The organism is Streptomyces sp. NPDC031100 (genome assembly GCF_055570785.1).
Genome location: NZ_JBVIGN010000008.1, coordinates 56,077 through 103,722, shown reverse-complemented (window position 1 = coordinate 103,722; position 47,646 = coordinate 56,077). Strand labels below are relative to the sequence as shown.

General features: G+C 71.3%; 53 protein-coding genes and 2 pseudogenes (1 of these 55 only partly in view). 26 read left to right on the top strand and 29 right to left on the bottom strand.

Annotated elements, in window-relative coordinates:
* Positions 1 to 54: 54 nt before the first annotated feature.
* A pseudogene (locus ACZ5DS_RS23010) lies at positions 55 to 390 on the top strand (SpoIIE family protein phosphatase); the annotation flags it as partial.
* A gap of 15 nt (positions 391 to 405) precedes the next feature.
* Here ACZ5DS_RS23010 and ACZ5DS_RS23005 read toward each other — a convergent pair.
* The 3 genes from ACZ5DS_RS23005 to ACZ5DS_RS22995 all read right to left on the bottom strand — a co-directional run bounded on the left by ACZ5DS_RS23005 (position 406) and on the right by ACZ5DS_RS22995 (position 2,027).
* Positions 406 to 753, bottom strand: coding sequence for a DUF2516 family protein (locus tag ACZ5DS_RS23005; protein ID WP_468242163.1), 348 nt, complete (start codon positions 751 to 753; stop codon positions 406 to 408).
* A 106-nt stretch (positions 754 to 859) separates the two neighbouring features.
* Complete coding sequence (locus ACZ5DS_RS23000; RefSeq protein ID WP_468241541.1) at positions 860 to 1,456, bottom strand: hypothetical protein; 597 nt, start codon at positions 1,454 to 1,456, stop codon at positions 860 to 862.
* 79 nt (positions 1,457 to 1,535) lie between these two features.
* Positions 1,536 to 2,027 carry a helix-turn-helix domain-containing protein gene (locus ACZ5DS_RS22995; protein WP_468241539.1) on the bottom strand — a complete coding sequence of 164 codons (492 nt, stop codon included), beginning with the start codon at positions 2,025 to 2,027 and terminating at the stop codon, positions 1,536 to 1,538.
* Positions 2,028 to 2,314: 287 nt separating this feature from the next.
* Between ACZ5DS_RS22995 and ACZ5DS_RS22990 the strand changes: the two are divergent.
* The 4 genes and pseudogenes from ACZ5DS_RS22990 to ACZ5DS_RS22975 form a co-directional block, all read left to right on the top strand.
* Positions 2,315 to 2,434 (top strand): annotated as a pseudogene (locus tag ACZ5DS_RS22990) (MerR family transcriptional regulator); the annotation flags it as partial.
* A gap of 460 nt (positions 2,435 to 2,894) precedes the next feature.
* On the top strand, positions 2,895 to 5,462 hold the full coding sequence (locus ACZ5DS_RS22985) for a DNRLRE domain-containing protein (protein WP_468241537.1): 2,568 nt from the start codon (positions 2,895 to 2,897) through the stop codon (positions 5,460 to 5,462).
* A complete protein-coding gene (locus ACZ5DS_RS22980) occupies positions 5,459 to 6,118 on the top strand; it encodes a hypothetical protein (RefSeq protein WP_468241535.1) in 660 nt (219 codons plus the stop codon). Before ACZ5DS_RS22985 ends, ACZ5DS_RS22980 begins: the two co-directional genes overlap by 4 nt.
* Positions 6,115 to 6,885, top strand: coding sequence for a S1 family peptidase (locus ACZ5DS_RS22975; protein WP_468241533.1), 771 nt, complete (start codon positions 6,115 to 6,117; stop codon positions 6,883 to 6,885). The genes ACZ5DS_RS22980 and ACZ5DS_RS22975 overlap by 4 nt, the downstream gene beginning before the upstream one ends.
* A 109-nt stretch (positions 6,886 to 6,994) precedes the next feature.
* On the opposite strand, the gene ACZ5DS_RS22970 is transcribed toward ACZ5DS_RS22975, so the two are convergent.
* A complete protein-coding gene (locus ACZ5DS_RS22970; RefSeq protein WP_468241530.1) occupies positions 6,995 to 7,492 on the bottom strand; it encodes an HAD domain-containing protein in 498 nt (165 codons plus the stop codon).
* A gap of 12 nt (positions 7,493 to 7,504) precedes the next feature.
* A complete protein-coding gene (locus ACZ5DS_RS22965; RefSeq protein ID WP_468241527.1) occupies positions 7,505 to 8,128 on the bottom strand; it encodes an RraA family protein in 624 nt (207 codons plus the stop codon).
* 157 nt (positions 8,129 to 8,285) lie between these two features.
* On the opposite strand from ACZ5DS_RS22965, the gene ACZ5DS_RS22960 reads away from it, so the two are divergent.
* Positions 8,286 to 9,125: a nitroreductase family deazaflavin-dependent oxidoreductase gene (locus ACZ5DS_RS22960; RefSeq protein ID WP_468241525.1), complete on the top strand. Its 840-nt coding sequence runs from the start codon at positions 8,286 to 8,288 to the stop codon at positions 9,123 to 9,125.
* A gap of 5 nt (positions 9,126 to 9,130) precedes the next feature.
* Here ACZ5DS_RS22960 and ACZ5DS_RS22955 read toward each other — a convergent pair whose 3' ends face one another.
* From ACZ5DS_RS22955 to ACZ5DS_RS22935, 5 genes are all read right to left on the bottom strand, one after another.
* Positions 9,131 to 11,170 (bottom strand): HelD family protein, encoded by a 2,040-nt coding sequence (locus ACZ5DS_RS22955; RefSeq protein WP_468241523.1) that lies wholly within the window; start codon positions 11,168 to 11,170, stop codon positions 9,131 to 9,133.
* Positions 11,171 to 11,210: 40 nt separating this feature from the next.
* The gene (locus ACZ5DS_RS22950; protein ID WP_468241520.1) at positions 11,211 to 11,837 is read right to left on the bottom strand and encodes a TetR family transcriptional regulator; all 627 of its coding nucleotides are present in this window, start codon (positions 11,835 to 11,837) and stop codon (positions 11,211 to 11,213) included.
* A gap of 9 nt (positions 11,838 to 11,846) precedes the next feature.
* Entirely contained in the window at positions 11,847 to 14,111 is a 2,265-nt protein-coding gene (locus tag ACZ5DS_RS22945) for a phosphotransferase (protein WP_468241518.1), read from the bottom strand.
* 230 nt (positions 14,112 to 14,341) lie between these two features.
* Positions 14,342 to 15,079, bottom strand: coding sequence for an HAD family hydrolase (locus ACZ5DS_RS22940; RefSeq protein WP_468241516.1), 738 nt, complete (start codon positions 15,077 to 15,079; stop codon positions 14,342 to 14,344).
* Positions 15,079 to 15,951, bottom strand: coding sequence for a winged helix-turn-helix domain-containing protein (locus ACZ5DS_RS22935; protein WP_468241514.1), 873 nt, complete (start codon positions 15,949 to 15,951; stop codon positions 15,079 to 15,081). The genes ACZ5DS_RS22940 and ACZ5DS_RS22935 overlap by 1 nt, the downstream gene beginning before the upstream one ends.
* Before the next feature lie 130 nt (positions 15,952 to 16,081).
* On the opposite strand from ACZ5DS_RS22935, the gene ACZ5DS_RS22930 reads away from it, so the two are divergent.
* Complete coding sequence (locus tag ACZ5DS_RS22930) at positions 16,082 to 16,270, top strand: hypothetical protein (RefSeq protein ID WP_468241511.1); 189 nt, start codon at positions 16,082 to 16,084, stop codon at positions 16,268 to 16,270.
* A 21-nt stretch (positions 16,271 to 16,291) separates the two neighbouring features.
* Here the strand turns inward: ACZ5DS_RS22930 and ACZ5DS_RS22925 are convergent, their stop codons facing one another.
* From ACZ5DS_RS22925 to ACZ5DS_RS22915, 3 genes are all read right to left on the bottom strand, one after another.
* Positions 16,292 to 17,200 carry a winged helix-turn-helix domain-containing protein gene (locus tag ACZ5DS_RS22925; protein WP_468241509.1) on the bottom strand — a complete coding sequence of 303 codons (909 nt, stop codon included), beginning with the start codon at positions 17,198 to 17,200 and terminating at the stop codon, positions 16,292 to 16,294.
* Between the two features lie 308 nt (positions 17,201 to 17,508).
* Entirely contained in the window at positions 17,509 to 18,750 is a 1,242-nt protein-coding gene (locus ACZ5DS_RS22920) for a GNAT family N-acetyltransferase (protein ID WP_468241506.1), read from the bottom strand.
* Positions 18,751 to 18,834: 84 nt separating this feature from the next.
* Entirely contained in the window at positions 18,835 to 19,425 is a 591-nt protein-coding gene (locus tag ACZ5DS_RS22915) for an RsiG family protein (RefSeq protein ID WP_468241504.1), read from the bottom strand.
* A gap of 159 nt (positions 19,426 to 19,584) precedes the next feature.
* Here ACZ5DS_RS22915 and dtd point away from each other — a divergent pair, with 159 nt between their 5' ends.
* Positions 19,585 to 20,010 carry a D-aminoacyl-tRNA deacylase gene (gene dtd, locus ACZ5DS_RS22910; RefSeq protein WP_468241502.1) on the top strand — a complete coding sequence of 142 codons (426 nt, stop codon included), beginning with the start codon at positions 19,585 to 19,587 and terminating at the stop codon, positions 20,008 to 20,010.
* Here the strand turns inward: dtd and ygfZ are convergent.
* The 3 genes from ygfZ to ACZ5DS_RS22895 are packed head-to-tail and all read right to left on the bottom strand — an operon-like array spanning position 20,007 to position 22,028.
* Positions 20,007 to 20,972 (bottom strand): CAF17-like 4Fe-4S cluster assembly/insertion protein YgfZ, encoded by a 966-nt coding sequence (ygfZ, locus tag ACZ5DS_RS22905; RefSeq protein ID WP_468241500.1) that lies wholly within the window; start codon positions 20,970 to 20,972, stop codon positions 20,007 to 20,009. The genes dtd and ygfZ overlap by 4 nt on opposite strands.
* 10 nt (positions 20,973 to 20,982) lie before the next feature.
* On the bottom strand, positions 20,983 to 21,420 hold the full coding sequence (locus ACZ5DS_RS22900; RefSeq protein WP_468241497.1) for a Fur family transcriptional regulator: 438 nt from the start codon (positions 21,418 to 21,420) through the stop codon (positions 20,983 to 20,985).
* A 32-nt stretch (positions 21,421 to 21,452) separates the two neighbouring features.
* On the bottom strand, positions 21,453 to 22,028 hold the full coding sequence (locus tag ACZ5DS_RS22895) for a heme-binding beta-barrel domain-containing protein (protein WP_468241495.1): 576 nt from the start codon (positions 22,026 to 22,028) through the stop codon (positions 21,453 to 21,455).
* Positions 22,029 to 22,263: 235 nt separating this feature from the next.
* On the opposite strand from ACZ5DS_RS22895, the gene ACZ5DS_RS22890 reads away from it, so the two are divergent.
* Positions 22,264 to 22,626, top strand: coding sequence for a DsrE family protein (locus ACZ5DS_RS22890; RefSeq protein ID WP_468241493.1), 363 nt, complete (start codon positions 22,264 to 22,266; stop codon positions 22,624 to 22,626).
* 28 nt (positions 22,627 to 22,654) lie between these two features.
* Here ACZ5DS_RS22890 and ACZ5DS_RS22885 read toward each other — a convergent pair whose 3' ends face one another.
* From ACZ5DS_RS22885 to ACZ5DS_RS22865, 5 genes are all read right to left on the bottom strand, one after another.
* Positions 22,655 to 22,918 carry a DUF3099 domain-containing protein gene (locus ACZ5DS_RS22885; RefSeq protein ID WP_468241490.1) on the bottom strand — a complete coding sequence of 88 codons (264 nt, stop codon included), beginning with the start codon at positions 22,916 to 22,918 and terminating at the stop codon, positions 22,655 to 22,657.
* An 89-nt stretch (positions 22,919 to 23,007) separates the two neighbouring features.
* Positions 23,008 to 23,295 (bottom strand): DUF1416 domain-containing protein, encoded by a 288-nt coding sequence (locus ACZ5DS_RS22880; RefSeq protein ID WP_010351646.1) that lies wholly within the window; start codon positions 23,293 to 23,295, stop codon positions 23,008 to 23,010.
* Positions 23,296 to 23,356: 61 nt separating this feature from the next.
* A complete protein-coding gene (locus ACZ5DS_RS22875; protein WP_468241487.1) occupies positions 23,357 to 24,202 on the bottom strand; it encodes a sulfurtransferase in 846 nt (281 codons plus the stop codon).
* Positions 24,203 to 24,613: 411 nt separating this feature from the next.
* Positions 24,614 to 25,309, bottom strand: a complete 696-nt coding sequence (locus ACZ5DS_RS22870; RefSeq protein ID WP_468241484.1) for an LmeA family phospholipid-binding protein — start codon at positions 25,307 to 25,309, stop codon at positions 24,614 to 24,616.
* 111 nt (positions 25,310 to 25,420) lie between these two features.
* A complete protein-coding gene (locus ACZ5DS_RS22865; protein WP_468241481.1) occupies positions 25,421 to 26,128 on the bottom strand; it encodes a TetR/AcrR family transcriptional regulator in 708 nt (235 codons plus the stop codon).
* A gap of 147 nt (positions 26,129 to 26,275) precedes the next feature.
* On the opposite strand from ACZ5DS_RS22865, the gene ACZ5DS_RS22860 reads away from it, so the two are divergent.
* Entirely contained in the window at positions 26,276 to 26,794 is a 519-nt protein-coding gene (locus ACZ5DS_RS22860; protein ID WP_468241479.1) for a hypothetical protein, read from the top strand.
* Between the two features lie 62 nt (positions 26,795 to 26,856).
* Here ACZ5DS_RS22860 and ACZ5DS_RS22855 read toward each other — a convergent pair whose 3' ends face one another.
* Both ACZ5DS_RS22855 and ACZ5DS_RS22850 read right to left on the bottom strand, forming a co-directional pair.
* Positions 26,857 to 27,090, bottom strand: a complete 234-nt coding sequence (locus tag ACZ5DS_RS22855) for a hypothetical protein (protein WP_468241477.1) — start codon at positions 27,088 to 27,090, stop codon at positions 26,857 to 26,859.
* Positions 27,087 to 27,506 carry a hypothetical protein gene (locus ACZ5DS_RS22850; protein ID WP_468241475.1) on the bottom strand — a complete coding sequence of 140 codons (420 nt, stop codon included), beginning with the start codon at positions 27,504 to 27,506 and terminating at the stop codon, positions 27,087 to 27,089. The genes ACZ5DS_RS22855 and ACZ5DS_RS22850 overlap by 4 nt, the downstream gene beginning before the upstream one ends.
* 169 nt (positions 27,507 to 27,675) lie before the next feature.
* On the opposite strand from ACZ5DS_RS22850, the gene ACZ5DS_RS22845 reads away from it, so the two are divergent.
* Both ACZ5DS_RS22845 and ACZ5DS_RS22840 read left to right on the top strand, forming a co-directional pair.
* A complete protein-coding gene (locus ACZ5DS_RS22845; RefSeq protein ID WP_468241473.1) occupies positions 27,676 to 28,500 on the top strand; it encodes a helix-turn-helix domain-containing protein in 825 nt (274 codons plus the stop codon).
* On the top strand, positions 28,500 to 28,706 hold the full coding sequence (locus tag ACZ5DS_RS22840) for a DUF397 domain-containing protein (protein WP_468241470.1): 207 nt from the start codon (positions 28,500 to 28,502) through the stop codon (positions 28,704 to 28,706). Before ACZ5DS_RS22845 ends, ACZ5DS_RS22840 begins: the two co-directional genes overlap by 1 nt.
* Before the next feature lie 11 nt (positions 28,707 to 28,717).
* On the opposite strand, the gene ACZ5DS_RS22835 is transcribed toward ACZ5DS_RS22840, so the two are convergent.
* The 3 genes from ACZ5DS_RS22835 to ACZ5DS_RS22825 are packed head-to-tail and all read right to left on the bottom strand — an operon-like array spanning position 28,718 to position 31,037.
* Positions 28,718 to 29,875: a hypothetical protein gene (locus ACZ5DS_RS22835; protein ID WP_468241467.1), complete on the bottom strand. Its 1,158-nt coding sequence runs from the start codon at positions 29,873 to 29,875 to the stop codon at positions 28,718 to 28,720.
* A gap of 2 nt (positions 29,876 to 29,877) precedes the next feature.
* Positions 29,878 to 30,132 (bottom strand): MoaD/ThiS family protein, encoded by a 255-nt coding sequence (locus ACZ5DS_RS22830; protein ID WP_468241465.1) that lies wholly within the window; start codon positions 30,130 to 30,132, stop codon positions 29,878 to 29,880.
* A gap of 50 nt (positions 30,133 to 30,182) precedes the next feature.
* Entirely contained in the window at positions 30,183 to 31,037 is an 855-nt protein-coding gene (locus tag ACZ5DS_RS22825) for an alpha/beta hydrolase (RefSeq protein WP_468241462.1), read from the bottom strand.
* A gap of 170 nt (positions 31,038 to 31,207) precedes the next feature.
* Between ACZ5DS_RS22825 and ACZ5DS_RS22820 the strand changes: the two genes are divergently transcribed.
* The 8 genes from ACZ5DS_RS22820 to ACZ5DS_RS22785 all read left to right on the top strand — a co-directional run bounded on the left by ACZ5DS_RS22820 (position 31,208) and on the right by ACZ5DS_RS22785 (position 38,012).
* Positions 31,208 to 31,987, top strand: coding sequence for a winged helix-turn-helix transcriptional regulator (locus ACZ5DS_RS22820; protein WP_468241459.1), 780 nt, complete (start codon positions 31,208 to 31,210; stop codon positions 31,985 to 31,987).
* Positions 31,988 to 32,095: 108 nt separating this feature from the next.
* Positions 32,096 to 33,118 carry a LacI family DNA-binding transcriptional regulator gene (locus ACZ5DS_RS22815; RefSeq protein ID WP_468241456.1) on the top strand — a complete coding sequence of 341 codons (1,023 nt, stop codon included), beginning with the start codon at positions 32,096 to 32,098 and terminating at the stop codon, positions 33,116 to 33,118.
* A gap of 86 nt (positions 33,119 to 33,204) precedes the next feature.
* A complete protein-coding gene (locus ACZ5DS_RS22810) occupies positions 33,205 to 34,212 on the top strand; it encodes a S1C family serine protease (RefSeq protein ID WP_468241453.1) in 1,008 nt (335 codons plus the stop codon).
* A 32-nt stretch (positions 34,213 to 34,244) separates the two neighbouring features.
* Positions 34,245 to 34,475, top strand: a complete 231-nt coding sequence (locus tag ACZ5DS_RS22805) for a hypothetical protein (RefSeq protein WP_468241451.1) — start codon at positions 34,245 to 34,247, stop codon at positions 34,473 to 34,475.
* Between the two features lie 96 nt (positions 34,476 to 34,571).
* Positions 34,572 to 35,306 carry a response regulator transcription factor gene (locus ACZ5DS_RS22800; RefSeq protein ID WP_468241449.1) on the top strand — a complete coding sequence of 245 codons (735 nt, stop codon included), beginning with the start codon at positions 34,572 to 34,574 and terminating at the stop codon, positions 35,304 to 35,306.
* The gene (locus ACZ5DS_RS22795; RefSeq protein WP_468241446.1) at positions 35,303 to 36,745 is read left to right on the top strand and encodes a HAMP domain-containing sensor histidine kinase; all 1,443 of its coding nucleotides are present in this window, start codon (positions 35,303 to 35,305) and stop codon (positions 36,743 to 36,745) included. Before ACZ5DS_RS22800 ends, ACZ5DS_RS22795 begins: the two co-directional genes overlap by 4 nt.
* Positions 36,746 to 36,896: 151 nt before the next feature.
* A complete protein-coding gene (locus tag ACZ5DS_RS22790; protein WP_468241444.1) occupies positions 36,897 to 37,130 on the top strand; it encodes a hypothetical protein in 234 nt (77 codons plus the stop codon).
* Between the two features lie 270 nt (positions 37,131 to 37,400).
* Complete coding sequence (locus ACZ5DS_RS22785; RefSeq protein WP_468241442.1) at positions 37,401 to 38,012, top strand: PH domain-containing protein; 612 nt, start codon at positions 37,401 to 37,403, stop codon at positions 38,010 to 38,012.
* A gap of 37 nt (positions 38,013 to 38,049) precedes the next feature.
* Here ACZ5DS_RS22785 and ACZ5DS_RS22780 read toward each other — a convergent pair whose 3' ends face one another.
* A complete protein-coding gene (locus ACZ5DS_RS22780) occupies positions 38,050 to 39,843 on the bottom strand; it encodes a bifunctional metallophosphatase/5'-nucleotidase (protein WP_468241439.1) in 1,794 nt (597 codons plus the stop codon).
* Positions 39,844 to 40,015: 172 nt separating this feature from the next.
* Between ACZ5DS_RS22780 and mshD the strand changes: the two genes are divergently transcribed.
* The 4 genes from mshD to ACZ5DS_RS22760 all read left to right on the top strand — a co-directional run bounded on the left by mshD (position 40,016) and on the right by ACZ5DS_RS22760 (position 45,284).
* On the top strand, positions 40,016 to 40,942 hold the full coding sequence (mshD, locus tag ACZ5DS_RS22775; protein ID WP_468241437.1) for a mycothiol synthase: 927 nt from the start codon (positions 40,016 to 40,018) through the stop codon (positions 40,940 to 40,942).
* 476 nt (positions 40,943 to 41,418) lie between these two features.
* Positions 41,419 to 43,773, top strand: coding sequence for an RNA degradosome polyphosphate kinase (locus ACZ5DS_RS22770; RefSeq protein WP_468241434.1), 2,355 nt, complete (start codon positions 41,419 to 41,421; stop codon positions 43,771 to 43,773).
* Entirely contained in the window at positions 43,754 to 44,842 is a 1,089-nt protein-coding gene (locus ACZ5DS_RS22765; RefSeq protein ID WP_468241432.1) for a CHAD domain-containing protein, read from the top strand. Before ACZ5DS_RS22770 ends, ACZ5DS_RS22765 begins: the two co-directional genes overlap by 20 nt.
* A gap of 19 nt (positions 44,843 to 44,861) precedes the next feature.
* Positions 44,862 to 45,284: an NUDIX hydrolase gene (locus ACZ5DS_RS22760; RefSeq protein ID WP_468241429.1), complete on the top strand. Its 423-nt coding sequence runs from the start codon at positions 44,862 to 44,864 to the stop codon at positions 45,282 to 45,284.
* 19 nt (positions 45,285 to 45,303) lie between these two features.
* On the opposite strand, the gene ACZ5DS_RS22755 is transcribed toward ACZ5DS_RS22760, so the two are convergent.
* Entirely contained in the window at positions 45,304 to 46,047 is a 744-nt protein-coding gene (locus tag ACZ5DS_RS22755) for a class I SAM-dependent methyltransferase (protein ID WP_468241427.1), read from the bottom strand.
* Between the two features lie 290 nt (positions 46,048 to 46,337).
* On the opposite strand from ACZ5DS_RS22755, the gene ACZ5DS_RS22750 reads away from it, so the two are divergent.
* Positions 46,338 to 46,631, top strand: a complete 294-nt coding sequence (locus ACZ5DS_RS22750) for a hypothetical protein (protein WP_468241424.1) — start codon at positions 46,338 to 46,340, stop codon at positions 46,629 to 46,631.
* Between the two features lie 144 nt (positions 46,632 to 46,775).
* Here the strand turns inward: ACZ5DS_RS22750 and ACZ5DS_RS22745 are convergent, their stop codons facing one another.
* Positions 46,776 to 46,949, bottom strand: coding sequence for a hypothetical protein (locus tag ACZ5DS_RS22745; protein WP_468241422.1), 174 nt, complete (start codon positions 46,947 to 46,949; stop codon positions 46,776 to 46,778).
* Between the two features lie 144 nt (positions 46,950 to 47,093).
* Here ACZ5DS_RS22745 and ACZ5DS_RS22740 point away from each other — a divergent pair, with 144 nt between their 5' ends.
* Positions 47,094 to 47,646, top strand: the 5' portion of a protein-coding gene (locus ACZ5DS_RS22740; protein ID WP_468241419.1) for an SCO4651 family lipoprotein. It continues 326 nt past the right edge of the window; only the first 553 of its 879 coding nucleotides appear in the window; the start codon lies at positions 47,094 to 47,096; its stop codon lies beyond the right edge, outside the window.

Genomic DNA, 47,646 nt, shown 5'->3' with positions numbered 1-47,646 from the left:
GCGCCGGATGGCCACCGTGGGGGCTTGTGCCGGGCCGACCACCCCCCCCGACGGGTCACGCGGCCCGGCCGGGCCGCGCGACTGCTGCCGTACGACAACAACGGCCCCGCCCTCGGCCTGCTGCCCGGCGCCCGCTGGCCGCGGATGCAGGTGGAGCTGGGCCGCGAGTGGAGCCTGATGCTCTACACCGACGGCCTGATCGAGGGCCGGGTCGGCACGGGCGGGGAGCGCCTCGGCCAGGACGGGATGGTGGACATGATCCGCCGCCAGCTGGCCGAGGGCCTGCGCGGCGAGAACCTGCTGCGCGCCGCCGTGCACGAGGTCCGCGACCTCAACGGGGGCGAGCTGACGGACGACGTGGCGGTGGTCCTGCTGGACCGCACGCCGTAACCGCTCCGTCTCGGGTCAGCGGCGGCCGTTGTACGGGCCGTACGGACCGTCGCTGCTGCTTCCGCCGCGGCGGCGGCCCCAGCCGCCGCCCCCTCCGGTCTGCTTGAGCGCCGGCCGGACGTCCACGATGTAGACGATGCTCGCGATCACGCCGGCGATCGGCAGGATCGACAGGAGCGAGAACAGGTAGCTGACCACCAGCGCGATGCCGAGGATGATCAGCCAGAAGACCTTGTTCTGCTTGTCCGCCGCGCGGAACGCGTCCTCGCGCCGGAACGCGGCGTCGAAGAGCCCGAAGGCGGCGAGGGCCATCATGATGATCTTCAAGATCCCCATGAACCCCGCGAAGCCCAACATCAGCATGCTGCCCACCGCCCGCTCCCTTCCGATCCGTACGCGGCCACCGTACCCATAGAACGGGCCGGACACCCCAAGGGTGCCCGGCCCGTACCCGCTTCGTCGGTCACGCTCACTTCGCCGGCGGGGTCGTCTTCTTCGCGCCCGTGGCCTTGCGGGGGGCCGGAGCCTTGCGCGCCACGGGCTTCTTGGCCGCAGCGGGCTCGGCCTTGGCCTCGGCCGGCTTCGACTCCTCCTCGGCCTCGACCGGCTCGGGCTTGCCCTCGACGGCGATCGCCAGGTCCTCGATCTCCTCGGCAGCCTCGCCGCGCCAGGTCTTCACGGCCTGCTCGCCGTGCTCGGCGACCTTCTCGTAGGTCTCACGGGCCTTCACGGCGTACTCGGCGGCGACGCCGACCCCGCGCAGGGCCAGGTCCTGGGCGTTCTCGCCGAACTTCTTCAGGTCGACGTCGAGGGTGCCGATGAACTCGTTGACCTTGGTCTGCAGGGCCGCCTGGGCCTCCTTGGCCCGGGCCGCGGCCTTCTCCTGCACGGCCTTCGGGTCGGTGTTGCGCACGGCCTCGATACGGGCCGGTGCCTCGGCGCGCAGCTGCTCGACCAGGGCGGGCACCTTCTTGGCCTGCTGGAGGGCGAGGTCGGCGGTACCGGCGGCGAAGTAGAGCGGGGTCGGGTCGCTGAGGGTCTTGCGCAGGTCGTCGGTGATGGCCATGGTGATGGTCCTCCCGGATTCGCGTTCGGCTGAGGTTGGTGTGGTCCGCGGTGCTACGGCCGGAGCCCTGGTCCGGCTCTCATCCGGCCGTCCGCCGCGGACCGGCATCACTGCCGCCGGCCGTGCGGGTGCCGCGTACGGCGGTGTCGCTCGGGACATCGGTGTCGCTGGGCGGTTCCTCCGCGACCCCCTCACCGAGATCCCCCGTCGTCTCGCCGACCCCGAACCCGTTCTCTTTCCGGAAGGACTCGTAGATCTGGAGCAGCACCTGCTTCTGCCGCTCGTTGAGCGTGGGATCGGCGAGGATGACCGCTCTGGTCTCCACCTCGTCCCGGTCCCGTTCGGCGTCGAGGATGCCGGCGCGGACGTACAGCGTCTCGGCGGAGATGCGCAGCGCCTTGGCGACCTGCTGGAGCACCTCCGCGCTGGGCTTGCGCAGCCCGCGCTCGATCTGGCTCAGGTACGGATTGGACACCCCGGCGGCGTCGGCGAGCTGCCGCAGCGAGAGCTGGGCGTTGCGCCGCTGCTCGCGCAGGTACTCACCGAGATTGCCGACGTTGAGCGATGCCATGTCCCCACCTTGCACCACCCGCGCTAACTATTGCAAGCACCTGCTTGCAAAAGCGAGCCGCACCACTCCCGGGATTCACCGAGACGGAGCACGCGACCCGCCCGGCGGCTGCCTCGGCCAGTCCGGGGTACCGGCCTTCTGCGCTCTCCACGATCGTTCCGCCCGGTCGGTGGCGGCAACTGCGCGCGCGTACGGCGCACGAACTCGCCACCGAACTGCGGGCCGGGTCGAACATTCCCGACGTCCCGGTGGCACGACCACGTTTCACGAAGAGCCGGAGGAGGACGGTGCTCACGATCAGCCAGTTCGCGGCAACCGCCAGCGTGACCGTGCGCACCGTTCGCCACTACCATCACATCGGCCTGTTGCCCGAGCCCGAGTGTGATGCCTCCGGCTACCGCCGTTACCCCCGCTGAACGCAGCCGCGCCTTCGATCACCCTGGCCGGATCGACGGCCGGGGTCCCCGTCCTCACGCTCGGGGCGGTCATGCCCGGTCCCCCTGTGCCGCCGGCCTGGTTGCCGGGTGTTTACGCAGGTGAGAGGTGAACGGCAGTGGGTTCGAGATGAACGAACCCCCATGCATAGACATGCACTTGACAAAGAACCAGCCAACTGGCCTGTTTTCAACGGGTGAGGGGATTGTGAGAGTTCGATGAAGAGTTGATCATCCTTCTCGTCGCTTCCGACCGAGCGACGGCGAGCACTCGGCTCGCGCCGCAAGAAGGGTCATTCTCCTGTTCACCAGCAACTCGTCGCCGGCCAGACGGCGTCCACGCACGAGACCCACCGAAAACCGGGCCGCTGCGCGGCTCACCGTACTCGCGGCGGCCATCGCCCTCATCGCCTCGGGAGGCGGCGCGACGGCGATGGCCTCCGACACCGCCCCCTCCGCTCCCTCTGCCCCCTCCGCCGCCCCGGACCGCGCAGCGGCGCTGGCCGCGGCGCAGCAGCTGGGCAAGCGGGTGGAGATCACCGGGGACCGCACCGACGACTCGACCTCGTGGGCCAACCCCAACGGCACTCTGACCACCGAGGTGTTCAGCAACCCGATCCGGGTCCGCCGCGACGGATCCTGGACCCCGGTGGACACCACGCTCGCCGACACCGGTAGTGACGTCACGCCCGGGGCCACCACCGCGGCTCTTGCCTTCTCCGACGGCGGTTCCGGGCCGTTCGCCAAGGTCGGCGACGGAAAGGTGGGGCTGGGCCTGTCGGTGCCCGGCCAGTTGCCCGCGCCCGCGCTGAACGGCGACACCGCCACCTACGACAACGCGGTCGCCGGCGGTGACCTGGTCGTCAAGGCCCTGCCCACCGGCTTCTCCGAGCAGGTCGTCCTGGACCGGCGCCCGGACGACGCCCCCACCATCCGCATTCCGCTGACCACGTCCGGCGGGCTGAAGGTCTCCCAGGACCCGAGCGGCCATCTGCTGCTGAAGGACCCCTCGGGCCGGACGATCGCCGACGCGCCCGCCCCGCACATGTGGGACTCGGCCGTGAACGACGCCTCCGGGCTGCCGGCACACGACGCCAAGGTCGATTCCCGGATCGAGGACACCCCCGAGGGCCAGGTCCTGGTCCTCTCCCCGGACCGTGCCTTCCTCGACTCGCCGGAGACGACGTACCCGGTGACCGTCGACCCGACCACGACGCTGGCCGTCACCACGGACACCTGGCTGGAAAGCCCGAACTACCTCGACTCCCAGCGCTCGTCCACGGAACTGCGGGTCGGCTCGTACGACGGCGGCACCCACCGGGCCCGGGCCTACCTGAAGTTCGACACCTCCGCCTTCACCGGCGAGCACATCGTGGACACCGACCTGTCCCTGTTCTCGTACTGGTCGTCCACCTGCTCGACCTCGGGTTCGGGCGTGCGGGTGCGCCGGGTGACCTCCACCTGGGACTCCTCGGCCGTCACCTGGGACACCATGCCCTCCGTGACCAACACCGGCCAGGTCGTCAACACCGGTGCCCACGGGTACTCGTCCGCGTGCCCCGCCGCGCACAGCCACTGGGACATCGACAGCATCGTGCAGGCCTGGGCGGACGGCGCCCCCAACTACGGCATGCAGCTCAGCGCGGTCGACGAGACCGACTCACTGTCCTGGCGGCGCTACTACTCGGCCAACTACACCGGTGACAGCGACGACGTGCCGCACCTGACGGTGACCTACGAGGACACCGACGTGGCCGGCCTGAAGGACTCCGCGTCGCTGAGCACGCCCGTCGTCAGCAGCGGCACCGTCACCAACGCGGCCGGCACGCCGGTCACCGACGCCGACGTGGTGCTGTACGCCTGGCCCGACAGCGACAGCGAGAACGCCCTCCAGGAGGGCGACACCGTCAAGCTGCAGCCCGTGGCCAAAGCCGTGTCCGACAGCTCGGGCAACTACGCCCTGCGCATCGGAGATGTCTCGTCCCTCGCCCCCCAGGCAGGCAGCGACGGACTCGTCAACTTCGAGACGGTCGCCTACTCGGGCACGACCCAGGCGAACTTCAGCTTCCCGCGCAGGCTGATCAGCGCCACGAACTCCTCGACGGGCACCGCCTACCTGACCGCCGTCACCCCCGACTCCTCCTCGGGCAGCTCGAGCGCCGACAGCGGTGCGCCGGACGCCGGCTTCACCACCAGCACCGCCGCGGTGACCGCCAACCTCGCCCTGGAGAGCCTGTCCGCCGCCCCGGACGCCGCCGACTCCACCGCCGGCCGGACCGAGGACACCGACGTCCCGGCATCCCTGACGGACGACCCCACCGCCGCGGACCCGGACAGCTCCGCCGACTTCGACGCGGGCGTGACCAAGGGCTGCAGCGCCCAGCTGGTGAAGAACTACGGCCCCAAGTGGGTCATCGTGGGCCAGACCTACAGCGTCACCTCGGGCGTGGACCACACCCTGACCTACAGCTCGGGGGCGTCCAGCACGCTGGGTGTCGGAATCTCGGGATCGGGAGCCATCGGCAGCTTCAAGGCGAGCGGCTCGAGTTCCAAGAGCAGCACCATCACCAACTTCTACCCGACGTACGGCAACCACCGCGGCGTGTACTACCAGACCCAGTTCAAGTACGGCAAGTACCACGTGATCTGCGCCTACGGGAAGTACAACAACAAGGACTACTACGAGGCCCGGTCGACGGGGTTCGTCGGCGGTGAGAACGTGTCCGGTGCGGGGGCGCCCAGAGCCACCTACTGCACGCGTTACCTCAACGGCGCGAAGTTCACCAAGAAGAACTCCAAGGCCATCACCTGGACCGACGGCGCCAGCCTCAAGGGCTCGATCGGCATCGACCTCTCGTCGCGCACCGGCTACACCACGGACGCCACGGTCAAGTACACCTTCCACGCGGATCGCTACATGTGCGGAACCAACGACTACCCGGGCGCCGACCACGTGTACAACTTCCTCGCCGCCGCGTCCAGCAGCGGATACCGGCCGTGACGCCCGTGCCGTCCCGTCCCGTGCTCCGGACGGGTCTCTCCGCCGCGCTGCTCATGGCCGCGGTGAGCACCCTCCTCGGCTGCTCGGCGTCGGCGACGCCGGGCGGCGGGCCGCTGGACGGCCCGGACTGGGGCAAGCCCGACCAGGCCGAGACGTGTGTGCCCGCCAAAGCGGGGGCGAGGCTGACCTTCGGCGGCGACGTACTGCGCAACTACGGCGGCAAGGACGTGGTCATCGACAAGGTGTCCCTGCTCCAGCCCCACGGGCTGGAGTTCGTCGACGCCGTCCTCCTCACCACCCGCAACACGCTGGTGGGTTTCGACAACCACTATCCCCCGCGCAGGTCCTTCCTGGACGGGCTGGCGCCCGCGTGGGACCACCGCCGGCCCGCGGTCGGGGCGACCATCGCGCCCCAGCCGGGGGACGGCACCCCCGACGACGGGGCCACGCAGACGGCACAGGCCGCAGCCGCGGCCGCCGCCCCGGCAACCCCGACCGCCCCCGCGCTCTCGAACAATCTGGTCGTGGGCGTGCGGGTCACCGGGACCAGCCATGTCCGCATGACCGGTGTGAGCGTGGACTACCACGTCGGTGGCACGAAGTACCGCTGGCACAACATCACCAGTCTCGTCGTGAAGACGACACCCACGTGTTGAGACGCTTGCGCTCCGCGGCCTGGCCGCTGCTCGTGACCGGGCTGCTGGCGGGAGGCTCAGCCTCTTCCGCCGGCAGCCCGGCCGGGCCCACGCCCCCGGCGGCGGTCGTGGCCCTGGTCAACTCCTCGTCGCCGCGGGGAAACCTCTTCAACGGCCAGTTCTGCGGCGGCATCCTCGTCAGGGACGACCTGGTCCTCACCGCCGCCCACTGCGTCCGCGCCCGCCGCCCCGGTTCCGTCGACGTGGTCGTCGGAGCCGACAACCTCTGCCCGGGCGCGCCCGTACCCGGCCGACGTGTCCACGTCATCCGTGCCGTCCTGCACCCGCGCACTCGCAGCGGCCCGGTCGACGCGGCTCTGCTGGTCCTGGAGCACGGGGTGCCCACACCCGCCGCCAGGCTTCCCGCTCCTCAGGACGCGCCCTCCGCCACCGGAACGGCCTACGGCTGGGGACGCAACGGCCTCGGCGGAGTGGCACCGTGCCGACGCACCCCCGTACCCCTGCGTTTCGTCCCCCAGGAGCACTGCTCCGACGCGGAGCGCGGTCTCGGTGTCCCGCCGCCCAACCCCCGGACACAGCTCTGTGCACGGCCGGACGCGACGGCGACGAGGAACACGTGCACGGGGGATTCCGGAAGTCCCGTTCTCACCGGCCGCGGCGACACCGTCGTCGGCATCGTGAGCTGGGGACCGAGCTGTCGCCCCGACGATGTCGGAGCCTACGTACGCGTGGCCGCACTGCGCCCCTGGATCACTCACCCGCACTGACCGGGCAACGGCCGCCAGAACGGCAGCCGGCGGGCCGTCGGGCGGTCGGGCGCGCCCTCGGCCGAGCCTGCACGGACCACGTCGGGCCGGCAAGCGCACAGACGCGGTCTCAGTCCGCGGCCTGCCTGCGATACGCCTCCAGCCACTCCCGTACCGACCGGAAGTCGGCCTCCGTCAGGCCGTAGTGGTGGTCGACCCGGTGGAGGAGGGCCGGTTCGGGATGGTGGGCGGCGACCCAGGCGCGGTCGGCCGCGGTCACCTCGTCGTCGAGCCAGACGAAGGGGCGGCCGGCCGCCCAGTCGACCAGCGGCCGGGTCTTCCAGTGCAGCAGGTCAGGGGACTCCTCCTCGTCGGGCCACCGGACGACCGGCAGCGGGGGCAGGCTCAGCCAGGGCGCCAGGAGCGTGTTGGCGTCGTCCATCCAGGTCGTGGCCCACACCAGCTCGCAGCCCAGCCCGGCGAGCCGTCGGCCGAGGGCCGGGTCGACGCGGTTCAGCAGCGGATGCGCATCGGCGCCCGGAAGGGCGAGGCCGCGGTCGTAGACCGGGTACGCGCGGTCCGCCCCGAACGGGATGAGCGGACCGTCTACGTCGAGGAAGAGCAGCATCAAGGACCAGGATCAGCCCTCGAAGCCCTGGTCGGCGAGGATCGCGTCGATCCGGGTGCGGTGCGCCTTCTCCCAGTCGTCCAGGCTCTCGGCCGCCTCCTTGGCCAGCTTCGCCCGTGCCGCCTGGAGGATCTCGGCCCGGCGGGCGGCCGGTACGGCGACCACGCCCTCCTCGTCGGCCACGACCACGTCCCCGGCCTCGATCCGTACGCCTGCGCAGCGCACGGGCTCGTTGAGCGGCCGTACGGCCTTCTTGGCGCCCGGGATCGGGATCACGCCCCGCGCGAAGACCGGGAAGCCCAGCTCGCGGACCTCGGCGAGGTCGCGGATCAGGCCGTCGGCGACGAAGGCCGCGACACCGCGCCGGTGGGCCACCGCGCAGACGTTTCCGCCGGCCAGCGCCCAGTCCAGGTCCCCCGACTCCACGACGATCACCGAGCCGGGCTCCGCGCGGTGGATCGCCGCGTGCAGCATCAGGTTGTCGCCGGGCGGGCAGCTCACGGTGAAGGCGGGACCGGCGACGCGTGGCACCGGGGCCCACAGCGGTCGTATGCCGATGTCCATGACCTGGTCGCGGCCGAGCAGGTCGGCGAGGGTCGTCGTGGGGATGTCCTGGAACTCGGTGGCGTCAGTCATGAGAGCGACGGTAGCGTCACGGCCATGACTGCCGGGTCGTCCTTGTGCCGTGAGCGAGTTGGGTGCCCGGCCTCTGAGTGAGGTCCGCGCGGGCGAGGAGCCCGCCGCTTTCTCTGCGCACTGAAACGAACCATCAGCCGCAGAGAGAGAAGACAGAGTGCCCAATCCCTTCAATCAGAAGATCATCGACGAGTTCCGTGCCCACCACGGCCGCCTGAGCGGCTCTTTCGAAGGCGCCCGGCTCATCCTGCTCACCACCACCGGCGCCCGCACGGGCACCCCGCACACCACCCCGGTCGGATACCTGCCCGACGGCGCCGACCGGATTCTCGTCATCGCCTCGGCCGGGGGCTCGCCCCGCCACCCCGACTGGTACCGCAACCTGCTCGCCCGCCCCGAAGCGACCGTCGAGAGCGGGGTGTTCACCTACCGGGCCCGTGCCGAGGTGCTCACGGGCGAGGAGCGGGACCTGGCCTTCGCGCGGGCGGTGGAGGCCGACCCGGGCTGGCAGGCGTACCAGGAGAAGGCGGGCGGCCGGGTGATACCCGTCGTCGCGCTGCACGAGATCGCGCAGGGCGGGCCGCCGAACATCGCCGCCGACTCGCCGGGCGAGGCGATCCGGCTCGTCCATGACGTGTTCCGGCGCGAACTCGCCCTGATCCGCAAGGAGATGGCCGCGGGCAGCGGTTCCACGCTCGGCGCCCAGCTCCGCGTCAACTGCCTCACGCTCTGCGCGGGGCTGCACACCCACCACGCCGGCGAGGACACCGCCCTGTTCCCGTTCCTCGCCGGCCGCCATCCGCACCTCGCCCCGGCCCTGGAGCGGCTGGAGCAGGAGCACGCCCGTATCGCGGACCTCGTGGAGGAGCTGCGGCGCGCGGTCTCCGGCGAGCACCCCGACCCGGCCGCCGCCCGCGCCGAGGTGGACCGGCTGACGGCCGAGCTGGAGGCTCATCTGGCCTACGAGGAGGAGCAGTTGGTGCCCCTGCTGGGCTGAGGTCGCTAGAACGGCAGCGGGCGCGCGTGGACGACGTCCAGCCGGGACACCGCCCGCGTCAGCACCACGTACAGCCGGTGGGCTCCTCGCTCCTCCGCCTCCGCCACGGCGGCCGGTTCCACGGCGACGACGTGGTCGTACTCCAGGCCCTTGGCCAGGCTCGCGGGCACCACGGCCAGCCGGGCGCCGAGTTCCTCCGGTCCGGCCGCGTCGAGGCCGGCCGCGGCGAGCGCGTCCCGTACGCGGGGCACGTCCGCGTCCGCCGCGACGACACCGACCGAGCCCTCGTGGGCGAGGGCCTGCTGCACAGCCGTCACGGTGGTGCCGGGCACGTCGTCGGTGGGCCGGAGGGTCAGCTCGCCGTCCGCCCTGAGCGACCGGGCGGCGGGCACGGCCACGTCCAGCCGGTCCAGCAGCCGGTTGGCCAGCTCGACCACCGCGGCGGGCACCCGGAACCCGGTGGTCAGCGACACCACGGCCGCGTCCCGCTTGCCGAGGTGGCGCAGCTGGACGGGCCAGTCGCGGGCCGCCCACGGGGTGGTGCCCTGGGCCAGGTCGCCGAGCACGGTCAGCGAGCCGAAGACGGCCCGGCGGGCGATCGCCCGGCACTCCATCGGCGAGAGGTCCTGCGCCTCGTCCACGACGATGTGGCCGTACCCCTCGGGGTGCTCGATCAGCCCCGAGAGTTCGTCCAGGAGGACGAGGTCGGCAGCCGACCAGCGGGCCGACTTGTACGAGCGCGGCGGGCGGGGCCAGAGCAGGGCGGCCTGCTCGTCCGCGTCCAGCAGCCCGTCGGCCGCCCGTGCCAGCGCCCCGCCGTCGGTCAGCAGTTCGGCGAGGATCTCCTCGGGCCGGACCTTCGGCCACATCACGTCGAGCCGGGCGGTGAGCGCCCGCATCCGCTCGACCCGGCGCAGCCAGGCGTTCGGCGGCGGCCCCGACCGCCGCTCCACCTGCTCCAGCAGCAGTCGTACCACCCGGGCGCGGACCCGCTCGCGCCCGATCGCGTACGGCGGCTCCTCCGCGCGCACCTCGTCGACGATGCCGGCCAGCTGCCCGGCGGTGACCCGCAGCCAGTAGGAGCCGTCCCGTACGGCGAGGTCGGTCACCCCCTCGGCGGACACCCGCGCGTACAGCGCCCGGCGCAGCACCTCGGCCATGCGGGCGTCGTGCTTGACGGCGGCCGTGGGGACGGGATCGGTGCCGGTGACCGGGTGGCGGGCGATCTCGTCCAGGAGGGTGGCCTGCCGGACGCCGGTCTCGCCGAGGGAGGGCAGCACCTCGGCGATGTAGGTGAGGAAGGTGCGGTTGGGGCCGAGGATCAGCAGGCCGGAGCGCTGGAGCCGCTTGGGGTGGGTGTAGAGCAGGTAGGCGGCGCGGTGCAGGCCGACGGCCGTCTTTCCGGTGCCCGGGGCGCCCTGGACGCACACGGAGACGGTGAGGTCGCCGCGCACGAGGTCGTCCTGCTCGGGCTGGATGGTGGCGGCGATGTCCCGCATCGGGCCGACCCGGGGCCGCTCGATCTCGCGCGCGACGATGTCGCTGACCTGCGTCTCGCCGCGGCCCAGGCGCTCGTCCTCCAGCCCGGTGAGGTCGGCGGAGTCGCCCCGGCTGCCCGGCGCCCAGCCGAACCGGCGCCGCACCTCGACGCCCTGCGGTTCACGGGCGCCGGCCTGGTAGAAGGCGCGGGAGACGGGGGCCCGCCAGTCGACGACCAGGGGCGGCGCGGCCGGGTCCTCGGTGATCCGCAGCCGGCCCACGTGGTAGCTCTGCCCGCCGTGCTCGGGGTCCGAGGCGGTGAAGTCCAGTCGTCCGAAGAACAGCGGCCCGCGGGGCAGTTCGCGCAGTGCCTTGGCCTGGCTGCGCAGCCGGCGGCCGAGGACCTCGGCGTCGGCGCCGGAGGCGGAGACGTCCTCGCCGATGACGACCTGGTGGGCGGCGCCGTCGACCATGGCGGCGAGGGCGGTGCGGCAGGTGTCGTGGTAGGCGCGTTCGCGGTGGAGGGTGGTCTGGAGGTCCTCGGGGGCGGGGTGGAGTGACGTCATGACTCCACCGTACCCAGAAAATGTAACCGAGTTAAATATGTTACCGAGTCTCGCTCGGTCGGCCCGTGAGCCCCGACAGCCCCGCCGCCAGTCGCCCGAAGGCTCGCTCGGCCGCCCGCACCGCGTCCGGCCGGACCTGCTCCACGCCCTCCCCCGCCGCGATCCGGCGCCAGTTCTCCATCGCGAGGATCCGCTGGACGGCGATGATCTGCCCGGCGGCGATCCGGGCGTCGAGACCGCCCCCGAGCGCCTCGGCGAGCGCCGCCTCCGACCGCTCCAGATGGCCGTACGCCCTTGCCACCAGGGCCGGCGTCCCGTACAGCAGCCGGTGGAAGGCGAGCACGGCCGGATGGTCGTTCAGGCCGGTCACCGGATCGCAGCGCTCGAGCCCGGCCAGGAAGTGCCGGCGCAGCGCGTCCACCGGCTCGGCCGACCCGGCGACCACCCGCGCGGCCTCCGTCTCGTGGTCCGCGATCCGGTACAGGACCAGGTCCTCCTTGGCGGGGAAGTACCGGAAGAGCGTCGGCTTGGAGATCCCGGCCGCGGCGGCGACCTCCGCGACCGACACCGCGTCGAAGCCGCGCTCCAGGAAAAGCCGTACGGCGGTGTCCGACACGTCCTGGTACATCTGCTGCTTCTTGCGCTCGCGCAGGCCCATCTCGTCCATGGGCCGAGCCTACGCAGCGGTGTCCGGGCGAGTGGGCCAGGCCAGGGCGCGGGTGAGGTTCGGGCCGGTCCGGTGCCGGGACGACAGGCCCAGCGAGGCGGTGGCCGCCGCCAGGGTCATCGCGTACGAGTCCACCGCGCGCCGGACGTTGGGTGCGTCCAGGCCCGCTCCGGTGACCAGGCGGTCGAGGTCGACGTAGGCCGAGCGGACGATCTCCACCCAGCGGTACACCCGCCAGTCCTGCTGCCAGTCGGCGGTGTACCGCGCGGGCAGACGGCTCTCCCAGCGACGGAACATGCGGTCCCGGATCTCCGGCCGGGTGGGGGTGAGGTGCATGTGCCGGACCAGCTCGTACAACGGGTCGCCGACCAGGGCCATCTCCCAGTCGATGAGGGTCAGGGCGAGGCGGTCGTCACGGCGCACCAGGTTCCAGGGGTTGAGGTCGCCGTGCAGCAGGGCGGGGGCGCGGGGGGTGACCCGGTGCCGGGCGAGGATCTCGCGCAGGCGGGGCGCGTCGGGCAGGCCGAGGAAGCGGGCCAGTTGCTGGGACTCCCTGGGCAGGTGGGCGACCAGCGCCACGAGCTGGTCGCTGAGCCAGTCGTAGAAGCCGAGCCGGCCCGCGACCGGGTCGACCTGGGCGTGGTCGACCTCGGTGAGCGCGGCCAGCTGGTCGACGAGGCCGTCCGCCTCGTGCGGGCGCAGGCCGCCCACGGGGTGATCGGGTCTTCGGCCCAGGTCGCGCGGGCCCTCGTAGGTGTGGACGGCGAAGCCGTCGCCGGAGTACGTCCGGATGCCGCAGGGTCCCGGCGAGTGGCTCTCCCCGAGCGCCAGGACCCGGGGCGCGGCCACCGCCGCACCGGACCGCTCGATCGCCCGGAGCACGGCGTGCTCGCTGAGGAAGCTGCGCTCGCGCCGGCTGGCTCCCGCGACCTTGCGGCGGACCGCGACCGGGAACGGGGTGCCGGGGACCCACAGCACCGAGGTGAGGTGGGCGGTGCCCTTGAAGATCCGGCCGGCCGGGGTCGCGCCCTCCAGGAGCAGGGCGGCACGGACGGCGGTGTGCGGGAAGGCGGGGTGCTCCGGGACGCGCCGGTCCGGTGTCCAGTCGATCGCCCGCGCGACGGGGCCGGGGCGCCCCGCGCCGCCGCGCCAACCGGGCCATGCGGACGCCCAGCGGACGAGGATCCGCTCGATCTCCTGCTCGCCGGGCACCTGGGCCAGCCGCAGCGGTTCGGCCCCTGCCTCCAGGGCCCGGCGCACCGTGGCCGTCGCCTCGGCCAGGCGCTGCTGGTCGAAGGAGTCCTCCAGGGACTGCGCGGCCCGCATCACGTCGGGGAACACGGACTGGGCCCGCTCGAAGGCGACGTAGTGGCGCAGGTCCCGGGTGACGCCGCTGACCGCTGCGGGCCGCACCTCGCGCATGGCGCGCACCCAGGCCTGGACGACCTCGTCCCACTGGTGGTCCGGGTAGCGCATCCGGACCAGGTGGGTGGCCAGGTCGTGCAGCGGATCGCCGTAGGTGGCCAGCTCCCAGTCGACGCGGACCGGGGGCGCGTCACCGCCGTACGGCAGGATCAGGTTGTCGCGGTGCAGGTCGCCGTGGAGCAGGCTGTAGGGGCGGCGGGACATCGCGGGGACCCGCTCGGCCAGCCCGACCAGGGCGTCCTCGGGCACGCCGAGCGCGGCGAACAGGCCGCCGAATCCGGCCCGGTTGGGCTGCCGGATCTGCAGATCGGCCAGGCGGGCCAGGGTCTGCAGGAAGGCCTGGCTGTCGGTGTAGTTGCGCGGCCAGCAGGCCGGCAGGGGTGGCAGCGCGGCGGTGTTGCGCACCTGGGCCGTCTCGGCGAGCAGCCCCGCCAGTGCCCTGATCAGCAGCCCGTCGACCGGTTTCCCGGCACCGCAGACGCTGGAGAGCACCGCACCGTCCACATGGCTGTGGATGGCGAAGCCGTCCCCCTCGGCCAGGCACTCGGGCACGTTCGCGAGGACGCCCCTGACGGACCGCAGGATCTGCGCCTCGCTGGGCCAGGTCCGGATCACCACGGGCAGCGCACCCGCGCGCCGCAGCCGCACGGTCACCGCCGTGCCCGGCTCCCGCCCGAGCAACCGGGCCATCGGCTCGGTGAGTTCCACGACGTGGTTCTGATGGTGGAAGCCGCCGCTCGCCCGTCCCCGGGCCGCGGCGTGCGCCAGGAACGCCTGGACCGCGGCGTGCGGCAGGGCTCGGCCGGCGCGGCCCCGGGCCGGGTCGCGGGGGACGGGTGGTGCGCCCACGGGCCGCTCCGGGGTTCGATCGCGCTGACTTCGCACTGCGGGGACGGACAGGTTGCAGAAAAAGCTATGCCCGGGTGACGGACGGCACGACCCAAAGCCCGGTCGAGTAGCCCAACGGTGGTCGGCCACTGCTGTGTGCACGTCGTCCGGGCATGGCTCGTTCGCCATCCCTTACGCGCGGATCCGAGCGGTTGCCCCGTCGGTGCGGGCATGCTAGCGCACGGCGGGCCTCAGGCTCGGGGAGCGCACCTCCGCAACCACACCAGCAGCGGCTCCAGGGACGTCACCACACACCCGGCCCCGGCCTCGCGCAGCACCTTCCTCTTCCGCTCGTTACGCGCGTAGCCGAGGAAGGGCACTCCGGCGCGCCCTGCGGCGACGAGGTCCGAGGGTGCGTCGCCGATCATCAGGGCGGCGGACGGCGCGGCTCCGATCGCGTTCAGCGCGCGGTTGAGGCAGTGCGGGTCCGGCTTGAGGCGGTGCAGGTCCTGGGTGCGGCCGTAGACGTGGGGGGCGAAGCAGGCGTCGAGACCGCGCTGCTGGAGGTAGGCCCGGACCACCTTGGGGGAGTTGTTGGTGGTGATGGCCAGGCGGGAGCCGACGGCCAGCCAGGTGCGGATCAGGGGGTCGGCGTAGGCGGTCGGCAGGGCGGAGGCGGCTGCCCGCAGCTCCTCCTGGGTGAGCCGTTCCTCCAGTTCGGCGACGAGATCGCTGCCCGGGTGCCGGCGGTCCACCGCGCGCAGCACGACCTGCGGGTCCAGCGTGCCCCGTTCGGTCTCGGTGAGCAGTCCGCGCAGTCCCTGCAGCTCGAGCCACTCCACCAGCTCCGCGGCCACCCGTTCCGCCTTGTGCCGGGCGAACAGGCGGCAGATCGGCCCGTCGAAGTCCCACAGCACGACCTGGGCAGCTGTGATCAGTTCCGGTAGCTTCTCGATCTCGTTCGCATCAGAAGTCGCATCAGAAGTCACTAGGAGAGTGTCAGGTCCGTGGTGATGGTTTCCCAGAGGGCGTCGAACCACTTCTGAGACTGCTCCACGAACGCGGCATCGCGCCGGCCGGCCCGCTTCTCGAAGGAGAACAGCAGGGACTCGGAGCCGAGGGTGTCGTACATGTCCAGCATGCCGCTGTCCGTCGGCTCCTCGCGGCGGGCGATCATGTAGTACGCGTACAGCGCCTCCACGCCGTTGAGCAGGTAGAGCTTGGCCGGCGGGGTGAAGGGCAGGGCCCGGAAGGTGACCTGCACGTCGATGTCGTGGGTGGAGCGCAGGGCCTGGAGGTTGTACTGCAGGACCTGGCCCTGGGCGTTGCGCATCGCCAGCCAGCGCTGGTGCACGACGTCGTCGTCGCCGTCGACCGGGACCGGGAAGGCGAGGTTGATGTCCCGGGACGGCAGCAGGATGCGGGCGTCGATCCGGTCGGGGCGGATGCGGCCCTCGTGGATCAGGCGGAGCGGCTCGCCGAGGGCGGGGATCAGGGACTGCGCGGTCAGGCAGGCCGCGTCGATGCGCACGTGCGGCGCGGAGAACGCCTCGGTCAGCCGGGGAGCGAGGCCCACCATCGTCGGCTGGGGCTCGTCGTGGGCGGGGGGCGGGCCGGCGACGCGCGGCGGGCTGCCCTTGCTGACATGGCTGAGCAGACCGTCGTCCGCGAGTGCCTTGAGGGCCTGGCGTACGGCACCGCGCTCGACCCCGTACCGCTCCGCCAGCTCGGCCTGGGTGGGCAGCCGGTCGCCCGCCTTCAGGTCCCCGGTGCGGATGCGTTCCCGCAGGATGTCGGCGATCTCCTGGTGCGTGAGCCTTCTACTGCCGTTCACTGCCACGTTCTCCTGGGTCACGACCAAACGCTACAACCCTGATCCATCTAAAGGGAGTTGTTGCGAAGTTGTTTGTCACTGGCGACCAAGTGGGGACAACATAGTCAGAGTTGGTTGCCAACCTGGTCAAGTTGGCAGACCGAAAGGGGGACCCACCATGCCCGCCCTCGCACTTCTCTGCGCCGTCTTCGTCGTCGGCTTCGAACAGCTCGTCCAGTGGAAGTACGGCGCCGCCGGCCTCGTCGGCCTGCTGCTGCTCTCCGTGGGCATCAAGGCCAAGAGCCCGGCGGTCAGCTCCGCCGGCGCCGTACTGCTCGCGGTGCTCCTCGCCGGGCCCGCCCTGTGACCGGGCCCGCCCGGCCCGGCCTCACGGCGTCAGGACCAGTTCCGAACTGATCGTCTCCCACAGCGCGTTGAACCACAGGTGGGACTGCTCCACGAAGGTGGTGTCGCGCAGGTCCGCGCCCTGCTCGAAGGCGAACAGCATCGACCGCGTGCCCTCGGCGTCGTACAGCTGCAGGTGCTCGTGGTCGATCTCCCGCTCGCGGCGGGTGAGCGTGTAGTACGCGAACAGCGCCTCGGCCCCGTTGATCAGGTACAGCTTGACCGGCGGGGTGAAGGGCAGGGCGCGGAAGGAGACGTGCACGTCGATGCCGTGCGTGGTGCGCAGCGCCTGCAGGTTGTGCCGCAGCACCTGGCCCTGGGCGTTGCGCTGGGCCAGCCAGCGCCGGTGCAGCAGACCGCCGTCGGAGGCGTCCACCGGTGCCGGGAAGGCGAGGTCGATGTCCCGGCTGGGCAGCAGCACCCGGACGTCGATCTTGGCCGGATTCAGCCGTCCGGCATGGATCTCCCGGAGCGGCGCGCCCATCGCGAGGTTCAGCGAGACCGAGGTCAGGCACAGGGCGTCGATCTCGACGTGCGGGGCGGCGAAGGCCGCGGCTATGCGGGGCGCCAGGCCCACCATGGTGGGCTGCGGCGGTGCCGGGGGCCCGGCCGCCGGACGGGCGTGCGCCGCGGGGAAGGCCACGGTCGCGGGGCTGCCCTTGGACACGTTCGTGAGCAGGCGCTCCGCCTGGAGGATGCGCAGGGCCTCCCGTACGGCACCGCGCTCCACGCCGAACTCGTCGGCGAGCTTCGCCTGGGTGGGCATGCGCTGGCCCGGCCGCAGCTCGCCCGACCTGATCCGGGCGCGCAGTTCGTCGGCCACCTCGCGATGTGACGTGCGTGACCGCTGTGGCCTCTCCCGCCCACTGGCGGAGGCGTGTTCCGGGTCCACAGAGAAACACTACAACTTCCCGCCATCTTCCGGCAGTTCACGGGAAGGTGGTTATGAGACGCTTCCAAGCGGAGATAAGTACTGTGAGTTGGTAGCCAACTTAATGAACATGGTTGAGCTTTCCAGTGGTTGGCCGACCGGGCTCCCTTCCGGAGGGGAGCCGGGAGCCCGGGCAGGGGACGGCCATCGGAGCGGCACAGTCACAACTGAACATCCCGCACAGCCACAACTGAACACGGTCATGGCACAGCCACAACTGAACAGCTCGCTACGGATGCACAGTCAGCGCCGGCCGGAAGAGGGGAGCCTCAGAAGATGTCCGGGCACCACGGTCGCTCGGACGTGCGCAACAGGGCGTCGGCCTTCCGGGCGGCGCCCTCTCGTTCTTCCCGGACCCGCCCGAGGGCCGCGAGCCGCGCCAGGGACCCGTCCCCGAGCCAGACCGTGGCCAACTCCCCCACCGGCAACGTGAGATCGGCGGCGGCACCGCCCGCCGGGGTGCAGGACGCCCCCTCCGGGGAGGCCTCCAGCCGGAACCGCCCCCCGGCCGGACCGGCCGGGTCCACGACCTCCAGCACCAGCGAGCCCGCCCCTTCGTACGTCCGCTCCTCCAGGGCCCGTACGACGTCCAGGATCCGCACCCACAGCCAGTCCGCCTGCTCGGTGACCCGGGCCGCGCGCGGGTCGGGCAGGAAGAACGGCAGCAGGTCGTCCGGGCCGCGCCAGCCGCTCTTGACCTTCGTGATCCAGTCGATCGAGCACAGGAAACGCCACAGGGCACCCTCGGCCGCCGGGGTCGCGCCGATCAGCCAGTTGACGTCGGCGGTGTTGTGCGGCTGCTTGCCGTGCCAGGTGTCGTCGGACTCGTACGACACCAGGCCCTCGACCTCGCCGGAGGCGGAGCGGTAGACGGCGTAGAACGGCTCGGTCCAGCCGCTGCCGAAGCGGACGGCACCGGTGTTCGCCTGCCACCACAGCTCGTCCCGGCTGACCGCGCCGGGCTGGGCGCGGCGCACCCGCTCGTGCAGCTCGGGGCCCAGCTTGCGCACGTCCTCGGCGTCCACCAGATCGATCCGGCCGCCGTCCTCGGGGCCGGACCAGCGGGGGTCAAGGCCGGCCCGCGGGACCTCGACGGTCCACTGGGTCGTCCAGGTCGCGGGTCCGAAGCCGTAGCGGCCGTAGATCGGGTACTCGGCGGCGATCAGGGTGGCGACGACGTCGCCGCGCTCCTTCGCCGCCGCCAGGTCCCGGTCCATCATGCGGGTCAGCAGGCCGCGGCGGCGGTGCGTGGGGGTGACGGTGACATTGGATATGGCGTCCGCGGGGACGGGGGTGCCGCCCACCGCGGTGATCTCCTGGGCGAACGAGCGGAAGGTCGCCACACAGCGGCCGCCGTCGAAGGCGCCCAGCAGACGGCCTTCGACGAACTGCCGGCGGCGGGCGTCCAGCTGCTCGGCGGTCAGCACCGGCTCGTGCAGGAACCCAGTCCTCAGAGCGCGGTGCCAGTCCTCGAAGTCGGCCTCGGTCACGGTGCGCACGTCGACAGTCATGCAGTCACCGTAGGCACGCGGCCCGGGCGGTGTCGCGAGGTTTTCTCCCGCCCACCCGGCCGTCCCCCGCGGCCACCCCGTCCGTCAGGTCAGCAGGTCGTCCACCTGGGCCTCGCCGACCCGGTAGCGGCGCGCGATCTCCCCGCTGCAGTCGTCGGTGGTGCGCTGCAGGCGCTGGCGGCGCCGGGAGACCTCCTGCTCGTAGCGGACCAGGCGGCCCATCGCGGTGGTCAGTTCCAGGTCGGTACGGGCCTCGAGGTCCGACAGCTCGACCTCGGCGAGCATGTCCGCGGCCAGCTGCCGGTACTCCTCGTTGTGCGGGGTGCCGAGCGTGACATGGCGGGCCGAGGAGCGCTGCCGGGCCGGGGCGTCGGTGAGGATCTCCGGGAGCCGCTCCACCACGGAGGCGTCCGCGGGCGTCGGCACGGACGCCCGGCCGCGCCGGGCCAGTTCCGCGCGCAGGATGTCGATCCGGCCCTGCAGCAGCCGCCGCACATAGCTGAGGTCCGCCTCGTCGCGCTGGGCGTCGCGGCGCAGGGTGCGCAGTTCCGGCAGGCTCAGCCCGGCCAGGTCGGGCTCGGGCGGCTCCGCGGGCAGTGCCGGGCCCGACGGGCCCTCGGCGCGCTGCGCGGGCGGCCGGTACGTCTCCAGCCGCCCGGTACTCGGTGTGCTCATGTGCTTGTGACCGTCCCCTCGACCGGCGTGTGGAAGCATCGTGCCACCCCAAGTGGCCGCTATGTGACCGAGTGCCCCCGAACGGCCCCAGATGGGGGCTTAAGGATCAATAATGCACCGCCTGTGACCAGGGGCGGGGCACCCGGCATGATGGTCCTCATGCGTGCGGTGGTGCAGAGGGTGGACGGCGCGAGCGTCGTCGTGGACGGCGAGACGGTGGGCGCGATCGAGGGCGAGGGCCTGTGCGTCCTGGTCGGCGTGACGCATGAGGACACCAAGGAGAAGGCGGCCCAACTGGCGCGCAAGCTCTGGTCGATCCGGATGCTGCAGGACGAGAAGTCCTGCTCGGACATCGACGCCCCGCTGCTCGTCATCAGCCAGTTCACCCTCTACGGCGACGCCCGCAAGGGCCGCCGCCCCACCTGGAACGCCGCCGCCCCCGGCGATGTCGCCGAGCCGCTGGTGGACGAGGTGGTCGCCCAGCTGCGAGCGCTGGGCGCGACGGTGGCGACGGGCCGGTTCGGGGCGCAGATGCGAGTGTCGCTGACGAACGACGGCCCGTTCACCGTGCTGCTGGAAATCTAGGGCTCTACGACGGTCTCCTGGGCGGCGGCGGTCTCCCCCGCCACCAGGCGCGCGTCTGTGGGTACGTTGCGCTTCACCAGGGCCAGGGCGATCGGGCCCAGTTCGTGGTGGCGTACCGACGTCGTCACGAAGCCGATCTTGCGGCCTTCGGGGCCCTCGTCCGCGAGGCGGATCTCGGTGCCGTGGACCGGCAGGTGGACCTCACTGCCGTCCAGGTGCAGGAAGACCAGACGGCGGGGCGGCTTGCCCAGGTTCTGCACCCGGGCCACGGTCTCCTGCCCCCGGTAGCAGCCCTTCTGCAGATGCACCGCCGTACCGATCCAGCCCAGCTCGTGCGGAATGGTCCGGTGGTCGGTCTCGAAGCCGACGCGGGGGCGGTGGTGCTCGACGCGCAGCGCCTCGTAGGCGAGCAGACCGGCCGCGGGGCCGTGCTCGGCGGCGAAGGACTCCAGGTCGGCTCGGGGCAGGAAGAGATCACGGCCGTACGCCGTCTCGCGCACGACGACGCCCTCGGGCACCTCGGCGATCGAGCCGGCCGGCAGGTTGACGACCGCGAAGTCGGCCGTGCGGTCGGCGACCTCGACCCGGTAGAAGAACTTCATCGACTCCAGGTAGGCGATCAGTGCCTCCTGGGTGCCGGGCTCCACATGGGCCCAGACCGTCGTACCGTCGTCCACCAGGTACAGCGCGTGCTCGATGTGCCCGTGCGCGGAAAGGATCAGCGCCTCGGTGGCCTCGCCCGCGGGCAGGTCGCTGACGTGCTGGGTGAGCAGCAGATGCAGCCAGCTGAGGCGGTCCTCACCGGAGACGGTGATCACCCCGCGGTGCGAGAGATCGACGAATCCGGTGCCGTCGGCGAGGGCGCGCTGCTCGCGGAACAGGTCGCCGTAGTGGGCGGCGACGCCTTCGTCCACGCCCTCGGCGGGGACGGCGCCGGGCAGGGACAGCAGGGGGCTCTTCATACGGGCAAGCCTACGACGTGGTAGTTGAACTCTTCAGAGAACAGTCCCGGCACCGGCCGAAGATCGCGAAGTGCTTCATGTCGGTGTCGAAGCCGAACTGCTGCCGCAGCTTGGCCGTGAACTCCGCGGCCACGTCCACGTCCGCCTCGATGACGTTCTCGCAGTCGCGGCACACCAGGTGGAGGTGGTGGTGGCGGTCGGCGAGGTGGTAGGTGGGCGCACCGTGGCCGAGGTGGGCGTGGCTGACCAGGCCCAGCTCCTCCAGCAGCTCCAGCGTGCGGTAGACGGTGGAAATGTTGACCCCCGACGCCGTCTTCCTCACCTCGCTGAGGATGTCGTCGGGGGTCGCGTGCTCAAGGGTGTCCACGGCTTCGAGCACGAGTTGCCGCTGCGGCGTCAGCCGGTAGCCGCGCTGCCTGAGGTCGCTCTTCCAGTCGGTGCTCACCACACCGGAAAGTCTAGAGCCACCCGCCCGGAGGCCTACTTGAAGAAGGCGATCCCGTCGTCCGGAAGGTCGTCCGGGAGGGCCTTCGCCCAGCGTTCGACGTCCTCCGGGGTGACGACCTTCTTCAGGTGGGCCGACATGTAGGGGCGCAGCTCGACCTCGGGGGTCTGCTTCTCGCCGACCCACATCAGGTCGCTCTTGACGTAGCCGTACAGGCGCTTGCCGCCGCTGTAGGGGCCGGAGGCGGCCGTGCGGGCCACGGCGTCCGTGACCAGGTCGATCTGGGGCTTCTTGGCGGCCATCTCGCCGTACCAGATCTCGATGACGCCGTCGTCGCGGGTCATCGTGACCTCGACCTTGCGGTCGGCGTCGATGCGCCAGAAGCCGTGCTCCGACTCCAGCGGGCGGACCTTGTTCCCGTCGTTGTCCAGGATCCAGGTGTGGGAGTGGTACTCCAGGAAGTCCCGGCCGTCGTGGGTGAAGGTGACCTCCTGCCCGAAGTTGCACTTCTCCGAGCCGGGGAAGTCGTGGACGCCGGCGCCGGCCCAGTTGCCGAGCAGGAAGGCGAGGGGGACCAGGTTCTTGTGGAGGTCGGACGGGATCTCGATCATGAGCGGCAGTTCCTAGGTGTGGGTCAGCGCTGGCCCTGGTACAGCTTCTTCACGGTCAGCCCGGCGAAGGCGAGGACGCCGACGCAGACCAGGACCAGCAGGGTTTCGAAGAAGATCTCCACGGGTGCTCCTTGAGCGAGGGTGGGCGTACGACAGAGCCGGGCCCCAGCTTACGCGGCCGCTCACGGGCTCTCCTGGCGAGGTCGGCCCGCAGGGGGCGGATTACGATGCGGCCATGGCGAAGAAGCTCGTGATCAAGGTGACGGCCGGGGCCGATGCCCCCGAGCGCTGCTCGCAGGCGTTCACGGTGGCGGCGGTGGCCGTGGCCAGCGGGGTGGACGTGTCCCTGTGGCTGACCGGAGAGTCGTCCTGGTTCGCGCTGCCGGGGCGGGCCGCCGAGTTCGAGCTGCCGCATGCCGCGCCGCTGCCGGACCTGATCGAGTCCGTCCTCGCGGCGGGGCGCATCACGCTGTGCACGCAGTGCGCGGCCCGGCGGGAGATCACCGAGAAGGACGTCATCGAGGGCGTACGGATCGCGGGCGCGCAGGTCTTCGTCCAGGAGGCGCTGGCGGACGAGACGCAGGCGCTCGTCTACTGACAGGCGCTCGTCCACTGAGCAGCCCGTCTCACGTCTTGGGCCGCTTCTTGCCGTCCAGCTCGTCCCACCACTCGTCGGACTGCGGGTCGCCGGAGGGGTCGTCCCACCAGCGGTCGTCGGGGCCGCGCCGGTTGGCCACCATCGCGGCCACCGGCGGGATGATCATGGCGACCACGCACATCCCGACCGCCACGGGGATCGACCAGAGGCGCACGACCGCCCAGGCCAGGACGAAGAGCCCGATGCAGGTCCCCATCATGGCGAGATACAGATGACGTCGCCTCGCGAGCACAACTCCAGGGTAGGTCCGGTCAGGCCGAAGGGCCGCACCCCAGGCGTCCAACCCGGGGGGTGCGGCCCTTCAGCCGGTACTGAGGTTCCTCAGACCGCGATCGCGACCTCGGCAAGGCCGCCCTGCTGGGCGACGACCGTGCGGTCGGCGGTGGCGCCGGGGACGAGGGCACGGACGGTCCAGGTGCCTTCCGCCGCGTAGAAGCGGAACTGCCCGGTGGCGGAGGTGGGGACCTCCGCGGTGAACTCGCCGGTCGAGTCCAGCAGGCGGACGTAGCCGGTCACGGGCTCGCCGTCGCGGGTCACCTGACCCTGGATCGTGGTCTCACCGGGCTTGATCGTCGAGGCGTCGGGGCCGCCGGCCTTCGCTCCACACATGTCTTTCTCCAGAGGGGTCTGACCGGAAGGAAGGCCGGTCGGGGTTTGCTTGCCTGGGTGCTTACTTGTTGGCGCCGAGCTCGATCGGCACGCCGACGAGGGAGCCGTACTCGGTCCAGGAGCCGTCGTAGTTCTTGACGTTCTGGACGCCCAGCAGCTCGTGCAGCACGAACCAGGTCAGGGCCGAGCGCTCACCGATGCGGCAGTAGGCGATCGTGTCCTTGGCCAGGTCGACGCTCTCCTCGGCGTACAGCTCCTTCAGCTCGTCGTCCGACTTGAAGGTGCCGTCGTCGTTGGCGTTCTTCGACCACGGGATGTTGCGGGCGGTCGGGACGTGCCCCGGGCGCTGCGACTGCTCCTGCGGGAGGTGGGCCGGGGCGAGCAGCTTGCCGGAGAACTCGTCGGGCGAGCGGACGTCGACCAGGTTCTGCGAGCCGATCGCGGCGACCACGTCGTCGCGGAAGGCGCGGATGGAGGTGTCCTGGGCCTTGGCCTTGTAGTCGGTCGCGGCACGCTCGGGCACGTCGGAGCCGTCGACCAGCTCGCGGGCGTCCAGCTCCCACTTCTTGCGGCCGCCGTCGAGGAGCTTGACGTTCTCGTGGCCGTACAACTTGAAGTACCAGTAGGCGTACGACGCGAACCAGTTGTTGTTGCCGCCGTAGAGGATCACCAGCGTGTCGTTGGCGATGCCCTTCTTCGACAGGAGCTTCTCGAAGCCCTCCTGGTCGATGAAGTCACGGCGGACCGGGTCCTGGAGGTCCTTGGTCCAGTCGATGCGGATCGCGTTCTTGATGTGGTTCTTCTCGTAGGCGGACGTGTCCTCGTCCACCTCCACGATGGCGATCGTGGGGTCGTCCAGGTGGTCCTGGACCCAGTCGGCGTCTACGAGGACGTCGCTGCGGCTCATGCTCTTTCTCCTCCGGGGCAGTTGCGGCGGGGCGTGCGAGTGCGTACGGGTACGGCTCCGGTTCGTCCGGAGGCGCACGGGTGCCCTTCCAGCAGGGCAGGGGGTGAGACGCGGAAGTCGGGGACTTTCGCTCAGAAGGGGCGACAGAGCATGGCGGCAACGCGGCACAGGTCCACTGCCCGCCGCTTTGTGAGATCCGCCTGTCGCTTCATGCGGTCGATCGTAGGGACGTCCGGGGGGCGTGTCACCGGTGTGTCGGATTCTGAGATGCGATCGTCCGGATAGCGGGATGAGAAAAGCGCCCGAGGCGTCGCGGGACGGCCTCCGGGCGCTTGCGTGGGTCGGTGCATCTACGGTGCGGACGTGGGCGTCTCGCCTGTCGGACAACCGCCGTTCCGCACGGCTGTCGTACTACCCCGCCAGCCTGACGTTCGAACCCTTCACGCTGACCTCCACACCGTCCTGGGCGGCCTGCACCCTGTCCAGCTTGATACCGCCGGGCAGCTGGCCGATCTTCACCTCGGAGACGTCGACGGCCTGGTTGCCGAACCTGGGCAGCCCGTCGGCGTGCACCTTCACCGTGTCGCCCTGGAGCGTGACCGTGCCGAGCACCGGGAGCGGCACACCCGCGACCACGACCGTGGCCCTGACCTTGCCGTTGCCACCGTAGGCGAGGCCGGTCACCTTGCCGGTGACACCCAGGGGCAGGTCGACCGGCTCGTCCTTGACCGCGTTCAGCAGCTGGTCGTAGGCGATCGTCGCCGTGCCGGTGGCGGTGGCCGCGGTGGCGGAGCTGTAGTCGCCGGAGAAGCCGACGCCCTTCATGTCGGCCTTGAGGTCGTCGATGCGGATGGTCTTGCCGTTGGTGGCGGTGGCCGCCTGGTAGTCCTTGATGCCGACCTCGACGTCGTCCAGGGAGCCGCCGGCGACCTGGGTGAGGAACGGGAAGCCCTTGATGTTCACGTCCGGGGTCGACGCGAGGTTCTCCGTCGACTTCAGCTTGTCCGCGGCCTCGCCCTCGGCGAAGTGCACGGCGACGCGGTCGACGATCAGGAAGAGCCCGCCCAGAATCACGACGAGGATCAGGATTATTCGCAGGGCGCGCATGTGGTGGTTCCCCCGGGTCGGTGGTCGTGTGCGGTGGTGTACCTGTACGCCACGGTAACCGGACGCACCGGGCCGTCGGCGCGTTGTGGATCACTTGTGACAAGGCTCGGTTCAGCGGTCGGCCACGGCAGTGGTTGCGCTGCCGCCGGTCGGGAGCTGGGCTTCCAGTCCGGCGAGGAGGGCGCGGAGGCCGCGTTCGAGGGTCTGTTCGGGGGCGGCGGCGTAGTCGGCGGCGGAGGGCTCCGCCAGGCGCGCGCGAAGGCGGGGGAATTCCCGGGCGACCTCGGCCGCCTTGGCCATGGTGGCCCCGATGAGCTCCTGCGGGTCCTGGCCGTCCCGGCCCAGACGCCGGTTGAGGGAGACCATGGCCGCTCCGCCGAGCGCGTTGCCGAGTACGTAGGTGAAAACAGCCGCGGCGACCTGGTCGGCGTCGGCGGGGGTGAACCCGGCCTGCTCGTACAGGGCGAGGCAGTGGTCGTCGTACCGCGCTTTGCCCGGGCCGTAGAAGAGGTGGGAGCCGAAGGCCTGCACCAGCCACGGATGGCGCTCGAACATGGCGTGCAGGTCGAGGGCGAGCGACACGGCCGCGGAGCGCCAGTCGGCCGCGCCCGGTTCCGGTAGCTCGATCTCGTGCCAGACCAGGTCTCCGGCCAGCAGGACGAGATCGTCCTTGTTCTTGACGTGCCAGTAGACCGCGGTGGCCGCGCTGTCCAGGCGCTTGCCGAGGCTGCGCATGTTCAGGCCTTCCAGGCCCTCCTCGTCGAGCAGCTCGACGGCGGTGCGGACGATCTGATCGCGGGTGAGCGTGGTGCGCGGCATGGGCCCACCATAGGGCGACCCCAGCCTCTTGCACAAAGTTCAGGAACCCACTTGCACGTAGTTCAAGTCCCGGGCTAACTTGTACTTGCACTTAGTTCAAGAAGCCGGGCGCCGAGGCAGGCGCACCGTTCCGAGGGGGAACCAGTCATGAACGTCTTCGTCGCCGCCCTGCAGCTGTCCGTCGCCGGCGCCTTCGTCAGCATCCCGGTCGTCCGGGCCCGCTTCGGGGCGACCGCCACCGCCGCCGCCCAGGCCGAGCTGAGCCGCCAGGGCGTGCGGACCACCGTGCTGGAGGAGAACGGGATGCGCTTCGACGCGGGCGGCCACGAGACCTGGGCCCCGGTGTCCATCGCCGCGGTCCTGGCCGCCACCGCGGCGCTGAACCTCATCGGCAACTCCTGGGCCGGGCTGCTCAGTTGGATCGTCCTGGGCCTGGTCCTGGCCATCAACTGCGTGATCCTCTACAGCAACCTGACCGCGACCGCCTCGGTCCGCGCCGCCTTCGCCCGCAAGGGCGAGCCGGAGCTGGCCCGCATCGACGTCGCCGCCCTGCTGAAGGCCGCCGAGTCCGGCTTCCCCCGCCGGGTCTGGGTCCTGCAGAACGCCCGCCACGTCATCGTCTTCGGCGCCGCCGCCCTCGCCCTCGGCGCCCTCGCCCTCGCCTGACGCCACGCCGGAAGCGGCCGGCCGGCGGCCACCGCGCCGGCCTCGACCTGGCATCCGAGGACTCAGCGTCTCAGCACGGCCTCGATGAAGAGTCCGGCGACGCTGAGGGCCGTGAGGACCGCGCTCACGGTGTCGCCGCCCTGGACCGTTCGCCTGCGCCGGCGGCTCCCGGGCGGCATACCGGGATGGAACGGGGGGATCGCATAGCCCGGGTCGATGGGCGTCCGGTCTCGCCGCGGCGCCTGTTCCTGCAGCCGCTTGCATTCCTCGTACGGCAGACCTGCGTCGTTCGTCATGCGCGGTGCTCCTTGCGCTGGTGCTCCCTCCGCTGGTGCTGCCGCAGCAGCACGTTCGCGTCCGTCTCCGCGCTGCGGTCGTACACCGCCCGGGCCTCCTCGCGCCGCCCGGCCAGTTCCGCGCAGCTCGTGCAGCCGGGGACGGGCGTGGGCGGGCGACCGACGTCCTCGGGGTCCGGCGGCGCGCTCACGCCGGCCGCGCGGGTGTGCTGGTTCGCCGCCCGCACTCCCGCGCTCAGCCGCTCCCGGGGCGTGGCCGGGCGCAAGGAGGCGGGGTCGGCCTGCCACTCCCGGCCGCCGCCGAGGGGACGCAGCATCGCGTACGGGCCTGACTTGTCCTGGTACTCGCCCACCCTCCTCGTCGCCGGGTCGTAGAGAAGGGATCCCGGTTCGAGGGGCTCCGACGTCGTTGTCATCGGGTTCCGCTCCTTTCCGTGAAGTCCTGTGCGCAGCGCAAGCACTGAACTACGCTGCGTGTTCGGGCACTTCGAGCATGGCGCACGGAAGAGGCGTTTGGGCTGTTGAGAGGCCCAACTTCAACGCCAGCCCCTCCAAATTCCACAAATTCCACAGCCGAGGAGCGCGATGCCGCAGCGAAGGGTGGTCACGGGACGCAGCCAGGAGCCAAGGGTGCGGTTCGCCGAGGAACTACGACGCCTGCGGACCGAGCGGGGCTTAAGCCTGCGGGATCTGGCGAAGGCGGTCGGCTGGGACCCGTCCCAGTTCGGGAAGATGGAGCGCGGGCACACGGTGGGCGGGCCCGAGGTCGTCCAGGCTCTGGACCAGTACTACGGAACGCCGGGCTTCCTGCTGGTTCTGTGGGAGTTGGCGGTGGGGGACCCGACGCAGTTCAAGGAGCAGTACCGGCGGTACATGGTCCTGGAGTCGGAGGCCGCGAGTTTGTGGCAGTACTCGGTGAGCAGGCCGCCGGGGCTGCTCCAGACTGAAGGGTACGCACGCGAGGCACTCGCGGCGGGTGGCCTGAACGGCGATGAGCTGGACCAGCAGGTCGAGGCGCGCATCGGGCGGCGAAAGGTGCTGGAGGGGGACGACCCGCCACCGTTCCGTGTCGTGCTCTCCGAAACGGTCCTACGGAACTCGCTGCGCCACGCCAGGGAGTGGAAGGGGCAGTTGGAGCACCTGGCCGCGGTTTCTGAGTCTCCCAACATCACCCTTCACGTGCTGCCGTTCGGCACCGGACTGCACGGCCTGGACAGCACCGACGTGATGTTCCTGCGGCTGCTGGACGGCCGTACGGTGGCCTATGTAGAGAACGACGCACGCGGTGAACTCATCGAGGAAACAAGCAGGGTTGAGCGCTTCCAGCGCACTTATGATGCCGTGCGCGACATGGCCATGTCCCCGGCCCAGTCGCTGAAGCTCATCCTGCGGATGTTGGAGGAAATGTAGTGCGAGCCATCGACCTGAGCGGCGCGGCCTGGCGCAAGAGCAGCTACAGCAATTCGGACGGCGGCAACTGCATCGAGATCGCCGACAACCTCCCTGTCGTCCCCGTCCGAGACAGCAAGGACCCCGCCCGCGGAATCCTCCTCTTCGGCGCGGGCGCCTGGTCGGCCTTCGTGGACGGAGTCAAGCACGAGGAGCCGCTCGGCTGAGCACGGTTGGATCAGCCCAGGGCGCGCCCGAGTACCCACACCACCGGCGCCGCCGCCGACAGCGGAAGCGCCACTCCCGCCGTGAAGTGCACGAAGCGGGACGGGTAGTCGTAGCTGGCGACCCTGTGGCCGATCAGGGCGCAGATCGCCGCTGCCGCTCCCAGGGCGGCAGCGCCCTTCGCGCCGAGGTCCGTCATGCCGCCGATGGCGATGCCCGCGCCGGCGGCGGCCAGCACCGAGACCACGACCGAGGCCGGGGTCGGCAACGGCAGCGCGCGGGCCAGGATCGCCACGGCCACCGCCGCCGCGCCCACCGACACCGCGTGCGGGTCGGCGGCCAGGTAGCCCGTCGCCAGGACCGCGAGGGACGAGGAGGCGACCGTCGCCATCAGGCCGTACATCCGCTCGTCCGGCGAGGCGTGCGAGCGCAGCTGGAGGACCAGGGCCAGCAGGACCCAGATGCCGAGGGGGCCGAGGATCGCGGCCGGTGCGTGGTCGCGGCCCGCGGCCAGGACCGCCACGTCCGCGGTGAGTCCGCCCGCGAAGGCCAGCGCGATGCCCTGCCGGGCGGGCCACATGCCGTTCAGCCGGAACCAGCCCGCCGCCGTCACGGCCTGGAGCAGCACCAGCGGTACGACGAGGGCGTACGAGGCGACCGGGGCCGTCGCGGCGAGCAGCAGGCCCAGCACGGCGGTGAGCAGCGCCGGTTGCATGCCGGGCTCGATGATCGGGGAACGGCCCTCGAGACGGGCCCGCTGCGCGTCGGTGACGCGGGAGTTGCCGGCGAGGGTGGCGGGGCCGTAGCCGGGCCCCGGCTCGGGCACCGATTCGGGCTGCGGCGCGGGTGCGGGCGCAGGCGCCGGTGCAGGCTCGGGTGCCGGTGGTGCGTAGTGCTGCTGCTGGTGCTGCTCCTGCTGGTACGCCTGCTGCTGGTACGCCTCCCGCGGCGGCAGGTACGACGTGTCCACCGGCGTCTGCAGCGACGCGTGGGTCTGCGTCTCCCAGGTCTGGCCCTGCCACTGCTGGGTGTGCTGCGGGTCGTACCCCTGGTCGTAGCCCTGGTACTGCTGATGGCCGGGCCACGCCTGGGGCGCCTGCTGCTGGTACGGGTCGTACCCCTCGTAGGAGCCGCCCTCGTACGGGCCGCCCTGATACGGCTGGTCGCTCATCCTCACCCTCCTGCGAACGGCGGGAGCACCTCGACCGTGCCGCCCTCGGCCAGCCGTACCGTCTCATGCGCGCGGGTCCCGACGGGGTGACCGTCGACGAGGAAGGAGCATCGCTGCAGGACGCGCGTGAGTTCACCGGGGTGTCGCTCACGCACCGCGGCGAGTGCGTCGGCGAGCGTGGCCGCGTCGTACGGCTCCTCGGCGACCTGGGCCGCGGCCTTGGCAGCGGCCCAGTAGCGGACCGTGACCTTGGGCATCTGATTCCTCAATCGACGGCAGGAGAACAACAGGACTGGATGGTGTCAGGCTAGCCCGCCCGTGCGACCGCCCAGTCCCCGATCCGGGCCAGAAGGCCGTCGTCCGCCGCGTGCTCGGCGTGGCCCATGCCGGGCTCCACCCAGAGTTCGCCGTGGTCACCGGCCGCCTCGGCCAGCATCCGGGGGTGGTCGAGGGGGAAGTAGCCGTCGCGGTCGCCGTGCACGATGAGGAGGGGGGTGGGGGCGATCCTCGGGACGGCCTGGACCGGAGAGAGCGGTACCGGGTTCCAGTCACGGTGGTGGATGCGGGTGCGCAGGCCGTAGCGGCCGACCAGGCGGCCCTCGGGGCGGGTGACCAGCCAGTGCAGGCGGCGCATGGGGGCCGTACCCCGGTAGTACCAGCGCGCGGGGGCCGATACGGAGACCACCGCGTCCACCGTGCCCTTCCCGTGCAGGGCCGCGTGCCGCAGCACCACCGAGCCGCCCATCGAGAAGCCGACGGTCACCACGCGCGCGTGCCCGAAGCCGCGCGCCCACTGCACCGCCGCGGCCAGGTCCAGGACCTCCTTGTCGCCGACCGTGGAACGGCCGCCCGAGGCGCCGTGGCCCCGGAAGGAGAAGGTGACGACGGCGCCGTAACGGGCGAGCACGCCCGCCACCCTTCGTACATGCGGCCGGTCCACGTCCCCGGTGAAGCCGTGGGCGATCACGAACGCCAGGTCACGGGAGGGTGGACGGGAGGCGTCCGGCGCCGCTTCGTATACGGCCGCGGTCGGGTTGTATACGGAATCGACCGGAACTCCATCGGCCGTGCACAGAAACGTCCGGATAGAGCCCTGTCTGCCCGTCTCGGGATTCGGACGAACGGTGGAACGTGCCGCGTGACCTGCCGGACGGATGCTCATGTGGGCTATTCTGCTGGGCAGAGGACTCGGGCAGCGCAGCCCCCGGGTCCTTTTGTGCTTTCGGAAGCGCTGTATACGAGGCGGGAAACCGCAGGTGTACGGGGCGCCGGGATCGCAGAGCAGTGCCGCACCGCACACGTCCTCGCAGGGACCGAGGAGGAACCAGACGTATGAGTTCTCTGCTGCTCCTGACCAACGCCCTCCAGCCGTCGACGGAGGTGCTGCCCGCGCTCGGCCTGCTGCTGCACAACGTGCGGGTGGCCCCGGCGGAAGGGCCCGCCCTCGTCGACACCCCGGGCGCCGACGTCATCCTCATCGACGGGCGCCGCGACCTGCCCCAGGTGCGCAGCCTGTGCCAGCTGCTGCGCTCCACCGGCCCCGGCTGTCCGCTCCTCCTCGTCGTCACCGAGGGCGGCCTGGCCGCCGTCACCGCGGACTGGGGCATCGACGACGTGCTGCTCGACACCGCCGGCCCGGCCGAGGTCGAGGCCCGGCTGCGGCTGGCCATGGGCCGGCAGCAGATCGTCAGCGACGACTCCCCGATGGAGATCCGCAACGGCGACCTCTCCGTGGACGAGGCGACCTACTCCGCCAAGCTCAAGGGCCGGGTCCTCGACCTGACCTTCAAGGAGTTCGAGCTGCTCAAGTACCTCGCCCAGCACCCGGGCCGGGTCTTCACCCGCGCCCAGCTGCTGCAGGAGGTCTGGGGCTACGACTACTTCGGCGGCACCCGGACCGTGGACGTGCACGTACGGCGGCTGCGCGCCAAGCTCGGCCCCGAGCACGAGTCACTGATCGGCACCGTCCGAAACGTCGGTTATCGATTCGTTACGCCCGAGAAGGGTGACCGGTCCGGCGACGACGCCAAGGCCAAGGCGAGCCGGGCAAAGGCGGAGGATGCGGACGCATCGGCCGTGCCGGCCGGCTCCGAGCTCCACGCGGACGCATAAGAGACGCCCACGGCACGCATGGCCACCGCTCGGGCGGGGCATTGCTTCCGCACAGTCGTGATGCGATACGCCCTGCCCAGAGCGGGTCCATCCGCGTAGACTCCGCGCGTGGCCAAGGTGACTCGGGATGACGTGGCACGGCTGGCTGGGACCTCCACCGCCGTCGTCAGTTATGTCATCAACAACGGACCCCGGCCGGTCGCCCCGGCCACGCGCGAGCGTGTCCTCGCGGCGATCAAGGAACTGGGGTACCGCCCCGACCGGGTCGCCCAGGCGATGGCGTCCCGGCGCACCGACCTCATAGGCCTGATCATCCCGGACGCCCGCCAGCCCTTCTTCGGCGAGATGGCGCACGCGGTCGAGCAGGCCGCCTCCGAGCGCGGGAAGATGGTCCTCGTCGGCAACACCGATTACATCGGCGAACGCGAGGTCCACTACCTGCGCGCGTTCCTCGGCATGCGGGTGGCCGGCCTGATCCTCGTCTCCCACGCCCTGAACGACCTCGCCGCGGCCGAGATCGACGCCTGGGACGCCCGGGTGGTGCTGCTGCACGAGCGCCCGGAGGCCATCGACGACGTCGCCGTCGTCACCGACGACCTGGGCGGCGCCCAGCTCGCCGTACGCCACCTGCTGGAGCACGGCTACGAGTACGTCGCCTGTATGGGCGGTACGGCCGAGACGCCGGCCGTCGGCGACCCGGTCTCCGACCACGTCGAGGGCTGGAAGCGGGCCATGGCCGAGGCGGGCCTGACCACCGAGGGCCGGCTGTTCGAGGCGCCGTACAACCGCTACGACGCCTACCGCGTGGCCCTGGAGGTCCTGTCCGGCCCGAACCGGCCGCCCGCGGTCTTCTGCTCCACCGACGACCAGGCGATCGGCCTGCTGCGGGCCGCGCGCGAGCTGCGCATCGACGTGCCCGGCCAGCTGGCGGTGGCCGGGTTCGACGACATCAAGGAGGCGGCGCTCGCCGACCCGCCCCTGACGACCGTCGCCTCGGACCGCTCGGCGATGGCCCGGGCGGCGGTGGACCTGGTCCTGGACGACGGGCTGAGGGTGGCGGGCTCGCGGCGCGAGCGTCTGAAGACGTTCCCGTCCCGGCTGGTGGTCCGCACGAGCTGCGGCTGCGGCTGAGATCTTTATATCGGGCAAACGAGGTTCTGCCGGGCTTCTCAGGGAGCACTCAGGAAGCTCTCATGGTCGCGGGACATCCTCATGTCATGACCGAGAGCCAGGGCGCATACAGCCAGCAGCAGCACAGCTACTCCGCTCCCGTGAACCCCGAGGGGCCGCCCCCGCCGCCGTACGAGCCGGTGACGGCCCCGAGCCCGGCCCCCGAGCCCGGCCCCGCGCCCAGGAGGAAGCGCACCCGAGGCCCGATCGGGCTGCTCGCGGCGGTCGCGATCGTCGCGGCCGCGGTCGGCGGCGGCACGGCCTTCGCCTTCCAGGAGCTGACCGGCAAGGACACGGTCGCCTCCGCCGGGACCACCACCCATGTGGTGCCCTCCAGCAAGAGGGGCGACGTCGCCGCGATCGCCGCCGCGGTCAGCCCGAGCGTGGTCGAGATCCAGGCGACCCTCGGCAGCGGCTCCTCCACCGGCTCCGGCGTGATCATCACCAGTGGCGGCGAGATCGTCACCAACAACCACGTCGTCGCCGGCGCCACCTCGATCAAGGTGCGCACCAGCGACGGCAAGAGCTACACCGCCGAGGTCGTCGGCACCGACAGCTCCAAGGACCTCGCGCTGATCAAGCTGAAGGGCGCCTCCGGGCTGAAGGCCGCCTCGCTCGGCAACTCCTCGGGCGTCCAGGTCGGCGACACGGTCGTGGCGATCGGCTCCCCCGAGGGCCTGACCGGCACCGTCACCAGCGGCATCGTCTCCTCGCTCAACCGTGACGTGACCGTCTCCACGGACGAGAGCCAGGGCCAGGGCGGCGACGGGCAGTGGCCGTTCCAGTTCGGCGGCCGCCAGTTCAACGGCGACACGGGCTCGTCCACGACGACCTACAAGGCGATCCAGACGGACGCCTCGCTGAACCCCGGCAACTCCGGCGGCGCGCTCATCGACGCGAGCGGCAACGTCATCGGCATCAACTCCGCGATGTACTCGTCGAGTTCGCAGGCCTCGTCGTCCTCGGCCGCGGGCAGCATCGGCCTCGGCTTCGCGATCCCGATCAACACCGTCAAGTCCGACCTGGCCAAGCTGCGGGCGGGCTCCACCAGCTGACACCCCCTGCGGGGCGAAAGAGGGAGTACGTCATGATCAAGCAGGTTTCCCACCCGGTCGCCGGCACCGCTCCGGCCGACGTGACCCTGGCACTCTCGGTCGTGCAGGAACTGCACGCGCCGACCCCGGCCCCGCGCGCCCCGGAGATCCCTCCGGTCCCGCAGCTGATGGGCCTGCACACCTCCGCCGACCGGCCGCACCGCCGCAAGGTGCCGCTGCACCGCCTCTCGGCGATCCGCGAGCTGACCAATCTGGCCGTCTGAAGCGCCTGCGGCACGCACGCCGGGCGGACCGGAAACATGCGACGCTGAGAGACATCCCTACCGCACGACCCACCGCACCCCGAGGAATCGCGAGCGATGAGCCCCGCCGAAGGCGACCGTGACCCCCAGCGCATCCTGATCGTCGACGACGAGCCCGCCGTCCGCGAGGCGCTCCAGCGCAGCCTCGCCTTCGAGGGGTACGACACGGAGGTCGCGGTCGACGGCGCGGACGCGCTGGACAAGGCCGCGGCGTACAAGCCCGACCTGGTCGTCCTGGACATCCAGATGCCGAGGATGGACGGGCTGACGGCGGCGCGCCGTATCCGGGGCGCGGGGGACACCACCCCGATCCTGATGCTGACGGCCCGCGACACGGTGGGCGACCGCGTGACGGGGCTGGACGCGGGCGCCGACGACTACCTCGTCAAGCCCTTCGAACTGGACGAACTCTTCGCCCGCATCCGCGCGCTGCTGCGCCGCAGCTCCTACGCGGTGGCGGTCTCCCCCGAGGCCCAGGAGGACGAGGCGCTGACCTTCGGCGACCTGCGCATGGACCTGGCGACGCGCGAGGTCACCCGGGGCGGCCGTCAGGTCGAACTGACCCGCACGGAGTTCACGCTCCTCGAGATGTTCATGGCCCACCCGCGCCAGGTCCTCACCCGCGAGCAGATCCTGAAGGCGGTCTGGGGCTTCGACTTCGAGCCCTCCTCCAACTCCCTCGACGTCTACGTCATGTACCTGCGCCGCAAGACCGAGGCGGGCGGCGAGCCGCGCCTCGTCCACACGGTCCGGGGTGTGGGGTACGTGCTGCGCCAGGGCGGCGCCGAGTGAGCAAGCTGGTGCGCCGCTACCGGACGCTGCCGATCCGGTCCCGCCTGGCCCTGCTGGTGGCGGCGGCGGTGGCGTTCGCGGTGGCGGCGGTCTCGGTGACGTGTTGGTTCATCGTGGAGCAGAAGCTGTACGACGAGGTGGACGACCGGCTCCAGGGCATCCGTCCGTTGTCCGCCGACTACGTCACCGATCTGCTGGCCACGTGCCCGCAGTCCCCGAACGGCTCACAGAGCCGCCAGTCGTTCGTGTACCTCCAGGTCGTGACGGTGAACGGCAAAACCTGTGTCGTGACGCAGTCCGAGGGCACGGTGAAGGTGACGAGCACGGACCGGGAGGCGGCGAAGGGCCTCGACCTCAACAAGCGCATCTTCCACAACAGCACCGACAGCGAGGGCAACGACGTCCGGGTCATGACCATGGGTGTCCCGGTGGGACTGGGCCCCACGATCCAGCCCTACCCGGGCATCGCCATGATGGCGGCCTTCTCCCTCAAGGACACCCAGAAGACCCTCAACGACCTCGCCCTCGTCCTCCTGCTGGTCTCCGGCATCGGAGTCGTCGGAGCCGGGGCGGCCGGTCTCGCCGTGGCCCGCGCGGGCCTGCGCCCGGTCGACAAGCTCACCGAGGCCGTGGAGCACGTGGCCCGCACGGACGACCTGACCATCCGCATCCCGGTCGACGACGACAGCGAGGACGAAGTCGCGCGCCTGTCCCGGTCGTTCAACTCGATGACCGCCTCCCTGGCCAGCTCCCGCGACCTCCAGCAGCAGCTGATCGCCGACGCCGGCCACGAGCTGCGCACTCCTCTCACCTCCCTGCGCACCAACATCGAACTGCTCACCCGCAGCGAGGAGACGGGCCGCCCGCTCCCCCCGGAGGACCGCAAGGCACTCCTCGCCTCCGTGAAGGCGCAGATGACGGAGCTGGCCGCGCTGATCGGCGACCTGCAGGAGCTGTCCCGCTCGGAGGGCCAGCGCGGTGAGCGGGTCCAGGTGGTCTCCTTCCAGGACACCGTAGAAGCCGCCCTGCGCCGCGCCCGCCTGCGCGGCCCGGAGCTGACGATCACCGCGGACCTGGAGCCCTGGTTCGTCCGGGCGGAGCCCTCCGCACTGGAGCGGACCATCGTCAACATCCTCGACAACGCGGTGAAGTTCAGCCCCGAGGGCGGCACGATCGAGGTGCAGTTGAGCGAGGGCGTACTGACGGTCCGCGACCACGGCCCCGGCATCCCGGAGGACGAACTCCCGCACGTCTTCGACCGCTTCTGGCGCTCCCCGAGTGCGCGTGCGTTGCCGGGCTCGGGCCTCGGCCTGTCCATCGTGGCCCGCACGGTCCAGCAGGCGGGCGGCGAGGTCACCCTGGCACGGGCGGAGGGCGGCGGGACCGTGGCGACGGTACTGCTGCCGGGGGCGGCTACGGCTCCGCCGGAGGTGCCGTAGGGGGTTCGGCGCCGAGCCAGAAGATCTGCTCCACCACGATCTGGGGGTCTTCCATGCGCCGTAGCCGGAGACAGGGCTTCGAAGGCAGGCGCCTCACCCGCCCGGATGCGCTCGGCGAGCGGCTGGTTGTGCGGGTGTGCATGGTGAGTTCATGAGCACTACACCTCACCCCAAGAAGGCTGTTTCCCGGTTTCCGCGAGTATTCGCGGTGAGTGCCACCCTGGGCATCGCTTGTGCGGCGGGGCTGGCAACTGCCACATCCGCCATGGCCGCAACCCCCGTCACACACGTCGCCACAAAAGCCGCCCCCGCCTACGGCGGTGGCGGCGGGGACGAAAACATGTGTGGCGCCGGCATCCTCAACCTCCTCAACTTCTGCAACTGACGGACAAGCGACGGCAGTTCCTGCCCGCCAACCGCACAACCGCACAACCGCACATCGAAGAAGTCCACCCACCCTCAGGGCGGTCAGGAACACGGGCAGGATCCCTGTCCCTGACCGCCCTGCCGACCATGTCCGAAGGGCTGCGCCCACTGCTCCGGCCCGCGGACCGGCTGGGCGACTGGACCCCGACCGCCTCCTGAGCTGGGCGGAGACGGGAGTACCCTCTCCTCGGTCGCGCACCCGTTCGGTGCGCCGGGGGGGAGGGTTTCGATGGACCAGAGCGGCTTGGCGTTGGCCCGGAAGTACCGCAGAGCAAGGAAACGGCCCCGAAAGGCCGCGCTGCTGTCTCTCCTCCTTCTGGGCAACGCCGTGTTCCAGATGTATCGCACCCACGACGTCATTCCCCACTGGTGGCTACCGACGTTCTGCGTGGCCCTGGTGGTGGGCATCGGCCGGCAGGCGGTGTACGAACTGCGGGCACACACTCTGGTGACGGCCGACGCAATCACGCAACAGGGGGCGGTACGGACCCGCACCTGGGCCTGGCCCGACGTCTACGACATCCGGATCGAGTCCACCGGCGACGACCCCTTCAACATCGCTCCCCGCCGGCCGGCCTACCTCTACGACTTCCAAGGCCGCCGCTTCCTCCTCCCCCACCTCAACGACTGGCAGGTCGACGACCCCTACGCCGAGGTCGCCGACCTGCGCAGCGCCGCCTGGCGGCACGGCATGGCCTGCGAGCACCGGCCCGAGGTCGAACAGCGGATCCTGCGGCGGGCCAGGCAGCGCAAGGCGTGGATGTGGGTGACCGTCGTGGGGGTGGTGGCGGCTCTGGTCGCCTCGTTCGTGATCATGGTGCCCTGGCCCGGACAGCCCTGAGAGAGATTCTCAGGGCTGTTTCGGAACCGCAGCGGGTTTACTGGACGACCGCGATCCGGTTCGCCGCCGGCGGCGCGAGCGGCGAGGTGGCGGACGAGTGTGCCGTCAGGTACTTCTCCAGGGCGCCCAGGTCGTCGCCGCCCACCAGGTCGTTCGTGCCCTTACCCAGCGTCGGGAAGCCGTCGCCGCCGCCCGCCAGGAAGCTGTTGGTGGCGACGCGGTAGGTGGCCGTCGGGTCGATGGCGGCGCCGTTCAGACGGATGGAGTCGGTGACCACGCGGTCCGCGCCGGTCTTGGTGAGGTCCAGGGTGTAGGTGAGGCCGGCCGAGGGCTGGAGGATCTTCGGGGCCGCCGCGTTGGCCCCGCTCACCTGCTCCTTGAGCACCTGGATCAGCTGGGCGCCGGTGAAGTCCTGGAGGTTCACGGTGTTGGCGAAGGGCTGGACCGTGAAGCCCTCGGCATAGGTGACGACTCCGTCGCCCTCGGCCCCCTTGGCCTGGTAGGTCAGGCCGGCCCGGACGCCGCCCGGGTTCATCAGGGCGAGGCTGGTCCTCGGGTCCAGCTCCCGGCCGTAGGCGAGCTGCGCGTCGGCGATCAGATCGCCCATCGGGGACTCGGTGCCGGTGTTGTTGATGTCGGCCGAGATGTACCCGATGGCGCGGTTGCCGATGGGCGCCGCCAGGGTGTTCCAGCGGGAGATCAGGTCCGTCATGTCCGCGGCCTTCGGGACGTCCCGGGTGACCACGTGGTTCGCGGACTTCACGGCCGTACGCGCGATGTCGCCGGTGTAGCGGTCGTACGTCAGCGTGGTGTCCGTGTAAAGACGCCCGAAGGAGGCCGCCGAGGTGACCATGCGGGGCCGGCCCGACGGGTCCGGGATCGTGCAGACGTACGCGGCGTGGGTGTGGCCGGTGACGAGGGCGTCGACGGCGGGCGTCACGTTCTTCGCGATGTCCGTGATCGGACCCGAGATGCCGCCTCCCGCGGCCGGGGAGTCGCAGTCGTAGTTGTACGCGCCCGAGGCCGGGAAGCCGCCCTCGTGGATCAGGGCCACGATCGACTGGACGCCCTGACGCTGGAGCACCTTGGCGTACTTGTTGATCGTCTCGACCTCGTCCTTGAAGGTCAGGCCCTTGACGCCGGCGGCGGAGACGATGTTCGGGGTGCCTTCGAGGGTGACGCCGATGAAGCCGATCCGGACGTCCTTCTTCTTCCAGATCCAGTACGGCTTGAGGATCGGCTTGCCGGTCTTGTCGTCCAGGACGTTCGCGGCCAGGTAGGGGAAGTCCGCGCCCTGGAACTCCTCGTCCGTGTAGCAGCCGTCCTTCGGGTGGCAGCCGCCGTTCTGCAGGCGGGCCAGCTCCGTCGCGCCCTCGTCGAACTCGTGGTTGCCGACCGAGGTGACGTCCAGGTCCAGCTGGTTCAGGGCCTCGATGGTCGGCTCGTCGTGGAAGAGGCCGGACAGCAGCGGGGAGGCGCCGACCATGTCGCCGCCGGCCGCGGTGATGGAGTACGGGTGGCCCTCGCGGGCCTGGCGGAGGTGCGTGGCGAGGTACTCGACGCCGCCCGCGTCGATCGTCTTCGTCGTGCCGTCGGGCTGGCGCTCGGTGACCCGGCCGGAGGAACCGGACGGCGGCTCCAGGTTGCCGTGCAGGTCGTTGAAGGAGAGGAGCTGGACGTCCTGGTAACGGCTCGGGCGCCCGTGCCCGCCCTGGTCGGCGTGTGCCTGTGCGGGCAGCGCGGCGACCAGGGCGGCGGCCGTGGCGAGAGCGGCGGCCGTCCCGAGGAATGCATACGTACGACGTCTGGTGCGCCGGGGCGCGGCTGGCATGGGAACCCCCCTGTGGGTCGACTGGGGCACGTGGCCCGTGCGCGGCGCAGCCTAGGGTCAACGCGCGTAGCGCAACAGGAGGTTCCGGGTTACATCCTGGTTTCCCTTTGCCGATTCCTTTACCTGCTGCGCTGTCAACACTTCACCCCGGCCGCCCCGTACCCTCGTACGCATGAGCAGCGACGACACCCTGCGGTCCTTCTCCTCCCGCGCCATCGAGACCCACTCCGCACTGGATCCGGGGCAGGTCGAGGCCGTGCTCGGACTGCTCGCCGAGGCCGTCCGCGTCGACGGCCAGCAGCCGGTGTCGGAGCAGGGGCGCCTCCAGCTGCGCGGGGGCGCCCGCCCCGGCGTGTCGCATCTGCTGCTGACCCTCGGGGACGAACTCGTCGGCTACGCCCAGCTGGAGGACACCGACCCGGTGGAGGCGCCGGCCGCCGAACTGGTCGTCCACCCCGCGCACCGCGGGCACGGGCACGGGCGGGCGCTGGGCGCGGCACTGCTCGCCGCGTCCGGCAAGCGGCTGCGGGTGTGGGCGCACGGCGGGCACTCCGCGGCGCGGCACCTCGCCCAGGTCCTGGGGCTCACCCTCTTCCGCGAACTGCGCCAGATGCGGCGGTCGTTGACCGATCTGGAGCTGCCCGACCCGCGGCTGCCGGAGGGCGTGAGCGTGCGCACCTTCGAGCCCGGCAAGGACGATGCGGCCTGGCTCGCCGTGAACGCGGCCGCCTTCGCGCACCACCCCGAGCAGGGCTCGCTGACCCAGCGCGACCTGGACGACCGCAAGGCCGAAGCGTGGTTCGACCCGGCCGGGTTCTTCCTGGCCGAGCGCGGCGGCGAGCTGGTCGGCTTCCACTGGACCAAGGTGCACGCCGAGGAGGGGATCGGCGAGGTGTACGTGCTCGGGGTCCATCCCCGCGAGCAGGGCAGCGGCCTCGGCAAGGCCCTGACCACGATCGGCCTGCGCCACCTGGCCGCGCAGGGACTGCCGACCGCGATGCTCTACGTCGACGCCGACAACAAGGCGGCGGTGACGGTCTACGAGCGGCTGGGGTTCATGACGCACGAGACCGACCTGATGTACCGCACCGAGACGTGACGTAGACATACGGGAGCCGACAGGAGGGGCGGCCGCCTCGGCCTGCTGCGGCCCCGCGACCGGCTGCCGACGGCCCGCGAGGCCGTCGAGGCCGCCGCGCTGACCGGCCGGGTTGTGTATCTGGGCGAGGTCACCGCGCCCGCCACCCGCAGCGCCTGGCGGGTGAAGACGGAACGCCGACGGCTCTTTCGCCGTCTACCACCCCGCGTCCCACTTCTGGCCGCCGCAGTGGGTGGAAACCGGCATCGTCCTGACCATGACGGCGCCGGCCACCTGGCCGACCGGCGCACGACGATCCCGTACGTCCCTTCCACGGGGGGAGAGACGTACGGGATCGTCGTATTCGGCGGGACCGTCGTTCACTCGGGTACGCGATCGTCACTTCCGCGTCAAGGTCGCCTTCGAGCCGCCCCTCGATTTCCCGCACGTCATGTCTCCGTAACCATCGATTCAGACGGTCTTGCGACCCTCACCCAATGAACCCCGTCGTGCCAGAGCCTTCGCCGCCCCCCGAGCGGGCCGCGATAAACGGGACAGTGTCGCTCCCGCCCGCACGTTCCGACGCGCCCGTCTCGCTCGTGGCGCGGAAGAATGGGGTCATGAGTCAGCAAGACACCCAGGCAGAGATCCAGCACGTCCAGCCCTCCGTGGGCTCCATCGCCGCGCACCGGTCGCACACCGTGGCGGCGAACGTCTCCGACCTGGAACCCGACATCGATGCGGACCTCGACGCGTACGAGGAGTCGCAGGGTGACGGTGCTCCACTGCCCCAGGGCCGGTTCCTCGACCGGGAGCGCAGCTGGCTCGCGTTCAACGAACGTGTTCTGGAGCTGGCCGAGGACCCGAACACGCCCCTGCTGGAGCGCGCCAACTTCCTCGCGATCTTCGCCAGCAACCTGGACGAGTTCTTCATGGTCCGGGTGGCCGGTCTGAAGCGCCGTATCGCCACCGGCGTCGCCACCCGTTCGGCCTCCGGCCTCCAGCCCCGCGAGGTCCTGGAGATGATCTGGGCCCGCTCCCGCGAGCTGATGGCCCGGCACGCCGCCTGCTACCACGAGGACGTCGCCCCCGCGCTCGCGGAGGAGGGCATCCACCTGGTCCGCTGGAGCGAGCTGACCGAGAAGGAGCAGGCGCGCCTCTTCACGCTCTTCCGGCACCAGATCTTCCCGGTCCTCACCCCGCTGGCGGTGGACCCCGCGCACCCGTTCCCGTACATCTCCGGCCTGTCCCTGAACCTGGCCGTCGTCGTACGCAACCCGGTCAGCGGCCACAAGCACTTCGCCCGGGTGAAGGTGCCGCCGCTGCTGTCCCGCTTCCTGGAGGCCGCGCCCGGCCGGTACGTCCCGCTGGAGGACGTCATCGCCGCGCACCTGGAGGAGCTGTTCCCGGGCATGGAGGTGGTGGAGCACCACGCCTTCCGCCTGACCCGGAACGAGGACCTGGAGGTCGAGGAGGACGACGCCGAGAACCTGCTCCAGGCCCTGGAGAAGGAACTCATGCGGCGCCGCTTCGGGCCGCCGGTGCGCCTGGAGGTCGAGGAGTCCATCGACCGCGAGGTGCTCGACCTGCTGGTGCGCGAGCTGAAGATCAGCGAGGCCGAGGTGTACCCGCTGCCGGGTCCCCTGGACCTCACCGGTCTCTTCCGCATCGCCGGCCTCGACCGCCCCGAGCTGAAGTATCCGAAGTTCATCGCGGGCACCCACCGCGACCTCGCCGAGGTCGAGTCGGCGTCCCCGCCCGACATCTTCGCGGCCCTGCGCAGCCGGGACGTCCTGCTGCACCACCCGTACGACTCCTTCTCGACGTCCGTGCAGGCCTTCGTGGAGCAGGCGGCCGAGGACCCGGACGTCCTCGCGATCAAGCAGACCCTGTACCGGACCTCCGGCGACTCCCCGATCGTCAACGCGCTCATCGACGCCGCCGAGGCCGGCAAGCAGGTCCTCGTCCTGGTCGAGATCAAGGCACGCTTCGACGAGCACGCCAACATCAAGTGGGCGAAGCGGCTGGAGGAGGCCGGCTGCCACGTCGTGTACGGCCTGGTCGGTCTGAAGACCCACTGCAAGCTGTCCCTGGTGGTCCGCCAGGAGGGCGAGACCCTGCGCCGCTACAGCCATGTCGGCACGGGCAACTACCACCCGAAGACGGCGCGCCTGTACGAGGACCTGGGCCTGCTGACGGCCGACCCGCAGGTCGGTGCGGACCTCTCGGACCTCTTCAACCGCCTGTCGGGCTACTCCCGCCGTGAGACCTACCGCCGGCTGCTCGTCGCCCCCAAGTCCCTGCGCGACGGCCTGGTCTCGCGGATCGACAAGGAGGTCCAGCACCACCGCGCGGGCCGCCCGGCCTTCGTCCGCATCAAGGTCAACTCGATGGTCGACGAGGCGGTCATCGACGCCTGCTACCGGGCGTCGCAGGCGGGCGTACCGGTGGACATCTGGGTGCGGGGCATCTGCGCCGTCCGCCCGGGCGTCGCGGGTCTGTCGGAGAACATCCGGGTCCGCTCGATCCTCGGCCGCTTCCTCGAGCACTCCCGGGTGTTCGCCTTCGGCAACGGCGGCGAGCCCGAGGTGTGGATCGGCAGCGCCGACATGATGCACCGCAACCTCGACCGCCGGATAGAGGCCCTGGTCAGGGTCACCGACCCCGGCCACCGGGCAGCTCTGAACCGGCTGCTCGACACCGGCATGTCCGACAGCACCGCCTCCTGGCACCTCGGCCCCGACGGCGAGTGGACCCGGCGCGCGACCGACGGCGACGGACAGCCCCTGCGCAACGTTCAGGAGATGCTCATAGACGCCCGGAGGCGCCGGCGTGGCACAGCAACACCTTGACCCGACGGACCCCACGGCCTCGGCGGTGACGGGGGACGCCCTCGCGGGCTATCTGCGCGCCCAGGCAACGGAGTTCCTGCGCGCGCTGCGGCTGCACCGCGAGACGGGCGGCGGCCCGGCCGGCGGCACGGAGGAGTCCGTCGACGCCGCCCGGGCCCTGCGCCGCTCGGCCCGCCGCATCAGCGGCAGCCTGCACACCTTCCGCCCCCTCCTGGAGGCGGACTGGTCGGAGGAGATGCGCCCGGAACTCGCCTGGCTCTCCGGCACGTTGGGCCTTGAGCACGCGTACGAGTCCCGCCTGGAACGACTGCTGCTGGCCCTGCACCGGCTGTCGGGCTCCACCACCCTGCCCGCACAGGCGGTGGCCGCCGGGGCGGCGCGGGTGGGCGCGGCGGCAGCTTCCAGCACCAGTGGCCCTGCCCAGCAGACGGCAACCCCCGAACGCGGCAACCTCACCGTGGGCGCGGCAAAAGCGGGCGCCCTGCTGGAGCGCCAGTTGACTTTGGCCCGGACCCGAGCCCACTCCACCGCTCTCCAGGCCCTCGGCTCCTCCCGCTTCCACGCGGTCGCCGACAAGGTCGCCGTACTCGCCAGCGAGGTCCCCCTCACCCCCGCCGCCCCCACCACCGACCTGCGTCCCCTCGCCGCGGCCGCCGAGGAACGCCTCACGGACGCCATCGCCGGTCTCCCGCTGCTCACCGCGGGCCACCCCTACAACGCGGAGGCCCTGGTCCACGGCCTGTCCCCGGATCCGTCCCCGCACCCCCAGGACGGCCCCTGGCACCAGGTGCGCCTGCTGCTGCGCCTGCACCGCTACGCCCGCGAGGTGCTCTACGGCGACAGCACGCCCGTGGACGTACGGCTGCTGGCGTCGGGCCAGGCCCTGAACCGGCACCGGGACGCCTCGGAGGCGGCGGCCGCGGCCGCGCAGGCGGCCCGCACGCCCCGCATCGCGCCGGCGACGGCGTACGCGCTCGGCGTGCTCCACGCCGACCAGCGGCACGAGGTGGAGGCGGCCAGGTTCGCCTTCCAGCAGGCGTGGCAGAAGCAGACGGTCAACGCACCCTGAACCCTCCCGAGGAGGCGGTGTGAACAACACCCTGGTCCAGGCAGCCGGCTGCGTGCTGTGGCGCCGCTCCTTCTCGGGCGGTGTCGAGCTGGCCCTGGTCTTCAGGCCGAAGTGGTCCGACTGGTCCTGGCCCAAAGGGAAGCTGAAGAAGGGCGAGACGGCCCGCGCGGCAGCCCTGCGCGAAGTGCAGGAGGAGACCGGCCACACCTGCCGGCTCGGATCGGACCTGCCGACCCTCCGCTACGTCGACAACGCGGGCCGGAAGAAGGAAGTCATGTACTGGACCGCGGAGTCGACCGGCGGAGCCTTCTCGCCCACCGACGAGGTGAGCGAGTTGGTCTGGCTACCGCCGGACGAGGCCCGCGAACGCCTGACCTATGAGCGGGACAGAGAGCTGATCTCTCCGGCGCTCGCGGTCATCGGCCTCGACGAACGGGCCTAGCGGGGCCTTCCCCGGCCGATCAGGCGCGGCAGCGCAGCATCTCCAGCGGCGGGTGCGCGAGGACGTCCGCCCAGAAGTCCTCGCCGAACTCGTTGATGCCCGCTTCGGACACCTGCAGCGGAACCCACTCCACCGCAGTGAACCCGGCCGCCTGCAGACACTTCTCGTAGACCTCGCGGCGCGGGGCCGTGGAGACGATGCTGATCGGCTGCGGGTCGAGGAGAGCGGTGACCCGCACCCGCGGACCCGTCTCGATCTCCTCGCCGGTCGGCTCGCAGAGGAACCCGTACTTGTCCAGGGACGGGCAGTCGAACCGGTAGTCGGGCTTCTGGGCGAACACGAAGAACTCTCCGCCCGGCACGAGGCTCCGGTGGATGTTGCGGCACATCCGCTCCATCGCCGCGATGTCCTCGGCGTAGTTGAGGCACTGCACGCCCAGCGCGATGTCGAAGCGCGGGTCGACAGGCCGCAGCTCGGTCACGTCACCGACCTCGTAGCGGATACCCAGCGGGTCACGCCGGTCGATCTCCCGCGCGGCGGCGATCATCTCGACGGAGATGTCGACACCGAGCACATCCGTGGCGCCGCGCCGCTTGAGCTCCCTGCTGTAGAAACCGGTGCCGCACGCCAGGTCGAGAACCGACTTGCCGGTCACGTCCCCGACCATGCCGAGGAAGCTCGGCACCTCCCCGTAACGTATCAGCGGCAGGGACTTGAATCCCTCGAATGCCTCGCCGATCTCGTCATACTGCTGCACGCTCACGTGCCGCCCCCTTCTGTGCTTCGTCCGGTCACGGTCGTGGCAGAGAGTCTCCTCCGCCCCTGTCTGACCGCCGTACTGACAGATGACACAAAGAAGTTGGCCGGGTGACCCTCGTATCACCCAACAGCACCTGTGGCGTGGCTCCGTCTGGGAGACGTCTGGGCGCTGCCGCTACGAAGATCGCAGAATCGGCGTGTCACTGTCCGTTTGATACTAGATTCACACTAATCTCCGTGACTGTAAGAGGTCGATCTGTGGCAGATCGTATCGACTCATTCCATGGAGATGACATGCACAAGCTTCGCAAGGCCGCCGTCCTGGTGGCCGCCCTCGGCAGTGTCGGACTAGTGAGCGCCGGCACCGCTCACGCCGACGGCGAGCGCGGGGGCGGCGAGCACGGGGGCGGGGGCTGGAGTGCCATGCAGAGTGCCAACTGCAAGTCGCACGACCTGAACCTCGACGTCATCGGCGAGCTCGGACTCATCAACGGCGCGCTGGGCAACGCGCTGAACGGCGAGGGCGACCCGGGCGCACAGAGCACTCACATCGGATCGACCATGGGCTGCAACAGCAGCGCCTTCTGAGCGTCGCATTGGCCGACCGGACAGGCGACAGAGCCCCCTGCGACGAGTCCGCGGGGGGCTCCTCTCCCGGGGCTTCCGGGGCTTCCGGGGCTTCCGGGGCTCTCGGGGCTCCCGGGGGTGGTGGCCCGGCGGGCCTCCAGGCCCTCACAGGCCCGTCAGGTGCCCCTGCGCGTCCGTTCTCGCCTGGCTGCGCGCCCGGCGGGCCGGGCCGCGCCAGCCGCAGATGCAGCGGGCCAGACAGAAGCGGCCCTGCTCGATCGTCGTGGTGAGGTGCTCCTGCGCCTGCCGGACTCGCTCCGGCCCCTCCTGCTCTGCCACGGTGACAACGTTACCGACCGCGCGGATAAAGGGGTTGTATGCCCTTTCCCAGCCCGCGGCAGCGCGTGACGGCACCCCCTACCCGTCGTTAACCGGAACGACAGGGGGCCCGTGACGGACGTACCGGCTGGGGGTAGGCAGGCCATGGATCGGCGGCAGCAAGGGCGCGCAGGCAGGACAGTCGTCGCGGTGGGGATCCTGGGGATCACGGTCGGCCTCGGAGTGGGCACCACGGGGTGTTCCACCAGCGGGGCCGCGGCGGAGGGCGTGAACGGCGCGGGCGGCGACCCGGTGGCCACCCTGCAGCGCGCCGCCGACACCCTGCGCGACGCAGGCAGTTCGAAGGCCACCACCTCCATGGAGATGGCGACGGGCGGCACCCGGGTCACCATCCGCGGCAAGGGCGTCTACGACTACCGGCGCCGGCTCGGGCAGCTGACCGTCGTCCTGCCGGAGGACCCGGCGGGCACCGCCGAGCACCGGCCCATCACCGAACTGCTCTCCCCCGGCGCCCTGTTCATGAAGAACCGGGGCGCGGGCGTGCCCGCCGACAAATGGGTGCGGGTGGAGACCGCGAGCCTCAGTGACGGCAACCTCGTCACGGGCGGCGCGACGGACCCGTACGCCGCGGCGGAGGTACTGCGCGGGACGCGTACGGCGACGTACGTGGGGCGGACGGAGGTCGCCGGGACCCCGG

Coding starts and splice junctions, on each gene's coding strand:
- ACZ5DS_RS23005 (WP_468242163.1), bottom strand. CDS start 753: ATGCTGATGTTGGGCTTCGCGGGGTTCATGGGGATCTTGAAGATCATC.
- ACZ5DS_RS23000 (WP_468241541.1), bottom strand. CDS start 1,456: ATGGCCATCACCGACGACCTGCGCAAGACCCTCAGCGACCCGACCCCG.
- ACZ5DS_RS22995 (WP_468241539.1), bottom strand. CDS start 2,027: ATGGCATCGCTCAACGTCGGCAATCTCGGTGAGTACCTGCGCGAGCAG.
- ACZ5DS_RS22985 (WP_468241537.1), top strand. CDS start 2,895: ATGGCCTCCGACACCGCCCCCTCCGCTCCCTCTGCCCCCTCCGCCGCC.
- ACZ5DS_RS22970 (WP_468241530.1), bottom strand. CDS start 7,492: ATGCTGCTCTTCCTCGACGTAGACGGTCCGCTCATCCCGTTCGGGGCG.
- ACZ5DS_RS22965 (WP_468241527.1), bottom strand. CDS start 8,128: ATGACTGACGCCACCGAGTTCCAGGACATCCCCACGACGACCCTCGCC.
- ACZ5DS_RS22955 (WP_468241523.1), bottom strand. CDS start 11,170: ATGACGTCACTCCACCCCGCCCCCGAGGACCTCCAGACCACCCTCCAC.
- ACZ5DS_RS22950 (WP_468241520.1), bottom strand. CDS start 11,837: ATGGACGAGATGGGCCTGCGCGAGCGCAAGAAGCAGCAGATGTACCAG.
- ACZ5DS_RS22930 (WP_468241511.1), top strand. CDS start 16,082: ATGCCCGCCCTCGCACTTCTCTGCGCCGTCTTCGTCGTCGGCTTCGAA.
- ACZ5DS_RS22920 (WP_468241506.1), bottom strand. CDS start 18,750: ATGACTGTCGACGTGCGCACCGTGACCGAGGCCGACTTCGAGGACTGG.
- ACZ5DS_RS22915 (WP_468241504.1), bottom strand. CDS start 19,425: ATGAGCACACCGAGTACCGGGCGGCTGGAGACGTACCGGCCGCCCGCG.
- dtd (WP_468241502.1), top strand. CDS start 19,585: ATGCGTGCGGTGGTGCAGAGGGTGGACGGCGCGAGCGTCGTCGTGGAC.
- ygfZ (WP_468241500.1), bottom strand. CDS start 20,972: ATGAAGAGCCCCCTGCTGTCCCTGCCCGGCGCCGTCCCCGCCGAGGGC.
- ACZ5DS_RS22895 (WP_468241495.1), bottom strand. CDS start 22,028: ATGATCGAGATCCCGTCCGACCTCCACAAGAACCTGGTCCCCCTCGCC.
- ACZ5DS_RS22890 (WP_468241493.1), top strand. CDS start 22,264: ATGGCGAAGAAGCTCGTGATCAAGGTGACGGCCGGGGCCGATGCCCCC.
- ACZ5DS_RS22880 (WP_010351646.1), bottom strand. CDS start 23,295: ATGTGTGGAGCGAAGGCCGGCGGCCCCGACGCCTCGACGATCAAGCCC.
- ACZ5DS_RS22875 (WP_468241487.1), bottom strand. CDS start 24,202: ATGAGCCGCAGCGACGTCCTCGTAGACGCCGACTGGGTCCAGGACCAC.
- ACZ5DS_RS22870 (WP_468241484.1), bottom strand. CDS start 25,309: ATGCGCGCCCTGCGAATAATCCTGATCCTCGTCGTGATTCTGGGCGGG.
- ACZ5DS_RS22865 (WP_468241481.1), bottom strand. CDS start 26,128: ATGCCGCGCACCACGCTCACCCGCGATCAGATCGTCCGCACCGCCGTC.
- ACZ5DS_RS22860 (WP_468241479.1), top strand. CDS start 26,276: ATGAACGTCTTCGTCGCCGCCCTGCAGCTGTCCGTCGCCGGCGCCTTC.
- ACZ5DS_RS22855 (WP_468241477.1), bottom strand. CDS start 27,090: ATGACGAACGACGCAGGTCTGCCGTACGAGGAATGCAAGCGGCTGCAG.
- ACZ5DS_RS22850 (WP_468241475.1), bottom strand. CDS start 27,506: ATGACAACGACGTCGGAGCCCCTCGAACCGGGATCCCTTCTCTACGAC.
- ACZ5DS_RS22845 (WP_468241473.1), top strand. CDS start 27,676: ATGCCGCAGCGAAGGGTGGTCACGGGACGCAGCCAGGAGCCAAGGGTG.
- ACZ5DS_RS22835 (WP_468241467.1), bottom strand. CDS start 29,875: ATGAGCGACCAGCCGTATCAGGGCGGCCCGTACGAGGGCGGCTCCTAC.
- ACZ5DS_RS22830 (WP_468241465.1), bottom strand. CDS start 30,132: ATGCCCAAGGTCACGGTCCGCTACTGGGCCGCTGCCAAGGCCGCGGCC.
- ACZ5DS_RS22825 (WP_468241462.1), bottom strand. CDS start 31,037: ATGAGCATCCGTCCGGCAGGTCACGCGGCACGTTCCACCGTTCGTCCG.
- ACZ5DS_RS22820 (WP_468241459.1), top strand. CDS start 31,208: ATGAGTTCTCTGCTGCTCCTGACCAACGCCCTCCAGCCGTCGACGGAG.
- ACZ5DS_RS22810 (WP_468241453.1), top strand. CDS start 33,205: ATGACCGAGAGCCAGGGCGCATACAGCCAGCAGCAGCACAGCTACTCC.
- ACZ5DS_RS22805 (WP_468241451.1), top strand. CDS start 34,245: ATGATCAAGCAGGTTTCCCACCCGGTCGCCGGCACCGCTCCGGCCGAC.
- ACZ5DS_RS22800 (WP_468241449.1), top strand. CDS start 34,572: ATGAGCCCCGCCGAAGGCGACCGTGACCCCCAGCGCATCCTGATCGTC.
- ACZ5DS_RS22790 (WP_468241444.1), top strand. CDS start 36,897: ATGAGCACTACACCTCACCCCAAGAAGGCTGTTTCCCGGTTTCCGCGA.
- ACZ5DS_RS22785 (WP_468241442.1), top strand. CDS start 37,401: ATGGACCAGAGCGGCTTGGCGTTGGCCCGGAAGTACCGCAGAGCAAGG.
- ACZ5DS_RS22780 (WP_468241439.1), bottom strand. CDS start 39,843: ATGCCAGCCGCGCCCCGGCGCACCAGACGTCGTACGTATGCATTCCTC.
- mshD (WP_468241437.1), top strand. CDS start 40,016: ATGAGCAGCGACGACACCCTGCGGTCCTTCTCCTCCCGCGCCATCGAG.
- ACZ5DS_RS22770 (WP_468241434.1), top strand. CDS start 41,419: ATGAACCCCGTCGTGCCAGAGCCTTCGCCGCCCCCCGAGCGGGCCGCG.
- ACZ5DS_RS22750 (WP_468241424.1), top strand. CDS start 46,338: ATGCACAAGCTTCGCAAGGCCGCCGTCCTGGTGGCCGCCCTCGGCAGT.